Genomic DNA, 57,024 nt, shown 5'->3' with positions numbered 1-57,024 from the left:
GGGTGTTCTTGGTGCCGTTATTGGGCTGATTGCAGCATTGGGGAATATGAATGATACAACCAGCTTGGGACATGCCATTAGTGCAGCTTTCGTAGCGACGCTGCTGGGAATCTTTACGGGATATGTGCTGTGGCATCCTTTTGCCAATAAGCTGAAAAGGAAATCAAAGCAGGAAGCCAAGCTGAAGAGCTTGATGATTGAAGGAATCCTGTCTATTCTTGAGGGAGAAGCACCAAGGGTGATTGAACAAAAGCTTGCTTCCTATCTTCCAGCCGGTGAACGGAGAATGTTCCTTGAAGAAAGCAGCGTGACAAAGGATGAGTAGGCGGAAAAAGAAGCAGCATCATGAGGAACATATGGATGAGTCCTGGCTTTTGCCATATGCTGATCTTTTAACCCTGCTGCTTGCTCTTTTTATTGTCCTGTTTGCCATGAGTTCTGTAGACGCACAAAAGTTCCAAAAGCTATCGAAAGCATTCAATGATGTTTTTACTGGCGGAACAGGTGTCCTCGAATTTCCCAGCCCCATGCCTGAAGGCCAAATGCAATCAACGGATGCTGTATCGGATAAGCCGAGTGAAGAGCCCGAAGAATATGCTGCGCTTGATAAACTGGAGAAAGAGCAGCTAAAACAGGCTGCGGATCAAGAAGAATTGGCTGCCCTTCAGGAAAAAGTGGATGCATTTATTGAGAATAAGAATCTGGCTGAAAAGCTGGAAACGTCTTTAACCACTGAAGGACTGCTGGTGTCGATTCGGGATAATGTCCTGTTTAGCTCAGGGAGTGCAGATGTTCGGACAGAAGACTTAAAGATTGCGACTGAAATTGCAGAGCTTCTCGTCATGGATCCTCCGCGAAATATTATCATCAGCGGGCATACTGACAATGTGCCAATCAGAAATTCCAGCTTTGAATCAAACTGGGAACTGAGTGTGATGCGGGCAGTCAACTTTATGAAGATTATCCTTCATAACGAAAAACTGGATCCGCGCTGGTTCAGCGCAAAGGGATTTGGGGAATTCCAGCCGGTTTCCGATAACAAAATAAAGGAAGGCAGAGCAAAAAACAGGCGGGTTGAAATTTTAATATTGCCAAGAGCGGGAAATCAGCCTTAGGCGGGCTGGTTTCTTTTTTGTAGGAGAGGTAAATGTGGAATGCAAGCAGGCGGATTTGCAAATAAATTATTGCCAGCCTAGTTGAATCTCTAAAAAAGAATATTAAAAACACAAAAAAAGCGCTGATATCCAGCAACTTTGCAAATATCAATTCTTTACTCATTTGCTTCTTGTTCAGATGCCTCTGGTTTACACATGCGATCAACCATAACGCCAAAAAGAAAGACACAAGCAATTGGGATAGAAAAGTTCAAAATATGAATTAGCGTCATTCAAATAGCCCCCTTTGAAATGGTTTGCCTATTAATTACATTTTATGTTATTTTTCATGAAAGGACAAATAATATTCAGAAAATATACACATTTATATATTGACAAAGAAAAAGAGCCGCAAAGGGCTCCTTTAAAAACAATTGAATTTACAGCGGCATATCCGCTTGTTTGTGTACGGTTTTGGGCTCTGTCTTTTTTCCGTGAAGCATATAGTAGACAAGCAGGCCGAACAGTGCGACTCCGGCAAGCATGAAATAAAGGGAGGAAAATCCGGTTTGGACTGCAAGGATTCCAAGCACATAAGATCCTAAGCCAATTCCTGTATCAAACAGTGTGAAAAAGGTCGAAGTTGCAAGGCCCCGTTTTGCTGGGTCCGCTTGTTTGATTGCAACGGTTTGGAGGCTGGGAACAATGGTACCGTAGCCCAGTCCAATGATCGCTCCGGAGAGCAGGAATAAAAAGGTATTATTTGCCTGGCTAAGCAATAACAAACCGGCAGCAAAAAGGATAAAAGCAGGGTAAACGATCTTATTTTCTCCGTAAGTATCAAACCAGCGGCCTGTAAATGGACGTGACATGATAATAAACGCCGCATATACGACAAAGAAGAAACTGGCAGCCTCAAGCAGGTCTAGCTCTTTCGCATAAACAGAAATAAAGGAAAGGATTCCTGAGTAAGCGAATGCCAGGATTCCTGCTGCAATCGCCACAGGTATTGCATTTTTTTCAAACAAGCTGGACAGCGTAAATTTTGGGTGTTTAACGGCGCTTTCAGCTCTTTGCGGCATTTTTACAAAAACACCCAATCCTATAGCAATGAAAGATAAGACTGTACATAATCCAAAAATCCATGAGAAGCTTGCGTATTGCACAATCGTCAAGCCTGCAAATGGACCGATGACCATGGCCAAATTCATGAACATTGCATAATAGCCCAGCCCCTCGCCTCTGCGTTCATTCGGCACAATATCAGCAACAATGGCACCAGTAGCCGTAGTCGCCATCCCAAATCCAATCCCATGCAGAAATCGCAATGCAAGCAGGGCAGGCATTGCGTCAGCCCAGAAATAAAGAAGGGATGAAACGGCAAACACGATCAAGGAAGATAGTAAAATCTTTCTGCGTCCAAGCTCATCAATCCATTTTCCTGTGAAAGGCCTGCTGATTACGGCCGCAATCAGGAATACGGAAATAATCAGCCCAACCTGTTTCTCATCCCCATTCAAGTCATCCAATATATAAAGGGGAAGGGTAGTCAGCAAAACATAAAAACCCATAAATAAGAAAAAACTAGTAACAGAAATACTCAAAAAATCTTTCGTCCATAATGGCTGTTTCTTCATGTTGTCCTCCTTACAATCGGTACCAGGCACCTAAACCACTTTACTCAACTGGTTTAGGTGCCTGGTACCATATTTTCTCTCATTTTTGACATGAATTGAATCATGGTGTCGATATCTTCTTGGGTGATGTTTTTTAGTACGTGGCTTTCACTTGAGCGGACGGCATGAAGCCAATTGTCATATTCTTTTATGGCTTTGTCGGTTAATGAGATTTTCTTTTCGCGTTTATCCTGGCCGGCTGTTCTTGTGATCCAACCGGATTTCTCCAGCCGCGCCAATGTCCGCGTCATCGTTGGCGCTTCGACTCCAAGGTAGGAAGAAAGTTCTTTTTGGGTACTCGGCCCGCCTGTTTTAAGCCGGTAGATGATGGACCATTGCGCCGCATACAAACCAAGCGGTACAAGACTTTCATTAAGTACTTTGGAAAAATGCCTCGTGAATTGATTTATGGAATGAAAAAGCTCGCTTTGATTCAAATACATTGGCTCACCCTCTTAAAATAGTTACCTAGCTAACTATACATGATTATGCAGAAAATGTCTAACTCTTCACTCGGAAATTGATTATTCATCTAATAACTAACTAAATGTTTAACTGACAAATAAAGGGGAAAAGAAGCAATAGGAACAGCTGTGTCATTCAATAATTGTTGTTCAGCTTCAGTGCCTGGACCCTCGAGGTCATAAGCCAAATCACTCCAGAAATCAGGATTTCTGGAGTGATTCGTTTTATGCTTGTCGGGCTTGCACAGGATGTGCAGGATGTGCTGACTTCAACGGTCGCCACAGGACAAGGAATGCTCCGGCAGCGATACATCGCACGACCAAAAGCGTATGCTTTTGGGAGGACGTGGCGGTTTTTAGTTGAAGTGCATTTGAAAGGGCACTTTCGCATTTCTAGAAGGGGGAAAAATTTTGGATAAATTATTAGAAATTGTTGGAAATATATCAGGGTGGCTATGGGGGTATCCCATCATCCTATTATTAGCAGGGACGGGCTTATACCTGACATTCTTGCTGGGGTTCTTTCAATTCCGTTATCCTGTATATATATTTAAGCAAACATTCGGAAGCATTTTTAAAAAGCCGAAAGGAAAAGGGACGGTTACACCACTGCAGGCTTTGACATCAGCCCTTTCATCCACCATCGGGGCAGCAAATATTGTGGGCGTGCCGGCTGCAATCATGTTTGGCGGACCAGGTGCTGTGTTCTGGATGTGGGTAATCGCTTTGATTGGAATGGCGATCAAATTCTCGGAAAGTGTACTGGCTGTAAAGTACCGTGAGAAAAATGAAGAGGGCGAATATGTCGGCGGTCCGATGTATTACATGACAAAAGGGCTCAATATGAAGTGGCTCGGAGTCATTTTCGCTTTTGCGCTCATGATTGAATTGATTCCAAGCATCATGGTCCAGGGGAATGCAGTAGCCGCAGCTGTCGGCGAAACCTTCAGCATTAATGGGTTTTATACGGGGATTGCTGTTGCTGTTCTAGTGTCGCTAGTCGTGTTTGGCGGCATAAAACGCATCGGAAAAGTAACTGAAGTTATTGTTCCATTCATGGCCCTTATCTATGTGGGCAGTGCTTTGATTATATTATTCTTGAATATATCTAAGCTTCCTGAAGTGTTGGAATTAATCTTCACTTATGCGTTTCAGCCAATGTCTGCGATAGGCGGATTTGCCGGTGCGGCTATTGGCGAAATCATCCGCTGGGGATTTGCACGAGGATTATATTCCAATGAGGCAGGATTGGGGACAGCGCCAATTGCCCATGCCGCAGCAACAACGGACCACCCGGTAAGGCAGGGTTTCTGGGCAATTGTCGGAATCGTCGTTGATACACTGATTGTGTGCACAGCTACTGCATTTGTCGTATTATCATCAGGCGTTTGGATTAGGGAAGGAGCATTGGACGACCCATCAGCCTTGACTGCAGCAGCATTTACGGAGTATTTTGGCACTTTCGGCGGTGTGTTGGTTGCCATTTCACTAATCTTCTTTGTCATCTCAACCATCATCGTCGTAGTCTTTTATGGCTCCAAAATGGCTGAGTTCCTGTTTGGTTCTTTTGCCGGCAAAGCCATCAAGGTTGTCTATATTGCTGCCATCGTCCTTGGGTCCGTTGGGGCAGCGAAAACAATCTGGCAATTCCTTGATTTGGCTCTTGCGATGATTTTGATACCGAATATTGTTGCTGTCTTGCTTCTAAGTAAAGAAGTGAAGCAGTTGAAGAATCAATTCTTCACATCTGAAAAGTATTATTTAAAAGATATTAAAAAGGATGATCATGTAGCTTGATTAGAAATCTCCCGTCTTATGGCGGGAGATTTTTATTAGAGTGCTGAATTTTTGCTCCTAATTGTGAACTTAGCGAAGAAATCATTCAAACTAGCGAATAAATAATAAATTTAGCGAACAAATCATTCAAACTAGCGAATAAACTATTAAATTTAGCGAATAAATCCTCAAAATCATCGAATAAGCAGTAACATACATACTTTTCAGAAAAATAACCCTTGCGCTACGGATAAACAAAAGTTTATAATATAAACAAAAGTTTAAAAGACAGGGCTGATCAATTATGAATGATAAAGAGTTATTGATTTTGCAGCTGATTAAAGAGGATCCATTTATTGCACAATATGAGCTGGCTGAAAAGACGGGCCTTTCCAGGTCGGCTGTAGCTGGATATATCTCTTCACTTACAAAACAGGGAAAAATTTTAGGAAGAGCGTACGTCCTTCCCATGAAGAAAGAAGTAGTTTGCGTTGGCGGTGCTAATGTGGACAGAAAAATACAAACGACAGGTCAGCTTCAGTACGAAACCTCTAATCCCGCTGAAAGCTCACAATCCTGCGGGGGAGTTGCCCGCAACATTGCTGAAAACCTTGGGAGACTTGGATGTGACGCCGGTCTGATGACAGTAGTTGGGGATGATCCAGAAGGGGATTGGCTCCTTGAATATACAAAAGCCTTTGCTGATATCACACCTTCACAGTCCTTGCTGGGTTCAACAACCGGAACGTACACCGCGGTACTTGACCATGAAGGGGAAATGGCAGTGGCGCTTGCAGATATGACCATTTATGAAAACGTTACCAGGGATTTCATTGAAAAGAAGTGGGGCTATCTTGCCTCTTCCGAAATGGTCATTCTGGACACCAATTACCCTCCTGAAGTGTTAAGGCAGATCATTTCAAGATGTTATGAAGAAAATATTCCGCTTTGCATCACACCTGTATCTGCTCCAAAAATAAAAAATCTGCCTAAGAACTTGGGTGGGGTGACCTGGCTGATCGCCAATAAAGATGAAGCAGAAGCTTTAACGGCATTGGATATCAGCAGTGAAGGAGATTTTTTCAAAGCAGCAGAAAAGATCATGAAAAAAGGAGTGGAAAAGGTCGTGATCAGCAGGGGTGATAAAGGACTGATCTATTTTACAAAAGAAGGAGAAGCGGGTGTGCTGCTGCCGCCAAAGGTGAAAATTGCCGATGTGACGGGTGCAGGTGACTCGCTTGTTTCCGGAATAATCTTCGCCCACCTTAAAGGCCTAGGCACTGAAGATGCCTGCAAAATCGGAATGTCCTGCTCCATGCTGGCACTGCAGTCCATGGAAACCGTTAATCCGAACTTAAATAACACACGCCTGCAGGAAACATATAAAAAATACTTTAACTAAGGAGAATGTGACATCATGTTAGAAAATTGGCTGGAGTACTCAGCAGAAGTTTTGGAAGCAAAGAAAGCGAATAAACCGATTGTAGCGCTTGAATCAACGATTATCTCACATGGCATGCCGTACCCGCAAAATGTCCGGACCGCCAAAGAGGTCGAAGATATTATCCGCAAAAATGGCGCTGTGCCTGCAACGATTGCAATTTTAAATGGAAAAATCAAAATTGGCTTATCAGACGATGAGCTGGAATTCCTGGCGCAAAGCAAGGACGTTGAAAAAGCAAGCCGACGGGACCTTCCGTATTTGGTAGCGAAAAAGAAAAATGGCGCCACAACTGTAGCAGCAACCATGATCTGTGCGGAACTTGCTGGCGTTGAAGTGTTCGTAACAGGCGGAATTGGCGGCGTACACCGCGAAGCAGAAACAACGATGGATATCTCCGCGGACCTTCAGGAACTTGCGCAAACAAATGTAGCCGTCGTCTGTGCAGGAGCGAAATCCATCCTGGATATTGGACTGACTCTGGAATATTTAGAAACGCATGGTGTGCCGGTCGTTGGATTCGAAACAGATGTACTGCCGGCGTTCTATACTCGCACAAGCCCTTTTAACGTGAATTACAGGGTGGACAGTGCCGAGGAAGCGGCAGAAATGATTCGGGCGAAATGGGAACTTGGCCTAAAAGGCGGCGTTGTGATTGCCAACCCGATTCCTGAAGAAGATGCGCTGGAAGAAGCGTTTATTACAGGGGTTATTGAAACAGCCCTAAAAGAAGCGAAAGAAAACAATATCGCTGGTAAAAAAGTAACCCCATTCCTTCTTGGAAAGGTAAAGGAATTAACAGAAGGTACGAGTCTGACTGCGAACATTGCATTGGTGAAACATAATGCAGAAGTAGGTTCGAGAATTGCGGTTAGTTTGAATAAGTAAGAAGAAAAGCCAGGCTAATGAGCCTGGCTTTTTAGTTTGATAGAAAAATAATTGTGATTAAGATACCTAAGTAAAGGAGTAACCTTAAAAAATTTATCAATGTGCCCGCCCCTTTAAAAAATCCTTTTAGTAAAGCATATGTACAGGTTCAGTGCGAGGGGAGGGGTGTTAGTCCATAGAAAGAAAAAAGGGCACTCTCTTAGAGAAAGGGCCCATCAGTTTTGTATTCTTTTAGCGTTCAGGATATAGCGGTAAGGCGCATCGCCCACATAAGAGAAGGGATAGCAGGTGGAGACGGTGAGAATTTCATGGGGAGCGGTAGAACGAATAACGGTGGTATCATCAGCATCCACAATCTCTGAATCTGTTATTTCATATGTATACTCTCCGTAAGGCATGCTGACTTGAAAAAGGTCGTCAATTTCCAGTTCGCCAAGACTGCGGAAAACGGTATCCCTGTGCCCCGATAACAAAATCTGATTCGGCTGTCCGGGAAAAACCGTAGTAGAGTAATGGCCCACGCCTTTTTCCAATTCATCTTCGTCGGTTCCTTCTATAATAGGGAGCTCTGCTTCCAGGCGGGGAATTTTTAAGATACCAATTGCCTCACCTTTTTTAAAAGATACATCAACCGGCTGTTCATTTTGAAGAACATTACTTCCATCTTTTTTTACTTTCTGCTGAACCAGCTCGTGTGCTTCAGCTAAAGAATCTTTCGTTTTCTTTTCCTGAGCATACATTTCCTGAAGTGAGAAAAGTACCAATCCGCCTCCAATGAAAATAAGGAAGGAGGCTGCTAAAAGTAAAAAACGGCCTCTAACCTTCAATTACCTTTTCCTCCTTTCATTTTCTTGAATTTAATAAACTCCAGGTAATAAGCAAAATCCTCTTTCGTTATTCCTTGCCTAATCGCTTCTGTGACCAGTGAAACCCATTCCTCGTCTAAGTTTGACAAGTCAGTAATCATTTCTTGATCTTCTTCCAATAAATCTTCAAGATTAGCATCCAGCGTCTTGGCAATCCGTGATAAAACCTGCAATGATGGATTCTCTTGTATGCCTCTCTCAATGTAGCTCAAATACGATTTGGATACCTCAGCTTTTTCAGAAAGCTCATTAATTGAGTATCCCTTCTTGATCCTTAAGCCTTTAATCCGGCTACCTATCATAGGCATAAAACTCCTTAACAATTAATATAAAGATAATTTCATTATAACGAACAAGACGTTCAATAAAAAATACAAAATAGTGAGAATTCTTGAGGTATTCCTAGAAAAAGAACGAAAAGAGTTCTTTAAAACGAAAAAACGGCTGAATTTTGAATTTTTCAAAATAAGAAGGATGGACTATACTCGACTTATTGGTTCTGTAAAAAGAACAAAATATATAGAAAGAAAGAACAGTAATCTTTCTTTTAAAGGAAGGTGACAGTGAATTGAAATTTAGCTGGAAAACAGCAAGAAAGATTATTAGCAATTTGATTACAGCAATTTTGTTTATCAATTTAATCATTATGGCGGTGCTCGTTGTTTCATCTAAAGCATCTGGCGGAGAACCTCAGGCATTTGGTTACCAGCTTAAAACCGTGCTATCAGGTTCGATGGAGCCAACTTTCATGACAGGATCTGTCATTGCAGTTAAACCAGTTGAATCATCCCAAAGTAAAGGCTTGAAAAAAGGAGACATCATCACTTTCCAAGCCGATGAAAAGAAGTTGATCACCCACCGTATTACTGGTGTCACAACAAGCGGCGAACATGTCATGTATGAAACAAAAGGGGATAACAACAAATCAGCCGACATGGATCCTGTGCTTTCTGAAAATGTAAGAGCCGTTTACTCTGGTTTCACGATTCCATATGTGGGGTATTTTATAGATTTTGCTCAATCAAAAGAAGGCGGAGCGATTCTGCTGATTGGTCCGGGAGTTCTGCTTCTTGCATACTCGGCATTTAGTATCATGCAGGGATTAAGAGAACTGGATTCTAAAAATAAGAAAACAGATTCAAATGAAAAAACCGCTTAACTTTGGTTGCACTCCTTGTAGAAATACAAGGGTCAATATAAAAAATTATACATACCCGAATGGGGTAGAGGAGGAAAAAGGAATGAATTTAAAAAAGAAACTAGGAATGGGAATTGCATCTGCAGCATTAGGAATTTCATTAGTTGGTGGGGGGACTTTTGCATACTTTAGTGACACTGCAGAAGCAAATGCTACCTTTACAGCTGGAACATTGGATTTAAGTGCTGATCCAACGACAATCATTGATGTTGACAACATAAAGCCAGGCGATACTATGCTTCGTAGCTTTGATCTAGTTAACGGAGGAATCCTAGACATAGCAACTATTGATTTATCAACAAGTTATACAGTAACAGATGCAAATGGTGATAATACTGAAGACTTTGGTAAACATATTCGAGTTAATTTCTTAATCAATGCAGACAAAATAGATGCGCCTATTTTTTCAACAACGTTATATGATTTGCAAAATATGAGCCCTGATGTAATTGAAGGGAATTTCTGGAGTCAGTTCTTTGCAGAACGAGGTGGAAACTTAGCTGCCGGGACTTCTGATAAACTCTATGTTCAATATGAGTTTGTAGAAAACAATTCTGATCAAAACGAATATCAAGGCGACTCTTTGGAACTTAAATGGACATTCGAAGGAAAGCAAGGCGCTGGAGAAGCAAAATAATAACTCTGTAAAACGAGGGGTGGGGGGATTTCCCCACCTCTTGTCTAATATAATTTGTGAGGTAATGCCATGATATCAATAAGTTTATTGGCAAGACCATTAAAAGTCTCTATTTTAGTATGTTTACTATTTTTTCTAATTCTTAATGATAAGACTGCAAAAGCAGAAGAAAAAGAACTAGATATTAACACTAACCCTAACGGTTACTTTTTCGAAGTAGGCAACCTCAAACCCGGCGACTGGATGCCACGCGATATAATCGTCCTTAACCAGGGAAAACAGGATTTTAAGTACACAGCTCAAATTGGAAAGAAAAAGTCTGTAAAAGGTCTTTTCGAAGAGCTTGACTTATTAGTTAAGAAAGATTCGAACATTCTATTCGAAGGAAAGTTAAAAAATTTTGAGGGTTTTACTCCAAGGAAGCTGGCAAAGGGCAGATCTGAACAGTTACTCTTTCAAATTTCAATGCCTTACGATCTGGGAAACGCCTTTCAGGATTCTTCTGCTGAGGTAGAATTAATATTTCTTGCTGAGGCATTAACTGATCCATCTGACCCACCAGGTGACGGAGACCCACCAGGTGACGGAGATCCTCCAGGTGATGGAGATCCTCCAGGTGACGGAGACCCACCAGGTGACGGAGACCCACCAGGTGACGGAGACCCACCAGGTGACGGAGACCCACCAGGTGACGGAGATCCTCCAGGTGATGGAGATCCTCCAGGTGATGGAGATCCCCCAGGTGATGGAGATCCCCCAGGTGAAGAAGAACCTTCAGATGGATCTAACGACGAAGGTGCTAAGCCTGATAACCCTAAAGATAACATTGTAATAATTCCTGAAATGACCGAAAAACTCCTCCCAAACACTGCTACCAATACGTATAACATTCTGTTAATCGGTGGATTATTGTTGGGTGCTGGAAGTGTATTAATCCTTTTATTTTATAGAAGGATAAGAAGTGAACGGTAAACAAGGCCAGGAGAATAAAAACTTCTTGGCCTTAATTTTTATTTATACACATTAAGGCTCACCTTCTCCAAAAAGTGGTGATCACATGAAAAAACTGCTTTACTATCTTGCCTTATTAAATTTACTGGACGGATTCCTTACTGCAATTGGACTCCACTTTAATATTATAGAAGAAAGCAATCCGCTAATGCGTAATCTTTATGATCTGCATCCTTTTTTATTCCTTTCGCTTAAATTTATTCTTTCTGGATTACTGATCATTTTATCAATATTTATCTCTGCCGAATCTAAAGTGAAGCTTTTTGCAGCAGGAGTTTCTATTATATATTCAATGGTATGTATGCTGCATTCTGTTTGGATTATTTCATTATTTGTTGAAAGCACTAATCAACTGTTTAACTAAGAAATATATTATCAATATTATTATAAAGAGCAGGCGGTGTCCCATGTATCAAAAAAACTGCACTAAATGCCATAATCCTTCTTTCAGCAGCAGTGAAACAAGTGAGTGGCTGTGCCCGGTTTGCGGGCATGACTTGACCAATGAAATATTTTTGGATGCAATGACTAGGGAACCTGTCCATATCACATATAAAAAAAGCAGAACCCCGCACACCTATTCAATAAAATTAAAACAAATCAGCAATAATTATAGGAAAAGAGTGGGTCTTACATACTACTCAAAAAGGAGTTCGACTAGAAAGAACAATATGCTTTGAAAACCTGTAAGCGACTAATAAAAACACTAGGAAAAACTGCACCGGGAATACAGAGTTTGTCGAATATTAAATTAATTTAATATTAAAATAATTAATTTAATTTACAAATTAAGACAGAATTAGCAATACTGCCATAGTAGAATACATCTATGGTAAATATTTCTTGTGCAAAAAGTCACAGAAAAAGGCAAACTCATTGAAAGGTGAGGACGCAAAGTCACAGGTCTAAGGTATGAGGTGATACTAAGATGGCTGGATTGCCTGGAATACGAAACGTATCCTGGGGGGAAAAGTTTTGGCAGAACCGAGTGTAAAGGTCGAAGGAATTGACATGGAATGGCTGCAGTTAATTATGAAAGCAAAAAACTTAGGCCTGGAGAAAGAAGAAATTCGCAAGTTTCTACATAATAATGGAGCCAAAGAGGTTCTGATAAAAGCTTAATTCTGCTGCTTCTAAGTGTTTCTTTTAGAGAAGTCTCTAAATAGAAATGCTTTTTATTTTTGTCCGAAAAAAATAAGACGTGTTGCAGGCCTATCAATTATTTCTGTCCGCTTCTCCACTTATTAAAATCCAAGAACTCCTTAAATTGCTCTTTAGAAACCCCTGACTCCATCGCTTCCTTCACAATCTTCATCCATTCAGAATCAAGCTCGTCCCTGTTGATTTGCTCGTGGATTAAATGATCAACTGGGACATTCAATACGCCTGCAATTTTTTCAAGGAATTGAATAGATGGGTTTGTCTGAAGATTACGCTCAAGGGAGCTTAAATAAGATTTGGCCACTCCAGCTTGTTCAGCAAGCTCGGACATGGACATTTTCTTTTCTTGGCGAAGTTTTTTTACACGATCACCGATCATTGTTCTCACACACCTTATTATTGTATGTATCATCATTATATCAAAATCTTTAGATGGATTCTATATTAAGAACATTTTGTTCAATATCATTATCATCATACCACAGTGTTAACCAATTTAAATAGTTAGTTATTACAAATTTCTAAACAATCCTTTTGTCCCGATTTATAAAAAACGCTCCACGTCAAACGACGGGAGCGTTTTGGTTTTCAATAAATTTAATCACTTCTTCAGCAGCTGCCGCAACATCATCCGCATTCACATGATGGAATTCCCCTTCGTAATCGTGCTGCTTGAATGCATAGCGGGGATCGTAATAATGCTCTAACAAAAGTTTGATAAACAGCTCATAGTTTTCTTTTTCAATAGCCTCATCAAGCAGGGTGCGAATTTCCTGGTCTTTAAGCCTTTTTTTGATAAATACTAGACTCTCAATTACTTTTGGTTTGAACCATTCCTCTGCTTGATAAGGTTCAACATAATCGCGCAAGATGCGCTGAACACGGGATTCTATGCTTGCAAACATATCAATATGGATCCCTGTTCTTTTTGTATCCAGCAATTTATCAGGCTGGACGGCCTTGCCGATTCGCTTGCTTTCGGCTTCCATAATGATGTACGGTGATCCTTTTACCACAGATAGAGCTTCATATAGCAAGGCATCAAACGTTTTCTGCGTGCTGCCGTCTCCCATTCCGAAAGAGCCGAAGATCGATCCGCGGTGGCCGGCCATTTCTTCAAGATCAATGACAGGATAGCCTTTTTCGCTTAATACTTTCAATACGTCAGTTTTTCCAACGCCTGTCATTCCATGCAGAACCACAGCTTTTTCAGGGATCAGGTCTGGTGTGTTTTCCAGAATGTATTGACGGTACGCTCTGTAGCCTCCAATTAAACGGGGGATTGAAACGCCAGCATATGAGATAAAAGTAGTGACTGCTTTGCTTCGCATTCCGCCGCGCCAGCAGTAAATAACTGGCTGGAGGCCTTTTTCTTTCAGATCCCGAATTTTTTTGAGCATAGAAGGAATCTTAGGTGAAACGATCTCCATTGCTCTCCATTTTGCCGCATCTGAACCTTCTTTTTTATACAAAGTACCGATTTCTACCCGTTCTTCATTGCTGAAAAGCGGAACATTTACAGCTCCTGGAATGCTGCATGCCTCAAATTCGATTGGAGATCTGACATCAACGGGAACTGCGTTATCCATTTGAATATATTGTTCTACAGTTATTTCTCTCATAGAATGCCTCCATGTGTAGTACTATATATGATTGTTTTTTAATTGAAAAACAACTCTATCTAATCTATTATACAGGATTTAATAAATATAGGTGACTCTCCTAATCATACTCCTTTTTTTGCACCAGTGTTCTATCAAATTTTCCCAAGTGCTGTAGTATCAGCATATCCAATGGTTTTGCCTTTTAAAAAGCAGCTATTTATCCCGCTTGAAGAGCTGGCTGAGCCGAAATGGTTCCATTACGACCATCACGTCTATTCTCCATTCGAAAAAAGGAGCAGCGTTCTCCAGTGTTTTCAACAGCTTCTTCTCAGCTTTTGAGAATTTATATCCAACCCCGACAGAGGAGGATATCAGCCGATTGGCAAAGGATATAAAAATGAAAGTGATAATCTTCAAGCCTGTTGTGACCGAAGGCGGATGGTATTTTATTCAACTCTCCAATAAGTAAAATGAAAGCCAGTGGTATTAATGGTAAAATGGGATAAAAAGACTAAGTGGTGATCGATAATGAGAAATAAATACTTAGTAATATATGAAGAGCTGGCTAAGCAAATCCAGGAGGGCAAGTATCCTGCCAGATCCATTCTGCCTTCAGAAAATGAATTGACCGAAATGTACTCGACTTCGAGAGAAACCATACGAAAGGCCTTGAATTTGCTTGCTCAAAATGGATTTATCCAAAAAATCCGCGGCAAAGGTTCGCTGGTTTTAGATTTGAAGAAGCTGCAGTTCCCCATTTCAGGCTTGGTCAGCTTCAAGGAATTGGCTGGAAAAATGGGGCAGCGGGCGGAAACAATTGTCGATGAATTTTCCTTAATTCAGCCTGACGCTGAAAAAATGAAGCATCTTCATATAGATAAAAATGAAAAAATGTGGAAGGTCTATCGTGTGCGAAAAATAGAGGATGAACGAATTATATTAGACAAAGATTATCTTATTGAAAAATATGTCCCTGGTTTAACTAAAGAAATATGCCAAAGCTCTATTTTTGCTTACATTGAAGGAGAGCTGGGCAAAAAAATCAGCTTTGCCAAAAAAGAATTCACAGTCGAGGACCCGACAGCAGAGGATCGAAAGCTGCTGGATATGGAAGGTTTTCATGCAATAGTAGTTGTGAAAAACTATATCTATTTTGACGATGCCACACTTTTTCAATACACAGAATCCAGACACAGGCCTGATAAATTCAGGTTTGTCAATTTTGCGAGAAGAATGGACAGCGAGGTTTTTTAAGAATAAAAAGGTATTTTACGTTTAATAAAGTCCCTTAAGGGAAATCTCCTTATGTGAAGATTTTTTTCAAAGGAGATGTTCTATATGAGTAAAAAAATCGCATGCTTAATTACCGATATGTTTGAAGATGCGGAATACACTGATCCTGCCCAATCCTTTAAGGAAGCAGGGCATGAAGTGGTTACGATTGAGAAGGAACAAGGCAAATCTGTGAAAGGCAAACAGGGTAAAGCTACAGTTCAAATCGATGAAAGCATTGATCATGTGAAACCGCAGGACTTTGATGCTTTATTCCTGCCAGGCGGCTTTTCCCCGGACCAGCTTCGTGCTGATGATCGATTTGTACAGTTTGCCAAATCTTTCATGGACGAAAAGAAACCGGTATTTGCCATTTGCCACGGACCACAGCTGCTTCTGACAGCAAAAACCCTTGAAGGTCGCAAAGCGACTGGCTACAAATCCATCAAAGTCGATATGGAATACGCTGGAGCGAATTATGAAGATAAAGAAGTTGTCGTGTGTCAAAACCAGCTCGTTACTAGCCGCCAGCCGGATGATATCCCCGCATTTAGTCGTGAAGCTTTAAAATTATTATAATGAATGTAATCAAATCCCTCTGCATGTGGTGGCAGAGGGATTTTTTAACTTCTAGAAGTGTCTAGCCCAAGCGCCTATCACCGGTAAGCAAGGCAGTCTATATTAAGCAAAAAAGCAGCCATAATCTTGGCTGCTTTCCATTACTTTTTCCTCAAATTCCCTAATTCTTCTACCAAAGCCTGCATTTCATTTGGGCTAAAGGAATCTTTTTTCATAACTAGGTCATAGATGTCTTTTAATTCTTCATACATTTCCTCATCGAAATGGGATGGCTTTATAGCTCCCAAATTTAGTACCTTTAATTTTTCTTTAATTCCTTCGATCATGAACTCCACATTTGCAATCGATTTTTCGGATAAATTATTCATGCCGGACACCTCTCCTGTTATGTATCTAAAAACGATTTTAAGCTTTACACTTTAGTGTTGATCTTCCGCTGTAAGCACTCGCCTTCCGCTTTTCTATTCATCTTTCCATGTTATCAGTTAAATGTCAACTGAATTTAGGGTTGCATGACCCATGGAAATTAGTAGAAAATATAGGGGAGGCATATAATACTTGGCAATATGAATTTATTTACAGATGAGATAGGTTTCGCTTTTTGAAAAAAAGGGAAAAAAGAATCAAATTTTATATAATAATTTTGGTAAAGGAGAAATAAAATATGGGGAAATCATTGTTTTGGAAAGGTGTATTGTATGGAGCGATTGCAGGAGGGGCATTGAGCCTATTGGACAGGCCGACAAGAGAAACGGTAAGTGCAAACGTCAAAAAAACATCAAGTGATGTGGGCTACTATTTAAAGCATCCAAAGGAAGCTGTTACTCAGGTACAGGAAGTATCCAATAAAGTTCGGACAGCTATAGAGCAAGTCAGTGAGGATGTTGCTTTTATCACGGGAACTGTGGAAGACCTAAAAGAGATGGCACCAGAGGTAACAGAAATTGTCCAGAATACAAAGCAGGCATTTGCTGACATCAAGCCGAACGGATCAGGCGGTATGCCAAATGAATCTGATGAAGAAACGGTTCGGGTTCCGCATTAAAATTCAAGTGAGGTGTTGGAATGGGACGAGCTATTTCGACTCTGATTCCAAACTTATGGAGGAGAGTGGAGGAAGATGATGTATTGGGTCTTGCTGCCCAATTGGCGTATTTCTTCCTGCTCTCTCTTTTTCCTTTATTAATTTTTTTAGTGACATTGCTTCCTTATCTGCCGATTACAACAGAAGACATTCTAAATGTTATTCGCGATTTTGCCCCGGGCGAGACGATGAAACTGATTGAAACAAATATTTATGAAATGACGCAGAAAAATGGGAAGCTGTTATCCTTCGGGATTATCGCAACTATTTGGTCTGCTTCAAATGGCATTAACGCCGTAGTTCGTGCTTTTAATAAGGCATATGATGTAAAAGAGAGCAGGCCGTTCATAATAGCCCGAGGCATGGCCATACTGCTGACCTTTGCCATGATATTTGTGTTTGTGCTGGCTTTGCTTCTCCCTGTATTCGGAAGGCAAATCGGCCTGTTTTTATTTTCTCACTTTGGGTTGTCCGGTCAATTCCTGGCCGTATGGAGCATGCTGCGCTGGCTTGTCAGCCCGCTCATCCTGTTTATTGTGTTTACTGGTCTTTATTGGATTGCACCCAATAAGAAGCTGACCTGTATCAGTGCGGTGCCAGGAGCGATTTTTGCTACAGTCGGATGGGTGCTGTCTTCACTCGCTTTTTCTTACTATGTCAGCAGCTTTGGAAATTTCTCCGCTACATATGGAAGCATCGGGGCGATTATTGTCCTGATGATCTGGTTTTACATTTCAGGCATTATCATTATTCTTGGCGGGGAAATCAATGCCATCAATGCGAAGTACAAAAAAGAGGATTGCTGACAAAATTCCTGCAGTTTCCTTCTTAAAAAAGCTTCTCTAGCTGCACAATATAGATGGGGGAATTATTTTTTAAAAGGAGGCTTCATCATGACAAAACATACAAAAAAAGATGGCGGCACCAAACAAAAGGGCAAAAACAAACCAAAACAAAAAACATCGGGTTCTGCTAACGGACAGAACGGCTATCACTAAAAAGAAAAAGCCTGGGATTAAATTCCTAGGCTTTTCTCATGATCTTAACAGTCTTAAGCTATTTAAAATAACTAATATGGTCGATCCCTCATGTCCGATGACACCATAAGGAAGGTCCAGTATTTGCAGGAAGTTGGATGCGATTAAGAACATGATCACTGTAATGGAGAAGATTACATTTTGTTTAATGATTCTATTCATTCGGCTTGAAAGATCAATGGCTTCCGCAATTTTAGGAAGATCATTTTTCATCAGAACCACATCAGCTGTTTCCAGGGCAACATCCGTTCCTTCCCCCATAGCTATCCCGACATTCGCCGTCGCGAGGGCCGGAGCGTCGTTAATGCCGTCGCCAACCATTGCAACATTCGTATACTTTTCCTTTAGTTTTTTTAGATGATCAACTTTATTTTCAGGCAAGCACTCAGCAATATAATCATTTACATGGCTTTCACTGGCAATGGCTGTTGCAGTAGTTTGGCTGTCTCCTGTCAGCATAATAGTATAGATCCCCTGCCTTTTCAGCTGATCAATCGCATGCTTCGTTTCCTCGCGAACAACATCCTTTAAGGAAATCAGGCCAATTACTTCATCATTTTTCGCTATAAAAACAACAGTTTTTCCTTCGCTGGCCATTCGGTCTGCAGCTCCGTCTGCAAATGCTTTTGCTTCAGCTTTTCCAACGAAAGCAGCTTTGCCGATTTTCCATTCATCCTGGTTGACTAAGGCTTTAACTCCAAAGCCGGTAACATCTTCAATGCTCTCAGGATGGATAAGTGGATGAGATAGCGTATTTTTCGCATATTTAACAATCGCATTTGCAAGCGGGTGGTTTGAGTGGCTCTCAATGGAAGCTGCTTTCAGCAAAACTTCATCTGTATTATGACCATCCTTAACGACCACATTTGTTACTTCAGGCTTCCCTTTTGTGAGCGTACCTGTTTTATCAAAAGCTATTGCATTTAGGTGGCTTAAGTTTTCAAGGTGCACGCCGCCTTTAAAAAGAATTCCGTGCCTAGCTCCATTTGAAATGGCCGCTAAAGTTGCGGGCATGATGGAAGCCACAAGAGCGCACGGGGACGCGACTACAAGCAGAATCATCGCACGGTAAAAGGTTTCGGTCCAGCTCCACCCTAAAAGGAAGTGAGGAAGGAACATCATGAGCACTACAGCGGCAAGAACAATTTTTACATATGTTCCTTCAAATTTTTCAATAAATAGCTGGGAAGGGGATTTTTCACTTTGTGCTGATTGAACAAGCTCGATAATCTTTTGAAAAAGCGTTTCATTATTTGGTTTTGTAATTTCAACTGTAATGGAGCCATTTAAGTTCACTGTGCCGGCAAACACCTGTTCATCTGCACCTTTGGATACAGGGAGCGATTCACCTGTAATGGCAGCTTCGTCCAAAGATGAATGTCCTTTAACAATGATTCCATCAGAAGGAACTCTTTCACCGGGTTTAACTAAAATGTGGTCTCCAATGGCCAGTTCTGACACATGGACGCGTTCCTTAGTTCCATCTGCTATTCGAAGTGCCTCTTCAGGCTGCATTTCCATAAGAGATGAGATTTCCTTATGGCTTTTATTCATTGTATAAGTTTCAAGTGCGCCACTGACCGCAAAAATGAAAATCAAAATGGCTCCTTCTGTCCAGTAGCCGATAATGGCAGATCCAATTGCTGCAAAAATCATCAGCATCTCAACATTTAGTTCTTTATTTTCAATGGTTTCCTCAATACCTTCTTTTGCCTTTGCAAAACCGCCAATGATAAAAGCAAGCAAATAAGCAGCAATCGATGCGGTTTCCTGATCGCTGCGGTCAAGCAGCCAGCCCGCCAGGATCAGGAAACCGCTGAAAATAGCTGCGGCTAATTCGGCATGCGGTTTTATTTTCTCCAATAAGTTTTGATCATGTGTATTGCTTTTTAGTAAAGCTTTTGCCTCCGTACTCATGCATTCTCCTCCTGAAAATGAATAGTGTTTATGTGAATTTTGAATTTTCCGGTACTTTTCTCAAAAGATCTTATTGAGAAGAATAATCACACTCATTACCCCTAAAAAATGACGAAAGCTGCCACCTTGAAGGTGACAGCATGACAAACCGGTTTCATTTGATAATGCAATAGGCATTATGCAAATATTGTATTCTATTATCTTTATCTTACTATATAATCTATGAATTGAAAAGGTAAACAGTCCATAAGAATTTTGACAATTATTCGTATTTTCCTATGGAAGGGGCAAGGGTTTTGTAGGTGTTATTTTCTTTAAGGGTGTTTAAGATTTCATCCTACAGTGAGGACATGACCTTGCCATCTGGGCTTTGATCGCACTCTGACCATTCAAATTGGCGTTCTCCTCCATTGATCCAACTAAGTTTAATCGCTGAGTTGATTGTAGCGGAAGGCGCTAGACTCCTACGGGAGTAGCGTTCCAAGGGAGACCCCACAGACGCAGAGCGTCGAGGAGGCTCCCGGCAGCCCCGTGGAAAGCGAGTGCCTGAAGTGGAAATCAACGGGCATAGATTTTAGGCTAAAGCAACAATTTATGAGAAAAGAGCCTTAAAAAAAGGATCTCAATACGAGATCCCCTTAAAATGACTGGCTTTTTTCACAAACCGGCTGTTTATTGCCGAAAAGTGTGACAACAAGGAATATAATCAAAAGCATCACACTGATGATATTGAAAAAGCTGATCGATTTGAAAAATTGAATGAACAGGCCGCCGAAATAAGGGCCAATCAGGCTCCCTACACTGAAAGCAACGCCGCAGAGCAAATTCCCGGTTGGGAGCAGGTTTTTCGGCATTAAGTCTGTCATATAGGTGATGCCAAGAGAAAAAGTGGAGCCGACCACCATTCCTGCAATAAACAGGCAGACGGTTAATGCTATCACCGACTCTTCCAGCAAGCTTGCAGCCACAAAGCTGATAAACCCGATAAACAGGACCCCCATTAAAATATTCCGTCTTCCATATTTGTCACTCATGATTCCGAGCGGCAGCTGGAATACAATTCCGCCGATTGCAAATGAAGTCAAAAGAAGAGAAACGTTCGAGACATCCATCCCAATCCGCAGGCCGTATATAGGAAAGCTGGCATTCAATGATGCTTCCAGAAATCCGTAGCCTAATGCCGGCAAAAAGGCAACCCACCCATATTTGGAAGCTTTTGAAAAACGCTTCATCGTTTCCTTGAACGAATTGATTTCAATGGATTGCTCTGGATAGTCATTTTTCAAAGTAAATAAAAACAGCCAGGCAATCAGACATAGGATGGAAGAAATGATAAACGGCAGGGTCTCATTAATTTTAACAAGAGGTGCCATTAAAGGCCCGGCTGCAAAACCTGCACCAAAGAATAAGCCATACAAGGAAATATTGCGGCCGCGCTTATTCTCTGGTGAAAAGGACGTTATCCATGTTTGGGTTCCAAAGTGCAAAGCATGGTCGCCAATTCCAATCAGAAGCCGCAATAGAAACCAAAACCAAAAGGATTTCCAAAGCGGAAAAAGAATGAGCGAAAGGACTACTAAAAGCCCGCCCAGAATAATCACCGGTTTATAACCGTATTTTCTCAATGGATATTCCATAAATGGAGAGATTAGCAGAATCCCAATATATAACCCAGTTGCATTCAATCCATTTAAGCTGGAAGAAATGCCGTCACTTTCAAAAATAATGGCGATTAATGGAAGCAGCATTCCCTGGCTGAAGCCTGAAATGGCAACAATGCTGATGAGAATCCAAAAACGCATCGTTTCTTTATTCATAATTAAAACCTCTTTTTCTGAGAGTCACTAAAAAATGGTTCCTAAATGATGGTATCGGGAATAAGGAATCTTGGCAAGTGAAATATAATAGAGATAAAACGAAATGAAGCGGCAAATTAGTTTTGTTTGCTGGTAAAATAGTGTACTCTCTAAATATATATAACGTAAAAGGGGCGAATACCATGGATTTTAAAATGAAAGAAGAAGCAGGGTTTTATACTGAGCTGCCATTTGGGCGTCTTGATGTGGCGGGAGACGAGGAATATGGGTTCAGGCCATTTCAGCTGCTTGTTGCCTCATTGGCCGTGTGCAGCGGAGGAGTTCTTCGCAAAATCATGAAAAAGATGCGAATGGATTTTGAGGATATCCAGATTAAAACGCGTGTGGAAAGAAATCCGGACATTGCAGACCGGGTTGAAAAGGTTCATATCCACTTTTTAATTAAAGGCAACGATTTAAACGAAGCAAAACTCCATAAAGCTCTTGAATTGACGAGGAAAAACTGCTCAATGGTCCGCTCTGTAGAAGGAAGCATTGACGTTATTGAAACATTTGAACTGATCTTATGAAAAAAGGAAGAGGCGCCTCTTCCTTTTTTTCTATCGTTCGATTCTCTTCTGCCATATTCTTTTTTAAATCACTCATCGTTTATTCTCCTTTCAGTTCTGCCATTTTCATCTGCGCGTTCCCGCCTGTTTTTGACAAAAAGGACGTCATGCTAGAACCATTTTATAAGAATCCTGTATAATAAATCCGATAAAAACAATAAGAATTAAGAAGGAATGGGGTGCTCAGGTAAATGAAGTTCCAGGAAGTGAAAACGATCCAAAAACGACTTGAAATAATGGAGGAGCTTTCCCGAAAATTTTTAACAAGGGCTGCAGGGAAGCATGAAGAGGGCCAATTCCCCTATGAGAATATCAAAGATCTGAAAGAGGCTGGATATACTTCTTTAACCATTCCAAAGCGAAATGGAGGAGAAGGACTTTCTCTATATGAATTTATTCGCCTGCAGGAAAAAATGGCAGAAGGTGATGGATCTACCGCTTTATCTATTGGCTGGCATATGGGCATTATGAAGAGTCTTGGCGAGAAAAACAGCTGGAAGGAATCAATCTATAAAAACCTTTGTGAAAAAGTAAAGAATGGGGCATTAATGAACAACTGTGCTACAGAACCTCAAACGGGCAGTCCGACAAGAGGTGGGAAACCTGTTACAAGTGCAGTAAGAGATGGACATAACTGGGTCCTCAATGGGCGGAAAACGTTTACGACAATGGCTCCTGTTCTTGATTACTTTAACGTGAGCGCTACGATTGCGGATAATGGCCAAATTGGGAATTTCCTGATACCCCGAACTGCAGAAGGAGTGGAGATTGAAGAAACCTGGGATAGTATAGCGATGAGAGGCACAGGGAGCCATGATCTAATTTTGAAAAACGCAAGGGTAAAAGAAGAGGCCCTTGTTGAGATTTTTGAGCCTGGACAAAAAGGAGCTGCCGGGTGGCTGCTTCATATCCCTGCGTGTTATCTCGGCATTGCACAGGCGGCCCAAACCTACGCGATTGATTTTGCAAAAAAGTATTCACCTAATAGCATTAATGGAGCCATCATTGATTTGCCAAATGTCCAGCAAAAAATCGGTGAGATGGAATTGGAGCTGATGAGAGCGCGCCATTTTCTGTATTCCGTTGCAAAACAATGGGATGAAGCAGATGAGCTGGCGAGAAGCATCATGCAGCCGGAATTGGGTGCGGTTAAGTTTGCTGTTACAAATGCAGCAATTTCCGTTGTGGATTTAGCCATGAGGGTAGTCGGTGCCAGAAGCCTTTCTGAAAAAAATCCGCTGCAGCGCTACTACCGGGATGTCCGTGCAGGTCTTCATAATCCGCCAATGGATGATATGACAATCCAAGTGCTGGCTAAACATGCCATCGAATAAGAAGAGATAAGCTGCTGTCTGAAAACGGCAGCTTTTTCTATGGATAATTATAGAAAATAAGCAAATCATTTTTAATGTATAGGTTTAATTTATTTGAAAAAGGTTAATGAAGAAGAACAGTTTCTACATATTTAATTAGAAATATCAGAATATAACTACATATGAAAATAATTGAAGGTTAAACATAATAAAAAGGAGAAGATCATATGACAAATAAAATCTTCATGGTGCTGGCTTTTTCTGGGGTACCCTTGTCAGTTATTGGTACGCTGATGCATTGGTCCAATATACTGCTGTTTATTATCTATTGCATCACCATTATTGCGCTGGCCAGCTATATGGGAAGGGCGACTGAAAGTCTTGCAATTGTAGCAGGACCCCGAATTGGGGGATTGCTTAATGCTACATTTGGAAACGCCGTGGAACTAATTATCTCAATTTTTGCTTTAAAAGCCGGTCTTATCAGTGTTGTCCTTGCCTCATTAACAGGTTCCGTGCTGGGAAACTTGCTCTTGGTTGCAGGATTATCTTTCTTTATTGGAGGAGTGAAATTTAAGACCCAATCCTTCAATGTATATGATGCCAGGCATAATTCCGGTCTTCTCATGTTCGGAGTGATCGTTGCCTTTGTCATTCCGGAAGTGTTTGCGATGACAATGGACGAAGCGAAAACCATTACCTTCAGTATTGGCATCTCTGTCATATTGATTGCCTTATACTTAGCAGCCTTATTCTTCAAGCTCGTGACGCATCGAGGTGTGTATCAGCATAAAGAGGAAAGTGCCAGCCATCATGAGGATGAAGAACCGGAATGGAGCAAGGGAAAAGCGATTGCTGTTCTTGCCATCTCGACAATTGCTGTTGCTTATGTATCTGAAAATCTTGTCCATACCTTTGAAGCAGTTGGGGAAGCATTTGGATGGACGGAGCTATTCATTGGTGTTGTAATCGTAGCGATTGTCGGGAATGCAGCAGAACATGCATCTGCAATTATTATGGCTTTTAAAAATAAAATGGATATTGCAGTCGAAATCGCCATTGGCTCTACTTTGCAAGTTGCGATGTTTGTAGCGCCAGTATTGGTGTTGATTTCTTTAATTTTTCCAACAGCGATGCCTTTGGTCTTTACATTGCCTGAATTAATTTCAATGGTTACTGCAGTATTACTGATGATTGTCATCTCAAATGACGGAGAAACAAACTGGTTTGAAGGTGCAACATTGCTGGCTGCTTATGTGATCATGGGAATAGGCTTCTATCTACTTTAATTAAAATATGAAATTCTAATTAAAATATAATATCCCGTTAAACAAACAAACCGGCTCTGAAATAATCTCAGAGCCGGTTTTTATATTTGGTATTTAAGTACTTTTTTCATAAGGGTATATGTTTTTAGAGGATTTGGATTCTGTTCGCTTTAAGGCATTGATCACCAACCTTCATGTTGAGTTTTGATCACTTAACCTAACTTGCTGATGACTTAACAAAAAACGGGTTCATCCTCCTTTATGATAAAGTGGCTGACTTCATCTGCCCTCCTTTTCTTGAGAGTAAGTTAATAATAACACATTATTTGATATTTGTAAATATTCTGATTTTTACAAAATTATTACAAATGAAAAATATTACTGCAATAAAGCTATTCAATGCAGGGCTTATTTATTTATGAACCGCTGGATAATATCCCTTTTCTCTGAAAAAACTATGAACAAACCTAAAAAGCTTGTGAGTTGAAAGGAGTAAGACACATGAAAAAATACGTTAGCATTCTTTTTTTAGGCCTTATCTTAATGCTGTCATTCCATCCGGCTGCCCATGGGCAACAAGGGGCTGAAAAACCTGCAAAACAGCCGCAGAAATCAATCGCCATTCCGAATTCGGTGCTGAATGTCACAAAAGAAAATACCTATCCAAATCCAACACAGGATATGCCAACCCTTCAGCCTAGCGAATTGGCACAGCAGCTGATAGACTCCTCGAAGGTGAAAATTGAAAATCCGGAATTAATCCGGATGCTAAATGAAACATCGGTCAGCAGCACTCCGTTCGCAATCGGGTACAGGGCAATCGTCTATTTGGGACAATGGCCGCTTAACTACGAGTCATCTGAAACCTCTCCAAACTGGGAATATCAAAAGATTAACACGAATTATTTTGATAATCGCGGAGGAAAAGCGCCATACCAGATTCACTATGTGCAGGAAGCACAAAAGGTTGTCCGCGGCGGGCTAACTGCAAAGGTGCCTAATGCTGAAGATGTAAAAAAAATGATGCTTCTGAAAGCAATGGAAAAATCGGGACTTCCTCTCGCTTTTGAGACGATTGTTGGTGCAGGGACAAAAAAGGATCATATTTATAATATCCCTTCAAAACGATTAGGCTATCTTTACGGATATGCCCCGGCTATTAATGAAAAAGGAAAAGTAACATATGGGGAAGTTTATTTAATGCTCAAAGGCAACAAAAGAAGTATTGTGATTAAAAATGTGACTTCACAGGGAATAGGCGCATGGATTCCGATTCAGGACCATGTCACATTCGGGTTTTTAGTTTCAGAACGCCCAAGATAGAAAGGCGAATTTGCCGTACAATAAAGAAGTCAGCCAGCCCCTAAGGCTGGCTGACTTCTTTTAAATATTTGAAGACAGCTTCTTAAAATCAGCGTCCTTGTAGTAGCTGTTTTTTACAAGCACATTTGGTCCAAGGCACCGTACCCCTGCACAATGGCAATTCAATGAATCAGCCAATTGAGTTTCCGACCACTTCTTATAGATTTCTTCAAGCTGATCGCTTTTAATATTTCCAAGTGGCGGGGTATCGCCAAAGTCAGTGACAATCACATCGCCTGTGAAAATATTGACATTTAAGCGTGAGCGGCCATCAGGATCGTTTCTGACGGTTACATTTTTAGAATTATGCAATCTTTTTAAAAGCTGCAAATCAGCTTCATTACTGCTGCATGCGTAGAATGGAAGGGTGCCGAAAAGCATCCAGGTTTCTTCCTTTCTTATATCCAATAGGTGATGGATCGCCGATCTCATTTCTTCAAGAGACAGTGTTTCCAAGGAAGAAGCAAAATCTGAAGGGTACATCGGGTGGACCTCATGGCGCTGGCACTTCATTTCTTCCGTAATTTGTTTATGTATTTTTTTTAGATGGGGCAAGGTCCTTTTATTCAGCATGGTTTCAGCAGAGACCATGACCCCAGCCTTAACGAGTTCCCGGCTATTCGCGATCATCCGCTTAAAAAGTTTTTGTCGGTGTTCGATTGCAGGCTTTCTCTCCATCATGGCGAATCCGCCTTCAAGAAAATCTTCTTCTGTTCCCCAATTATGTGAAATATGAAGAACATCCAAATATGGAATAATCTCTTCGTAACGGTTTAATTCCAGGGTTAAATTCGAATTGATCTGGGTTCTGACACCCCTGCTGCGGGCGTAGCGCATCAGAGGCACGACATACTTTTCCACTGACTTTTTGGATAGCATGGGTTCACCGCCCGTTATGCTTAAGGATCTCAAATGTGGAATCTCTTCCATCCTTTGCAACATAAGCTCAATTGGCAAAGCATCAGGATCCTTTGGCTGTAAGGTATAGCCCACTGCGCAATGTTCGCAGCGCATATTGCATAAAACCGTAGTCGTAAATTCAATATTTGATAATAGCATTTTTCCATGCTCGTCTATGTCAAGATAAGCTTCCCATGGATCATGCTCCGGTGTAATGGGTGAAAGGTTAGTAATCATAGAATTCTCCTTTTAAACTAAGTCCTTTGTCATTATTTAATCTTTATGCTTCATTGTCAATCGATAGATTGGACTAAAAATGGACTTGGAAAGTTTATTTCTTTTATGTGCGGGAATTAAAACAATAACAAACGAACATTAAATTAAAAGAGGAGGATTCACTATGGAACAGAATACTGCTTATAATACAGCAAACACAACAAATGCGATGGGCTCAAACTATGAACAGGATATGAATGCAATGGATACAGGCAATGGGCAAAACAGCAAGCTGATGAAAGGAATTGTTCTTGGCGGAATCATTGGAGGCGCATTAGCAATGCTTGATACACAAACAAGAACAAAAGTAAAAACTAAAGCGATGGATCTAAAAGATACTTCAGCTAACTTAATTTCCGAAGTAAAAGAGAATCCTGGCGACGTGAAGGAAAATGTAATTAACCAGTTTAAAAACGCTTCAAACACTTTAAAGGATGCAATTAAAGACGCTCAAAACCTATATCAGCGTGTCAATGAGGATGTTTTTGGCAACATGGATATGGTAAAAGAAGTGTCAAACGAAGCCATGTCAACAGCTAAGGAAGCAAAAAGTGAATTGGCTGAAATCGGATCTAAAGTGAAAGAAGCAGGATCAGAGCTAATGGATAACCCTGTGGAAAACAGCGGGACCTCCCCTAACTCTGGCTCAAATTCGGGCTTCTCTTCAGGCCAGACTACAGGTTCAATGAACAGCACAGATTCTGCCTTCCCAGTTGAACGAGATGAAAGTGCTGTAATCTATAGCCCTGAAACTCAAAAGAACAGCCACAATCTTTAATAAAGAAATAGCAAAATCCTCTGCCGCTTGCAGCAGAGGATTTTTTTGAGAGGATAGGTCAATAATAATGCATTGGTTCCTCTTCCTAATGATGGTTGTTTCATAAATAGAAGAGGGGGGTAATCCTTAACTATAGAGAAAGGACAATCATTGGAGGTTATAAGCTTATGGGTTATAGACGAGGAAAATCATTATCAAGGGATTTGGAAAAGCAGTCTTATGATAGGGAAACGGCGGTTGGAACAAAAGGTATGGTTGTAAGTCCGCATTGGGCCGCAACCGATATTGGCGAAAAGGTACTAAAGGAAGGCGGGAATGCAGTCGATGCAGCAGCAGCCATCCAATTCGCCTTAAATGTCGTGGAACCAATGATGACAGGCATCGGCGGAAGCGGATTTTTAATGGTCTATGATAATAAAAAGAAAGATGTAAAAATATATGATGGACATACAAGAGCTCCAAAGGGTGTGCACCCCGAAATGTTCTTGGACGAGAAAGGAGAAGTAGTTGACTTCCGTAAGCGTTCTACCCATGGGACGGCTGTAGGGATACCGGGAATCCTGAAAGTTATGGATAAAGCTATAAATGAACATGGGTCAAAGACATTAGCTGACTTGATTCAGCCGGCTATCGACGCTGCAGAGAAGGGTTTCAAAGTAAACTGGGTGCTTGAAGAAGCTCTTCAAAACTTTCAATACCGATTGGGCAAGGAGGCAAAAGCCTTTTATTTTCCCGAAGGAAAGTCTCTTAAAGAAGGAGATACGCTTGTAAAGGAACACCTTGCCAAAACGTTCAGGATATTGCAAAAAGAAGGAATATCCGCTTTTTATGAAGGTGAAATTGCAGAGGCGATTGTTTCAAATCTGAAGGAAGAGGGCGGGATTATGACCCTAGAAGATCTGAAAAATTGCAGGCTGACGATTGACGAGCCAATCTGGGGAGATTACAAAGGCTATAAAATTGCTTCATCTGCTCCTCCAAGTGCAGGCGGCTTGACTGTAATCCAGGTTCTAAAGATTCTTGAGACCTTCGATTTAAGCCAATATGATGCACGGTCTTGGGAGAAATACTTTCTGATTACCGAAGCAATGAGATTGGCTTTTTCTGATAAAATTGCTTATTCGGGAGATCCAGAATGTTCCAGTCTCCCCATCGAAGGGCTGCTCCATGATGACTATATCGCTGAGAGAGTAAGAGCTATTAATTTTGAACGGAGAAATGATGCCATAGATTTTGGAAACCCGTGGAAATACCAGGATGGGAAGCCGAATCAGGTCATTCGGCAGCCGGATGATTTAGAGAAAAGCGAAACCACCCATTTCACTGTTGTTGATCAATGGGGCAATATTGCCGCATGTACATCCACGGTTGAACATCCGTTTGGATCCGGGATTATGGTGAAAGGATACGGATTCCTGCTAAACAATGAGCTAACCGATTTTGATGCCAATCCAGGCGGAATTAATGAAGCGCAGCCTGATAAAAGGCCAGTGAGCTGTAAAAGCCCAACAATTTTATTTAAGGATGATAAACCCATTCTCACATTAGGATCCCCAGGAGGCCCTACGATCATCGGTTCCGTTTTTCAGACTATTATTAACATAATTGACCATAAAATGAATTTAAAAGAAGCAATTGAGGAGCCTAGGATTTTTGCCAGCGCAGGCCCGCTCATTGAATGGGAGCCCGGAATCAGCATGGAGGCGAAAGGGGAAATGGAGTCGAAAGGATTTGAATTCGGGGATAAACCAAGCCGCATCGGCAATGTACAGGCCATTCAGATCGACCATGAAAAAGGCCGCCTATATGGGGCAGCGGATTCCAGCCGTGAAGGAAAAGCAGCAGGCATTACAGAAGATCAAATAAAAGTGAGCTGATGCCATTTGGCGTCAGCTTTTCTCTTTGCTTATATTTGAAAGAGTGCTAGAGCTGCTTTTGTTAATACAGAGATATTTCCATCGGTTTCAAGAACTACCGCTTTAACGTCATCTAAGGAAGAGATGCCCTGAGCACGAGCTGTCTGCAATACCTCCACTTCTAATACACGATTCTTCTTTAACGAAGCTTTTATAAACTTTCCTTTATAATATAGCAGGTCAGGATTGGACTTAATTAATTCACTGAATTTGGATGAACGAATCGAAAGCCAGGCAACTATATACTGCAGTCCAATCAGAAGGGCGAATGCAGTCAGCCCCTCAGCAAGGGATACTTTCTTATTAAGAAGAATGGTGGCTAGGGTGGAGCCAAGCGCAACGGTAACAACTAAATCAAAAGCATTCATTTTAGATAATGTGCGTTTTCCTGCTATTCGAAGAAACAGGACAAGAAAAACATAGCTGAGCAATCCTATTAAAAGGACTCGTCCAATATCCTGCCAATTTGAGGAAAACATCTTTATTCCTCCTCTTCATATGATTCCTATTCCTTTAACTAGCGGATGGAAAACCGATGCCATTTTTTTAAAAAGAGATATTGAGCGGGGGAAAGGTGGGTATATTAAATACAAATATGAATTTGCCGAAATATCGAATTTTATGTAGGATGTAGTCGAGACGAAAGGAGAGAACGTTTTGGGCAGTCCGATTCAAGATAAGAATTCACAAGTGATTTTTTTAAAGCAGCGCTTAAATATGTTCCTGGATGTACTGGAAGCCATTGAGCCTGAAGATACAGAACTCGAAGACATTGATCGTTTAATCGAAATGATTGATGACCTCGAATCCAAATGCCGTGAATTCAATAACCGCGATATCTAAAAGAGCCTTATGTGGCTCTTTTTTGCTTTTACCAACTTATACTCAGCAGCACGAAGTTTCCTCTTTAATCCTGTAAACGAGTGCAAGGTGGGTCTTTAAATACTTTTCGGATAGGAGTATAATGGTAGACGATAAATAATAGTGAAATTCATAATAGATTAGATCAATATAGGGAGCAAAGGGAAGGGGACTAGAGCAATGAATATTGACAAATTTCAGGAAAGCATGTATCAGCTGATTGTTGAAACATCCACAAATCTACCGCGCGACGTCCGCCGGGCAATCAAGGCAGCAAAGGAAAAAGAAAGCGCTGGTACGAGAGCGGCAATGAGCTTAGCAACGATTACAAATAACATTAAGATGGCTGACGATAATGTGTCGCCGATTTGCCAGGATACAGGTTTGCCGACATTTAAAATTAAGACACCCGTTGGAGCAAATCAGCTAGTGATGAAGGAAGCAATCAAAAATGCCATTGCACAGGCAACAAAGGACGGAAAACTCCGCCCGAATTCGGTTGATTCCTTGACTGGCGCAAACAGCGGGGACAACCTTGGTTTTGGTACGCCTGTTATGAAATTTGAACAATGGGAAAAAGATTACATTGACGCTCGACTGATTTTAAAAGGCGGCGGCTGTGAAAATAAAAATATCCAGTATAGCCTTCCTTGTGAGCTGGAAGGGCTTGGCCGCGCTGGCCGCGACCTCGATGGCATCCGCAAATGCATCATGCACTCTGTGTATCAGGCACAAGGACAAGGCTGCAGTGCCGGCTTTATTGGAGTTGGCATCGGCGGAGACCGTTCTTCCGGATATGACCTGGCAAAAGAACAGCTATTCCGTTCTGTAGAGGATGTCAATCCTAATGAGGATCTGCGTAAGCTAGAGGATTATGTGATGGAGAATGCCAATGAACTTGGAATCGGAACAATGGGATTTGGCGGGGAAACAACGCTTCTAGGTTGTAAAGTTGGCGTAATGAACCGTATCCCTGCAAGTTTCTTCGTATCAGTTGCCTACAATTGCTGGGCGTTCCGCCGTCTTGGCGTTTCGATCAGCATGGAAACAGGCAAAATCAATGAGTGGATGTACCAGGAAGGCGAACATATCGACTTTGGTGCAACAGAAGCTGAATTAGAAACAGCAGCAGCAGTGGAGACAGAAGAAAAAACCAATATCGTTACATTGCAGGCACCGATTACTGAAGAACAGATCCGCTGCCTGAAGGTAGGAGATGTGGTGCAAATAAACGGCATGATGTATACAGGCCGTGACGCCATCCATCACCATTTGATGGAACATGATGCTCCTGTTGATCTGAACGGGCAGGTTATTTACCACTGTGGCCCGGTTATGATGAAAGACGAGGAAGGCAAGTGGCATGTGAAAGCAGCCGGCCCAACTACAAGTATCCGTGAGGAGCCTTATCAGGGCGATATCATGAAGAAATTCGGCATTCGCGCTGTAATTGGAAAAGGCGGAATGGGACCGAAAACATTGACAGCCCTTCATGAGCATGGCGGGGTTTACCTGAATGCGATCGGCGGTGCAGCTCAATACTATGCAGATTGCATCAAGTCTGTTGAAGGCGTAGACCTAATGGAATTCGGCGTCCCTGAAGCAATGTGGCACTTAAAGGTTGAAGGCTTTACTGCGGTTGTCACAATGGACTCACACGGCAACAGCCTTCATAAAGATGTAGATAAATCGTCGCGTGAAAAATTGGCTCAATTCAAAGAGCGTGTATTTTAATAAACATTCCTAGAGGGACTTTGACAGGTCTCTCTTTTTTGTGCAATTTATTGCCAACCGGGCCTGCGAATGTTTTTATCCCATTCACAAACACTAAGAAAAAAATATTGGAGGAGCTCAGATGAAAAAACTATCCATCGTCCTGAGTCTTATTTTCCTGTTTTTTTCTGGAACAGCTTACGCGAACTATGGTAATTCCCCGATTCATTGGGGGTTTAAAAAAGCAAAGGATGAGGTGCCGGCTGAAGCAGGCAAGCCGCTTGATGCCTTGCTTGAAAGGCATGGCTCGTATTATAAAGGGGATACAAGCAAAAAGGATATTTATTTAACGTTTGATAACGGCTATGAAAACGGCTATACGGGACAAATTTTAGACGTTCTAAAAAAGGAAAACGTTCCTGCGGCCTTTTTTGTAACAGGCCATTATTTGAAAAGTGCCCCAGACCTCGTTAAGAGAATGGCGGCAGAAGGCCATATCATTGGCAATCATTCCTGGCATCATCCGGATATGACAAGAGTGAGTGATGAAAAATTTATAAAAGAGCTTGAGATGGTTCGTGCTGAAACTGAAAATTTGACGGGAATTAAGCAGATGGCATATTTGCGCCCGCCCCGCGGGATTTTTAGCGAGCGGACTTTAGCTCTTGCAAAAAAAGAAGGCTATACCCATGTATTTTGGTCACTGGCTTTTGTTGATTGGAATACAGACCGGCAAAAAGGCTGGCAGTACTCTTATGACAATATTATGCGCCAAATCCATCCGGGCTGTATCCTGCTTTTGCACACTGTTTCCAAGGATAATGCTGATGCATTGGAAAAAGCCATTCAGGATTTGAAGAAGCGCGGCTATAATTTCAAAAGCCTTGATGATTTGACATGGGAACAGGCGCTTGAAGAGCGGATGCTTTACTGATTGGGTCTTGGTTTGGCCGATAAAGATCAGATCTTATTCGATAAAATTAATTAGTCCGTGCGTTAGGTGGAGTTTGGCCGGTAAAAGGAGAAATTTGGCCGGTATTTTTCCCGTATCGGCCGGTAAATTTACAATTTTGGCCGGTAAATGAAAAAATCCTATCAAAATTTAGAAATAGACCCACTTGTCAGGGTCTATTTTCATTTATCATGCGTCATTTTTAGTAATAACCGAACGAAAAATGCTATAATCGGGGAAAATGATAAAGGACGGATTCTTCTTGGAAAAGATGCAAGTAGAAGGACCTTATAATTTTGATCTCGTACTCGAAAGACTATCGATAGATCCGCTTAATCGGGTGGATTCTGACAAAAGGTCGGTAAAGGTGCCGCTTCTGTTGGACGGCACACCAGTTGTGGCGCAAGTGAAAGCCATTGGAACGACTGAAGAGCCTGAATTTTTAATAGAGGGAACAGAGGGGCCATATAAAGAAAAAGCGGCTGAACGATTAACGGAAATTTTTCAATGGCATTTTCCGCTAGAGACAATTCATCAGTACTTCCAAAATACGGATTTAAAGCCTATTTTCGATGAGCACTATGGGACACCGGTCGTTTTGGACTTTGATCCATACGGCTGCCTCCTTAAATGCATCATCCATCAGCAGCTAAATCTTGCTTTTGCCCATACATTGACAGAGCGTTTCGTTAAAACATACGGCTTTCAAGAAGAAGGAGCCTGGTTCTACCCGCTTCCGGAAACAGTGGCGGCACTTACGGTAGAAAATCTTCGAGAGCTGCAGTTCAGCGGACGGAAGGCTGAGTATGTCATTGGCATTGCAAAAGAAGCAGCATCTGGAAATTTGGACTTTAAAGAGCTAAAAAGCCTTACGGATGAAGAGATTTATGATAAACTAATCAAATTGCGCGGTGTCGGACCGTGGACTGTGCAAAATTTCCTGATGTTCGGGCTCGGCAGGCCAAATCTTTTCCCTGTCGCAGACATAGGCATTCAAAATGCCTTAAAGAAACTATATCAATTAGAGGAAAAACCGACTCGAGAGGATATGGAGAAATTCTCGAAGAGCTGGGATCCTTATTTAAGCTATGCATCCCTCTACTTATGGAGAAGCATAGAGTAACTTGGAGTGATGAAGTACCATGAAACAAGAGCAAACAGCTAAATTACAACTAAAGCAGACCTTTCCTCTGACGATTAAGAGGCTTGGCATCAATGGCGAGGGTGTTGGTTATTTTAAACGGCAAGTCGTCTTTGTTCCGGGAGCGCTTCCTGGCGAGGAGATTGTGGCAGAGGCAACGAAGGTTAATCCCAAGTTTTCTGAAGCGAAAATAAAGAAAATCCGCAAAAAATCGGAATACCGCGTCCAGCCGCCATGTCCGGTTTATCACGAATGCGGAGGCTGCCAGCTTCAGCACCTTCGCTATGACCGACAGCTTATGGAAAAGCGGGATATCATTTTCCAAGCTTTGGAGCGTCATACGAAACTGAATCCTGAAAAGCTGAATATAAAAGAAACAATCGGCATGGACGATCCGTGGAACTATCGGAATAAGAGCCAGTTCCAGGTCGGCCAAAAAGATGGAAAGGTCCTTGCAGGATTATATGGCATGAACTCACACCGCTTGATTAACATCGAGCATTGTGCTGTTCAGCATCCGCAAACAACAAAGGCAACAGAAACAGTGAAACGAATTCTTCAGGATTTGAGAATTCCAATCTATAATGAAAGAACCCGAAAAGGGCTTGTTAGAACGATCGTTGCCCGGGTTGGAATTCAGACAGGCGAGCTTCAAATTGTGCTGATTACTACGCAAAAAGAACTTCCCAAGAAGGATATGATCATTGAAAGAATCAAGAGCGAGCTCCCTGAAGTAAAATCAATCATCCAAAATGTAAATGGAGAAAAAACCTCCCTTATTTTTGGTCACGAAACCTTGAATCTTGAGGGCAGCGACTTTATTCAGGAAACGCTTGGAGATCTGCAATTTGAACTATCTGCCCGGACATTTTTTCAGCTGAATCCTGAACAAACAGTGAAGCTTTATAATGAGGTAAAAAGAGCAGCTGCATTGACGGGAAAAGAAAAAGTAGCTGACGCCTATTGCGGAGTCGGAACGATTGGTTTATGGGTGGCAGACCAGGCAGCTGAAATTCGCGGCATGGACATCATTCGCGAATCCATAGAAGATGCGAAGAAAAACGCTGTCCGCCATGGAATAAAGCATGCCAAATATGTGGTCGGCAAAGCAGAAGAATGGCTTCCAAAGTGGACAAAAGAAGGCTGGGAACCAGACGTCATTATTGTCGATCCGCCAAGAACAGGCCTTGATCAGCAGTTATTAAAAACAATTTTAAAAGTACAGCCAAAGAAAGTTGTCTATGTATCCTGCAACCCATCAACATTGGCGAAGGATATTTCTGTCCTTAGCTCGAAATATAAAGTAAAAGGGATCCAGCCTGTGGATATGTTTCCTCAAACAGCGCATGTGGAGAGTGTGACAGAGTTGGTTTTGAAGCAGGCATAAAAACGCTTGGTCTAGTAATGGAAGACAACCTTACTGGACCAGGCATTTTTTTATAGTTCACCGTATATTTAACAATCCTCTATTTACGAAGTTATTAATAATCTCAGCCATCTCCTTAGGGGTTTTATCCATCCTGTTTTCGAGCCAATGCTTAATGACATATATACTTCCACTTACAACAAACATACTTATGTACTCTAACGTTTCTGGTTCAAGGTGTTTGTCGGTAATCCAATTTTTGAATATGAATTCCTTCGTGATCATCATGCCTTTTTTTTGAAAGTGAATATCGCTATTCTCGCTTAACAGTATTTGGCATATGACATTGTTTTCCACTATATATTCTAAAATTCTTTCTGTCATTTGCAAGGCTTCGTCTTCTTTTGAAAAATTATACCGGCTAAGTGTTGCGACCATATTCTCGATAAACTCTTCTTCTATGGAATGGAGCAGATCGTATTGACTCGAATAATGGGAGTAAAATGTTGAACGATTGATATCAGCCTGCTCACAGATTTCTTTTATTGTAATGCTTGAAATTTGTTTTTCTTCCAATAATATGATGAGAGCTTCTTTTAATACCATCCGTGTATATTTTTTGCGTCTATCCAATTTGGCACCCAAATTCCTGATCCTTCCTTCCTATTTCTGTAATTCAATAGATAAACAACAAATCATTATAATCTGTTGTGAACAGAACGTATTCTATCGAACTGTTTGTTGAATAGCCAACACCGTGTTTTATATAATAATAAAGTGAAATGGCGATAGACACAAGAGAGGATGAAACATGATAAATATTGCATCACGGATCATAAAACATAAGAAAGCTGTTTTGATTGCGTTTGTCTGTATTGCGGTAGTCTCAACAGTGGCGCAGTTTTTTGTATCAGTCAATTACAATATGGTCGATTATCTGCCAGATGATGCTCAGTCAACACAGGCGATGGCCATCATGGAAAAGGAGTTTACAGGTTCTGTTCCGGATACAAGAGTCATGATAACGGATGTATCTCTGCAGGAAGCGCTTGAATATAAAGAGAAGCTGTCAGCCATTGACGGCGTATCAGATGTGATGTGGCTCGATGATGTAGTTGATTTAAAGACCCCTCTGGAAGTGGCAGATGAAGAGATGGCAGAAAGCTACTATAAAGATGAAACTGCATTGTTTTCCATCAGTGTCCGTTCAGGGGATGAAGTAAAAATAACCGATGCCATTTATGAATTGATTGGTGAAAATGGTGCGATTGCGGGTGAGGCCATCAATACAGCCAGCTCTCAAAAAATGGCCGGGAAGGAATCGTTGAATGCGGGTCTCTTGTTAGTTCCGATTATTATTTTTATCCTGGTCATCTCTACAACCTCGTGGATAGAACCGGTCTTTTTCCTTACGGCTATCGGTGTTTCCGTCCTAATTAACTTAGGAACGAACATTTTTATAGGGGAGGTTTCTTTCGTCACCCAGTCAGTTGCTCCAATCCTGCAGCTGGCCGTTTCCCTGGATTATGCAGTGTTTTTGCTGCATAGTTTTTCAGATTATCGGAAGACAGCCAATAGTCCTGAAGAAGCCATGCAGCTTGCTATGAAAAAGTCATTCCCGGCAATCACGGCAAGTGCGGCAACAACGTTTTTCGGATTTATTGCTCTAACATTCATGAACTTTGAAATTGGTTCCGATCTTGGGGTCAATCTGGTAAAGGGAATTGTCCTTAGTTTTATCAGTGTCATGGTATTCTTGCCTGCTTTAACACTTTATTTTTACAAATGGATGGATAAAACAAAGCATAAAAGCTTTGTTCCGAGCTTCACGGGCATTGGAAAGAAGGTTGTAAAACTTAAGGCTCCAAGCTTGATCCTTTTGTTCGCCATTCTTATTCCGGCCTTTTTGGCACAGAGCAATACCTCATTTGTTTATGGGATTGGTGAACAGCCGGAAGAGACGCGTGCCGGAAGTGACTTGAAAATGATCGAAGAGGCTTTTGGTGAAACCACGCCCATTGTTCTTTTAGTCCCTAAAGGGGATGTGGCAAAAGAGGCAGAGCTCGTTCAGGAATTAGAAGAGGCTGAATATGTCACAAGTGTCATTGCATATGTAAATAGGGTTGGGTCTGAGATCCCGCCTGAATATTTAGATGAAGCCATTACCGATGAATTCTACTCTGAAAACTACAGTCGGATTATCATCAATACGAATCAGGGAACGGAAGGGGATATTCCCTTTTCGATTGTAGAAAACATAGAAAAAACGGCTTCATATTATTATGGGGATCTGGCACTCAGCTTAGGGGAAAGCGTTACTTTGTATGATATTAAAAACACTGTAACAAAGGATAATATCATTGTGAACGTTTTGACTGTCGTTACGATTGCGATTGTGCTTCTGGTTAGTTTTAAATCGATTTCCATTCCGCTGGTCTTGCTCATCACCATTCAATCAGCTGTCTGGATTAATTTATCAATTCCATATTTTACGAATACCTCGCTGGTGTTTGTAGGGTATTTAATTATCAGTACGGTACAGCTGGCAGCAACGGTGGATTATGCTATTTTATTGACGGAGGCCTACAATCATCATCGAAAAGAAATGCCTGCTGTAAAAGCAATCATGAGAACATTGGATGAAAAGACTTTCTCCATTTCCATATCCGCAGCGATTTTATCCAGTGTCGGCTTTATTTTATGGCTGACATCATCAAATCCGGTTGTATCATCCATCGGCTTATTGCTTGGCCGAGGGGCTCTGCTTGCTTTTGTGATGGTCGTTTTGGTTCTTCCGGCGATGCTATTGGTATTTGATAAGCTCATTAAAAAAACGACCTATCAAGCAAATTTTTATGAGGAGAAATGATGATGAGAAAAAAACAAGTATCCATTGCTGCGCTCGCTCTTATGATCTTCCTGCCTTCAATTCTTAGCTATGCTGCTGTGTCAGAAGCTGAAAAAATAGAAGGAAAACTCACTTCAAAGGATGAAGTGGTGTACGCAACGTTAAAGGCTGATGGAGAGTTAGATAATGTTTATGTCGTGAATACGCTGGATGTGGCGAAAGCCGGAGAGATTCTAGATTACGGTGTATATAGCAGTGTGAAAAACTTGACTGATCTATCGGAAATCAGTCAAGAGGGGCAAACAATTGGAATTGATGCCCCAGAAGGCAAATTTTATTATCAAGGAAATTTGAACGATGATTCCGAATTGCCATGGGATATTGATATTTCCTATCGATTAAATGGAGAGCCAGTGGACCCATTGGATCTTGCGGGAAAAACGGGGCATGTCGAAATCGGCATTCAGACAGTTGCCAATGAGAACATCGATGCAGTATTTTATGAAAACTACTTATTGCAAGTTTCTTTAATGCTGCCAAATAAGTACAGCAACATTGAAGCCAATGGCGGAATGATTGCAAACGCCGGCAAAAATAAGCAAATTACTTTTACAGTTATGCCTGCTCAAGATGAAAGGCTTAGCGTAGAAGCAGATGCTGAGGATTTTGAATTTAATGGAATTGAAATCGCAGCTGTTCCATCTACCCTGCCAATTGATACATCCGAAATGGGAAATATGACTGATGATATGTCAGCTTTATCAAATGCAATTAAAGAATTAAAAAACGGTGCTGCTGATTTGAAAAAAGGTGCAGCCCAATTAAATGACGGAGCGGCTTCACTGCGTGAGGGTTCTCAGAATTATAAAGATGGAATAAATCAGGTGAACGGCTCATCCACACAAGTCGTTAATGCTTCCCGGTCCATTGGGGAAGCACTTGAGAGAATCAGCGGCTCCCTTTCCGGGAATTCGGCAGACATGGACCTAATGAGCTTGAGCGAACTGCCAAATGCTCTTACACAATTAGCTAACGGCCTTACGGAAACAGCTGATGGACTATCAGCTTTACGTGAGAATTACACGGCCGCGTATCGTGTATTAGATGGGGCTATGAATGAAATTCCAGCTCAACAGATCACAGAGGAAGAAATCTCTGAATTATATAAGAGTGGTGCCGATTCCAATGTGCTTGATAAGCTGGTTGAATCCTATTCAGCTGCACAAAAAGTAAAAGGGACCTATTCAAACGTAAAAAAAGCCTTCGATGCAGTGGAACCATCATTAACCCAAATTAGTGATTCTGTAAGAGGGATGAGCGGAACGCTGACTTCAATCGCAAATGAACTCTCTGAATCGATGAAGGAGATGGATGTGAGTGCTCTGGGGGAACTGCAAAAAGGCCTTACTTCTTTATCTTCTAATTACAGTCAGTTTCATTCAGGATTAGTAAGTTATACAGAAGGAGTAGGCCAGCTATCCTCATCCTATAATAAACTGCACTCAGGTATTACAGAATTGTCTGGTGGAACAAGTGAATTAGAAAAAGGATTGGGCGAGCTCCAAAATGGAACGGATAAATTACATGAGGAAACTAAAGACTTGCCGGCTCAGATGCAAAAGAAAATCAATGAAATGGTTCAGGAATATGATAAATCTGACTTTAAACCAGTATCTTTTGTTTCCTCTAAAAATGAAACAGTCTCCTCTGTTCAATTCGTAATAAAAACAGAAAGCATTGAAAAAGAAGAACAGGTAACGAAAAAAGAAAAGCCTGTAAAAGAAAAAGGGTTTTGGGATCTATTGTTAGATCTATTCAGATAACAGGTGAAGAGATAATTATAAAAAATCCTCTTAACATAGCTTCTTGCTATTAAGCATTCCAGAACTAGCTAGATAAAAGGTGTCTGACTTTTAATGGGTCAGCGCCTTTTTCTGTTCAATTGTGATTACTCCCTCGCAATAAGGGGTAATGAATACAAAACATAAAGGAGGTGGCCATCAATGGAAGTAGAAGTTTTATGTAACGTGGAAAACTGCAAGTATTGGGAAGAAGGAGATAAATGTGTTGCCGATTCAATTTATGTGATTGGCCAGAATGGCAGAGAAGCGGAAGATGTTGAGGAAACTGCTTGTAAAACATTTGAACAAAGCGAATAGCAATATGGGCTAGATGCCTGTCGGCTAGGACTTCACTAGTGGACAGGCATCTTTTTAATTTGAGCGGTTCTCCCTTTAAAAGGGGTATAATAAATAGGCAGAAGAAGACATTAAAAGAAGCTATAAATGTTAGAATGTAACCAAAACTGAAATAAATAAAAGTCAAAGCAGAAAAGGGGATACGATGACAAGCAAAAAAGAAATTGGCTGGAATTTTGACAACAGCTATGCACGCTTACCAAACACGTTTTTCTCAACTGTAAAGCCAAATCCTGTAGATGCACCAAAGCTGGTTATACTTAATGATTCACTCGCAGGTACCCTTGGATTTGATGCAGATGCCCTTAAAACGGCGGAAGGGATTGAGATACTAGCCGGGAACCATGTGCCAGAAGGATCAGCACCTCTTGCTCAGGCCTATGCAGGGCATCAATTTGGCCATTTCAATATGCTTGGGGATGGCCGGGCAATGCTAGTTGGAGAACACATCACACCTGAAGATAATCGGGTTGATATTCAGCTGAAGGGCTCCGGCAGAACGCCTTTTTCCCGCGGTGGAGACGGACGTGCGGCTCTTGGCCCGATGCTGCGTGAATACATTATTAGCGAAGCGATGCATGCACTTCGAATTCCTACAACTCGGAGCCTCGCAGTGGTCGCGACAGGTGAGTCTATTATTAGGGAATCCATGCTGCATGGTGCGATCTTAACCCGTGTTGCTGATAGCCATATACGCGTAGGTACCTTTCAATATGCGGCCAATTGGAGACCTGTTGAAGAACTCCGCATTTTGGCTGATTATACGATACAGCGGCATTACCCCGAAATTGAAGGGGATGAGAATCCTTACCTTTCCCTGCTGCAGGAAGTAATCAAGCGTCAAGCCGCACTGATTTCGAAGTGGCAATTAGCAGGATTTATCCATGGGGTCATGAACACGGATAATATGACTATAAGCGGAGAAACGATTGACTATGGACCATGCGCATTTATGGATTCATATGATTTGGCAACCGTGTTCAGCTCAATTGATCGGGAAGGCCGATATGCTTACGGCAATCAGCCATATATTGGAGGCTGGAATCTCGCAAGATTTGCTGAGACGCTGCTGCCTCTGCTTCATGATGAACAGGAAGAGGCTGTGAAAATAGCCCAGGACGCTATATCGGGGTATAACAAGATTTACCAAACGCATTGGCTTGCAGGGATGAGGGCGAAGCTTGGAATCTTTAATGAAGAGAAAGATGATGAGGTCCTTTTTACAGATCTTCTAAAGATTATGCAGAAGAATAAAGCAGATTATACAAATACCTTCCGTTCATTAACCTTGGATAAGATAGAAGAGGCACCTATATTTGATGACGCAGAGTTTGCCAAATGGCATGAGCAGTGGCAGGATAGGCTAAGCAGGCAGAATGTACCAAAAGAATCCGTTAGCAAGTTGATGAGAAACAGCAACCCTTCAGTCATTCCTCGAAACCACCGGGTAGAAGAGGCTCTGGAGGCTGCAGCTGAAAAAGGAGACTACAGCGTGCTGAAGAAGCTTCTTGAAGTACTTTCACAACCTTATGCGTATTCCAAAGATCAAGAAGAATATTGTAAATTGCCTGAGTCCTCAAGCATTCCTTATCAGACTTTTTGCGGAACCTAAGAGGGAGAAGGTTATGATTAGTAAAAAGCGTCTGAACCGTCAGGTGTGTTGAAGGAATAAAAAGGAAGTGTCTGGGCTGAGGTCAGGCACTTTTTTTGATTAACGATATCTGATATAGGCTGTTTTTGGTAAAATTATGCTGTAGCAACGGAAAGGAAAGCAACGCAAGGGTAGAATCTAGTGTTTGTTCTTGAAAAAATCGTCATCTGACTTTTTTTAGCATATACTCTAGGGGTGGCGGGCAGGTGTAAGAGCTTTGCAGTTGCCCTATATCTCAATAATTAAAAATCCATTAGTCCTAACCGGGCCATAAAATAAAAAGCTTGAGGTGTTTTTTATGAATCTGCTGAATTCGCAATATGTAAGAGGCATTTGCCTGAAAAGAGATGCTGTTCCTTCATTTAATCACTATCCCTTTAATCTTCCAAGTTTAAAGACCTTGGAGGAGCTGACTTTTCACCCCAAGGTTACCTTCCTGATTGGCGAGAACGGGATGGGGAAATCGACGTTGCTTGAAGCAGTAGCTGTTGCATTGGGATTTAATGCAGAAGGCGGCTCTTTCAATTTTAATTTTTCAACATTTGATTCGCATTCCGAGCTGGGGAATCATCTAAAGGTCATAAAAGGCATTGATCGGCCAAGTGATGGTTTTTTTCTGAGAGCAGAGAGTTTCTATAATGTAGCATCTAATATTGAAGAAATGGACCGCGAAGGAGGGCCTTCTCCAAAAGTGATCGATTCTTTTGGAGGCCGTTCACTGCATGAGCAATCACATGGAGAAGCGTTCTTCTCCACATTTCTGCACCGGTTTCGAGGCAATGGAATTTACATTTTGGATGAGCCTGAGGCAGCTCTTTCACCGCTTAGGCAAATGTCTATGCTGACAAGAATTCATGATCTGGTCAATGAACACTCACAGTTCATCATTGCCACGCACTCACCCGTCATTATGGCCTATCCAGATGCGGCTATTTATGAGTTCAGCGAAGATGGAATAGCAGAAAGTAAGCTTGAGGAAACAAATCATTATACAATCATGAAACAATTTTTTGATGATAAAAAAAGAATGCTGCATCATTTGTTAAATGAATAACAAAATGGAGCCTTCTATTCAAGCCTCCATTTTTGCGTTCTCTATGTATGTTATTCACTTTCGTGGCTGAACATCCAGTTAATACCAAACTTGTCTGTTAATTGGCCATAGGCCTTACTCCAAAATGTTTCCTGCAGCTCCATACTTACAGTGCCGCCTTCTTTCAATTTGGTAAAATACTTTTGAAGATCATCCAGGTCGTTAATTACTACAGCAAGGTTAATGTTATTTCCAACTGTTGCCGGCATCCCAGGGAAAGTATCTGAAAACATAACGTTGCTTCCGCATATGTTAAGACGTGTGTGCATAACCAAGTCTTTTGCTTCCTCAGGAAGTGGATACTCCGGATTTGGAGGAGAGTCACCAAAACTCATAATTTCAGGCTTCCCTGTTTCAAAAACCTCAGCATAAAATTCAACCGCTTCCCGGGTATTGCCATTAAAATTAAGATAAGCATTAACAGTCATTCTTTTTCACTCCTTCTTGATAAATATAATTCCATTATAAACAAAATATTCTAAAATAAATATAGTGCAAAAGGTCAAGTGTGAACATTCTATTAGGATTATATTTCCTGAAAGGCCTGTTCCAGATTACTGTATCCTCTTCAATCTTCGCCTTTGGGTTCATCTGATTCAAGAATCCACTCATTTTCTGCAGAAGCTAATCCACCATGATCATCCTTGATGAAAGGGCTATGGATATGATATGTTTTCCCGGCTTTCTTTACCGTGTATCCTAAATAATATTGGTTATTTTGGCCTTCCTCCTCAAAAATCCCTATATCGTCAATTCCGTATTTGTCTATGTATAATTGAAATGGTTCCTGCAGTAAATTGATAATTTGTTCTCTTGGCAAAAATTCCATCATGTTTGCTCCTTCCATTTAATCTATACTTAATATGGCTATTTTTGGGAGTATTAAACGTGGAGATTAAAAAAAGAGTACCCCCTTAATAAGGTACTCTTTCCCTTAACTTCTTTTGCAAATTCCCTAGCTGTTTCATCAGCTGTTCATATTCCTCCAATTCGATATTGCAGGTTTGAATGGTCTCGCTGACTTGTTGGGTGATGGCCTGTTTTTGCTGGCGGGCTTTCTCCTCCAAGTAAACATGGACTTTCCGTTCATCTGTTTTGGAACGTTCTTTCCGGAGCCAGCCATTCGAAATCATCCTCGTAATCATTGGAGTTAGTGTCCCGGTGCCGAGATTTAGTCTTTCCCCGAGTTCCTTAGCGCTTATACCGTCTTTTACCCAGAGTGCCAAAAGGACCAAGTACTGAGGATAAGTTAAGCCAAAGGGCTGGAGGGCGCTTGTGTAGAGTTTGGTAAATTCTCCAGCAGTTTCATAAACTGCAAAACAAAGCTGTTTGTCGAGTACAAAAAAATCTTTCATATGATCACCTAAATGAATTTTTAGTAACTTACATTAATTTCTTTATATCATACTCAATTTTCTCAGGTTCCGTTGTTGGTGCATAGCGTTCAACCACATTCCCGCTGCGGTCTACAAGGAATTTTGTGAAATTCCATTTAATGTTCTTTGAAAGGAGTCCTTTCTTCTGTTCTTTTAGATAGACAAATAAAGGATCAGCAGTTTCTCCATTTACATCGATTTTCGCAAAAATCGGGAAGGATACTCCGTAGTTGATCTGACAAAATTCTGTTGTTTCATTAATATTATCAAATTCCTGGTTATTAAACTGGTCGCAAGGAAACCCCAGGATCTCTAAGCCGCTGTCCTTATACTTTTCATATAGTTCCTGAAGCCCCTTGAATTGTGGGGTTAATCCGCATTTGCTTGCAGTGTTGACAATAAGCAATGGCTTTCCTTCGTAGTCTTTCAGAGATTTCAGTTCACCATTTGTTTTTTTTACCTCAAAATCATAAACAGTTGTCATAAGGAATCCTCCTGAATAAATAGATTTTCAATTAAATTGTGTACGATTTAATCTTAGGCGATGTTTAGTCCTAATGCAACTAATTGGTTTTTTACTGAAACTATTTGTGATGCTGTTCCGTAAAGTAGTCTATATGGCTATAACATAAATAACAAACTCTATAAAACTAATAAAATTTTTTATACATGAATTAAATGACTTTATAAGATAAATAAAGCGATCTATATGATAGTTAGAGTGTGAATAGGGTGGATTCATGAAGTTTTATGGGATTGAAAAAATCAACTAGAGCAGTTTTCTAATAGGACAACTTCACATAAATAGGGGATTGATTTCATTGATTAACATTTTATCCGCCATGAGCGGAATCGTGTCATGGCTGGTGGTAGGACATACCATATTGTCTGGAATATAGATCCGCTTGAATCTGTCGATTATATCAAGTTCTTTCTTATAAGAGAAAGGGATTATCGAGATATTGGGGGGACGGCTGAGTATTATGATCCGCGTGTGCAAATGGAGAAAAAAGTTTCTCTTTGGAACCGCTCATATGGAGCTTTGGCTTTGCCAAAAAATTGGACGGTCTTTATGAAGGAGTTTATAGAAGTAGAGTTGGATAAGAAGCAAGGATTATTCGATCAACTTTTTCCTGAACAGTATAGGTATTTTGGCTGGAATCCTTATGACGCCAATAGGAAAGAAATATTCCCAGAAAGTGCAGTGAATGGGAGCAGATATATAAATGGGGATATTGATTTGGAAATAATCAGCATATTAAGTGAAATAGACTTGGAGAATCCATAAAAAGGCTAACTCATCAGGCCAATGTTACAGAGCTATTGTTTTATCAAAAGAGGGTGTCCAAGGGCTAAACTTTTGGTAGACCCTCTTTGTTCCTTCAAAGGAATCGCTTATAAATTAGCGTTGTCGCTTCATGAATATTACTATAGAATCAATCATAGTAGATACATAATGAGGTGAATACAGTTGAATTATAAACGAATAAAACCGCGTAAAATATATGAAGAAGTGGCTGAGGCCATTATGGATATGATTAAATCAGGTGAGCTAAAGCCAGGAGATAAGCTTGATTCTGTCCAGCAGCTCGCGGAAAATTTCCAGGTTGGCCGTTCAGCGGTCCGGGAGGCCTTGAGTGCACTGAGGGCAATGGGACTAGTGGAGATGCATCAGGGGGAAGGGACATATGTCCGCCAATTCAATTCAAATATGCTCAAGCTTCCAGTGCAAATAGCCGTCCTAATGAAAAGGGATGATGTGAAAAATTTGCTGGAGGTCCGCCGGATTCTTGAGGTGGGGGCAGTACATGCTGCCGCGTTAAGATGGACAGAGGATCAGCTTTCTGAAATCAAAGAAGCATTGGAACAGATGAAGAATGCCAATGATGAGGAACTGGGGGAAGAAGCAGATTTTCGCTTTCACATGGCTATCGCAAAAGCTTCTCAAAATGACCTGCTGATCAGCCTTATGAACAATGTCTCAGAAATGATGGTCACTACAATGCGTGAAACGCGGAGGCTTTGGCTTTATTCGGAGAAATCGACTTTGGATCGATTGACACATGAGCACTCAAGCATCTATGAGGCAATCGAACAAAGGGAAGGTGAGAAGGCACAAATACTACTGCTCGAGCATCTCCATAGCGTGGAAGAAGTGTTAATGAAGTATTTCCGGGAAATGGAATTTTGATAAGAGAGCCCAATCGTAAGTTGGAACGATTGGGCTTTATTTTGAAAATTTTTAGAAAATACTATTGTGATATGAAAGCGTTTTAATTATACTGTTTATTATATTAAAGTCATCAGATGACCTGTTAATGTGATTAGTGGCTAAAGGGAGAAAATTCTTACATCATGAAAGGGGTAGAGGAATATGAGTATTGGTACTTTGGCTGTAATTGCCACATTGCCTATTGTTTCAGTCTTTCTATTTTTAGTTATTTTAAGATGGCCAGCTAAGAGAGCGATGCCAGTATCGCTGGCATTAACGATTATTATGGCTATGTTTTTCTGGCAGGTTCCCGGAAACCAGGTTGCTGCAGCCAGCTTTAAAGGGGTTGTCACCGCACTGGAAGTGGGCGTTATCGTTTTCGGTGCGATTCTGCTATTGAACACATTAAAAGAAAGCGGTGCCATTTTTACAATCCGTAAAGGGTTTATGAGCATTTCGCCGGACCGCCGCGTACAGACGATTATCGTCTGCTGGCTGTTTGGATCTTTCCTTGAAGGGGCAGCTGGATGGGGGGCACCTGCTACAATTGTTGGCCCGCTATTAGTGGCGATTGGTTTTCCAGCGATGGGAGCGGTAATGGTGGCGCTTATCCTGCAATCAACCCCGGTTTCTTATGGTGCTGTCGGTACACCGATTTTAATTGGTGTTCATTCAGGCTTAAAGGATTCTCCGCTGGTTCAAAGCTATATTGCTGAACAAGGAACGACATTTGATGCCTATATAAACGGAATTGGCGGACAAGTTGCCTTGATTCACGGAGTCATAGGCATATTTATTCCTTTATTTATGGTAACCATGCTGACTTACTTCTTCGGTAAAAATAAGTCGATTGCAGAAGGTTTGGCCATTTGGAAGTTTGCTATTTTTGCAGGTTTGGCTTTTACAGTTCCTTATGCATTGGTAGCAAATCTTCTTGGACCTGAATTCCCATCTTTGATTGGCGGTTTAATCGGCTTGGCTATTGTTGTGCCTGCTGCTAAAAAAGGATTGTTCATCCCGGAAAAGACCTGGGGATTCGAAGAAAAGAGCAATTGGGATCCATCATGGACGGGGTCACTTCAAGTCGACGAATCGGAAAATCCCAAAAAACAAGTGTCATTTATGGCCGCGTGGCTTCCATACTTGCTAGTGGCTGTTCTATTGGTTCTTACACGTGTTAAGTACTTGCCGTTTTCTGCCTGGCTTCAAGCATTTGTGCTCAGGTTTGAAAGCGTATTCGGTACAGCGATAACAGTTGAATCCAAACCGCTTAATCTTCCGGGAGTCATCTTTATTGTTGTCTCCCTTCTATCAATCTTTATTTTCAAGATGAATATAAAAGATTATGGACGAGCAGTGAAAGACTCTTTTAAAACGATTATCAGTGCAATGGCTGCTCTGATCTTCGCTGTTCCATTGGTACAAGTGTTTATCAATTCAGGGGTAAATGCTGCTGATTTCACAAGCATGCCGCTTGCATTGGCAGAGGGCATTTCAACTGTATTCGGAAGTTATTGGCCGCTTGCGGCCCCTACGATTGGGGCAATAGGTGCGTTCGCAGCAGGAAGCAATACAGTCAGTAATATGATGTTCTCTTTATTCCAATTTGGCGTGGCAGATAATATCCTTGCTGCCCCTGCAACTATTGTTGCTTTGCAGGCTGTCGGCGGAGCTGCAGGAAATATGATTTGTGTACATAACGTCGTTGCAGCTTCTTCATCTGCAGGATTAATTGGCAAGGAAGGAAATTTAATCAGAAAAACACTGATTCCAATGACTTTCTATGTTATTTTTGCAGGCGGGATTGGCTATGTAGCCATTAATGGAATAGGGTTGAACATAGGCATGATTATACTGGCGGTCGTGGCAGGCTTCATTGTAACCCTGATTGCCAAAGGACAGAAGCAAAATAGAATGGAAGTTAAACAGATGCGAAAAACAGCTTAAAAAAATGGCAAGCTCCTATTTAAAGAGCTTGCTATTTTTAGTCAAAGTCATCAGATGACCTGTTGACTGAGTGGAAGGAAAGGCTTACACTATATATAATAAAGTCAAAGCCAGAATATAATTTACCTGGAGAAAGAAAAGGTGAGGCCAATGAAAGTATCATTATTTGTAACTTGTTTAATAGATATTTTTCAAACAGATGTTGGAATGGATACATTGGAATTACTGGAAAATCTGGGATGTGAAGTCGATTTTCCGGAAAAACAAACCTGCTGCGGACAGCCTGCATACAACAGCGGATATGTTGATAAAGCAAAGGAATCCATGAAGCATATGATTAACGTATTTGAGCATTCTGACTATGTGGTTACCCCTTCCGGATCATGCGGTACCATGTTCAGGGAATACCCGCATGTTTTTAAAGGAGACCCTGTCTGGGAACCGCGAGCCCAGATGTTGGCTGATAAGACATTTGAACTGACACAGTTTATCGTGGATGTTTTAGGAGTAGAGGATGTAGGGGCAAAGCTGAATGGTAAAGCAACGTATCATACTTCGTGTCATATGACGAGATTACTGGGTGTAAAGGAAGCGCCAATGAAGCTATTAAACAATGTCGAAGGTCTTGAAATGAAACCGCTCCCACATAACTATAACTGCTGCGGTTTTGGCGGTGCGTTTTCAGTGAAAATGACGGAAATTTCTGAGCAAATGGTAGATGAGAAGGTTCAGGGTGTTGAAGATTCCGGCGCAGATATCCTAATAGGAGCCGACTGTGGATGCTTGATGAATATTGGCGGGCGAATTGATCGTAAAGGAAAGCCGATTAAGGTAATGCATATAGCCTCTGTACTTAACAGCAGGTAGAGAAGGGAGTAGCGCAAATGGCTATGAAAATAGGGGATAAACCCTTTAAAGAACGTGTTTCGGATGGAATAGGCAACTCGTTCATGCGCGGAGCTGTTTCCTCTGCCCAGGGGCGTTTACGCAGCGGACGGCTGAATGCGGCAGAAGAGTTGGGCAATTGGGAAGAATGGCGCAAGCTTGGCGAGGAAATTCGGGCACATACAATTGAGAATCTTGATTATTACCTGGAACTGCTAAGCGAGAATGTAACAAAACGCGGCGGGCATGTTTTCTTTGCTGAGACTGCAGAAGAAGCAAATGAGTATATCACAAATGTGGTAAAAAAGAAGAACGGAAAAAAAGTCGTTAAATCCAAGTCCATGGTCACAGAAGAAATCAATCTGAATGAGGCGCTTGAAAAAGCAGGCTGCGAAGTGATTGAAAGCGACCTTGGAGAATGGATTCTGCAAGTGGATGATCATGATCCTCCATCCCATATTGTTGCACCGGCCCTTCATAAAAACAAAGAGCAGATTCGCGATGTTTTTAGGGATAAATTGGGCTATGACAAAACAGAAAAACCGGAAGAGCTTGCTCTATTTGCGAGGGAAAAGCTGCGTGAAGAGTTTTTGCAGGCGGATATAGGAGTTACAGGTTGCAACTTCGCAATCGCTGAGTCAGGTACGGTTTCCCTTGTGACAAATGAAGGAAATGCAAGAATGGTTACGACTATTCCAAAAACGCAGATCACCGTCATGGGCATGGAACGGATTGTTCCGACATGGGAAGAGATGGAGGTTCTTGTTAGCATGCTGACCCGAGCGGCAGTTGGGCAGAAACTGACAAGCTACATTACGGCCTTAACAGGGCCGAAGCAAGAAGGAGAAGTAGATGGCCCTGAAGATTTCCATCTGGTCATTGTCGATAATGGCCGTTCGAAAATTTTGGGAACGGCATTTCAGTCGATTCTTCATTGTATCCGCTGTGCAGCCTGCATTAATGTATGCCCTGTATATCGTCATGTTGGAGGCCATTCATATGGTTCGATCTATCCGGGGCCAGTGGGAGCAGTTCTGACTCCGCTTCTGGGCGGATATGAGGATTATAAGGAGCTGCCGTATGCATCAACACTATGCGCGGCATGTACGGAAGCATGTCCGGTGAAAATACCATTGCATGAGCATTTGCTCCGCCACCGCCAGGAGATCGTTGAAAAAGAAGGCAAAGCACCTATTTTTGAAAACCTATCCATGAAGGCATTCAGCATGGGAACAGCATCACCCTCCATGTATAACATCGGATCAAAGCTCGCACCAAAAGCATTGGGAGCCTTTGCAAAGGATGATAAAATCTCCGATGGCCCGGGTCCACTGAAAAACTGGACGGAAATCCGTGAATTCCCGGCACCTAAGAAAGACCGATTTAGAGATTTATATAAAAAGAGAAAGAAAGAGAGGGGAAAATGATGGGAGCTGGCCAAGTGTATAATCGCAATTCCTTCCTCGATAACCTGGCAAAAAATTTGGGAAGGGACCGCCGCCGCCAAGTAGAAAAGCCTGCCTGGAATCATAATCCCCAATGGGATGTATTAAAGGATGCATCCCCCGATGAGCTTGTCGAGGTGCTTAAGCAGCAATGCCTGCGCATCCATACGGATGTTCATGAAACAGTTTCAGCTGAATTGCCTTCACTGATTCCCCACTTGATTAAGGAGTATGGCGGAAAATCGGTTGTTACATGGGATGACCCGCGCTTTGATGAATATGGATTATCTGGTCTTACTGGCGAACTAAGTGGTGATGAGATTGCCGTACATGTTTGGGATTGTGAAGTCGTGGAAGAAAATCTTGCTTTCTCAGCGACTGCAGACGTAGGCATTACTTTTAGCGATGCTACATTGGCAGAGTCTGGAACGGTTGTTTTATTCAGCGACAAGGGGAAAGGGCGTGCTGTAAGCCTTCTTCCTGTCATTTATTTTGCCATCATTCCGAAGAGTACAATCGTTCCAAGAATGACCCAGGTTGCCAAGCAAGTCCATGATAAAGTGGAAAAAGGAGAACCTGTTCCATCTTGTGTGAATTTTATCTCTGGACCAAGTAATAGTGCCGATATTGAAATGAATCTAATTGTTGGTGTGCATGGACCAGTACAGGCCGTTTATATCATTGTAGATGACAAATAAAGAAGAACTGATTCGCAGGTGGCTGTGAATCAGTTTTTTTTATGGAAGTCCGTCTGCTGGATTTTCTTTGATGCCTGATTTATTCTTAGTGAAATAGATGTAATAGAAGAGGGATTCAATTGAAGACGATCTATAGTGATATTATCCAATTTCGGGGAACCCACTTTGAATTTGGATATATGCAAGGAGAAAGGTTAAAGGATTCTTTATCGGTAAAAAACCGTGAGGATCAATGGAAGGTAAGAAAGCCTCGGTTCTCGATAAAGGAAAAGGAAGTTAATGAGGCGATTACAAGATTTGCACCGGGCATTTGGGAAGAACTTCTTGGTCTTCAGGAAGCACTCCAATGTCCGATGGAACGGGTATTAAAAGAGTTTGGCGGATATCGCCTAAATTATGTCCGGTCTGGGTGTTCCATTATGACTGGAGAAGGTTACCTGATCCGAAACTATGATTATCATCCTAAAACGTATGAAGGAAGGTATACCTTTTATCAGCCAACAGATCAGGGCCATGCCATCATTGGTCCCAGCCAGCGTGTGACAGGGCGCATGGATGGCATGAATGAAAAAGGACTTGTAATTGGTTATAACTTTATGAACCGGAAAAATCCGGGGGATGGTTTTATATGCTGTATGATTGGCAGGCTTATACTGGAGTCATGTGCAAATGTGCGAGAAGCGGCCGATATGCTGAAGGAAATTCCCCACCGCCATTCTTTCACTTATGTGGTATATGACAAGAGCGGTGAAACGTTTGCGGTGGAAACCTCCCCTAGAGGTGTGGAGGTCAGACAAACAACCGCTTGTACGAACCATTTTGAAGTCATGAAACACGAAAACAGGAATCATTTAACGGATAGCATGCGCAGGCTTGATGTGATAAAAAGCCGGCAGAAGCAGCCTTTAAGTGCTCGTGAAGCGTTCTGCCTTTTAAACGATACGGACAAAGGAGTTTTTTCTGACCTATATGGCAGCTGGGCAGGAACAATCCATACCTCTGCGTACTTGCCAAAAGAAAGGAAAGCCTGGTTCTCGCTAGGCGGAGACAGGGATCCAATTGAATTTGACTTCGCCCAATGGCTGGATGGCAGGGATATAGAAATCGACCGAATCACTGGAGAAGTCAATACAGATATTGCTTTTTTGCATATGGACGAGAATGCAAATTGGTTTAGGAAATGAGAAAGCGGAGAGGATGAACCCCCTCCGCTTTTTCTGTGTCTTAAGCTAAATCTTGGATTTCAAAGAAGTTTTTTGTACTGTTTCAGTTTTATCGGTCACTTTCACATCTTTATCGGTCAGATTCTAATTATATCGGTTACTTTATCGATATATCGGTCAAATTTTCTTTTTATCGGTCAAATTTTCTTTTTATCGGTCACTTCCCGTCCTATTAACATTTTACTGTTATGGTGAACACTTATATAAAATTAAGAGCAAAACCAGCATAACCGCATCCAGCCTGGCATCAAAAGCAAAATCTATATAGCCTGAGTTCAAAGCAGGCAATTTGGTCAGGCACAGGGCTGCAGCCATAATGCCAATCAGCGGAATCACTGCATTTTTCACACTTTTATTAAAAAGAATTAATACACCGCATATAATTTCCAGAAAAGCAACCACATGCATGAGAAGTTCTGCGTATGGAAGACCGAGATTTACAAAAGCATTGCTCAATTCTGCACTGATCAGCTTCATAAAACCGGATACTATAAAAACATATGAAACTGAATAACGAAGCAGGTTCATTACCACTAATGAATGCTGCATTAAATCTCCCTCCTTCCTAAAAATATATTCATCATTTGGACAAACCATCACATTCTTTGAAAGGATTATATTGTGGTAAACTTTATGTATGAATTGGATGTAAACTGAGGTGTGTATACGTGAAAACAGTATTGGTCATAGGCGGAGGCGTAACAGGTCTATCCGCCATGTATGAAATGAATAAATGGAAAAAGGAAAATGGGTATGAAATAAGGCTGGTGTTGGCCGAATCCTCTGATCAGCTTGGAGGGAAAATTCGGACAGTCAGGGAAGGCGAATTTGTGATCGAAGCGGGAGCCGATTCCATTGTTGCGCGCAAAGCGAATGAAATGAATTTTATTGAGGAGCTTGGGTTGGAAAGGGAGCTCGTTTATAATGCTGCTGGCCGATCATATATTTATACGGAGGGCGGGCTGAAGCTGATTCCTGCAGATTCTGTATTCGGCATTCCTGCCAGTGTTGAATCTCTGGTAAAGTCAACCTTAGTGTCAGCAGAAGGGAAAGTTGAAGCACTGAAGGACCTTTACACAAAAAATGAGAGCTTTACGAAAAATGACTCCATCGGCGAATTTTTAGAGCATTTTTTCGGAAAAGAATTGGTTCAAAAGCAAATCGCTCCTGTGCTTTCGGGCGTTTATTCCGGTCATCTAAGTGACCTGACAATTGCTTCAACCCTTCCGCAGGTGTTCGATTATAAAGAAAAGTACGGGAGCATCATTAAAGGTTTTGAGGAAAATAAAAAGACATTCCAGAGCGGAGAGGGAAAGAAATTTCTTTCTTTTAAAAACGGACTGGATTCGCTTATCAATATTTACGAAGAAAAATTGGGTGATGCCGAGATATTAAAAAGTACCCAGGCGGTGTCAATCGAAAAAGCTGCTGGCCGTTATAAAGTGAATTTTTCAAATGGAGAAAGCATGGAAGCGGATCATATTGTGCTCAGCATCCCGCACAATGCAGCGGAAAACTTATTCGCAGATCATGAACTGAAGAAAGAGTTTAGGCGTTTGAAGAATAGTTCGCTTATTTCCATTTACGTTGCTTATGATTTACCGGACAGCAAGCTTCCGGAAGATGGAACAGGCTTCATTACTGCGAATACGGAAGAGTTAACATGCAATGCCTGCACATGGACGAGCAGGAAGTGGGCGCACACATCCAAAAGCGGCAATTTGCTTGTAAGGTTATTTTATAAAAGCAGCCATCCTGCTTTCTCATCTCTAAAAGATATGAATGAGGAGGAGCTTCTTCAGGCTGCATTGGCTGACATCGAAAAAAGTTTGGGCATTACTGCTGAGCCTGCGGCAAGCGTGGTGACCAATTGGACAGAGCAAATGCCAAACTACCTGATTTCCCACCCCGAAACAGTAGCATCCTTAGAAAAGAAGATTTCTGAGGATTATCCGGGAGTATGGCTTGCGGGCTGTTCTTATTATGGTGTGGGCATACCGGATTGCATTGTCAACGGGTCAATGACAGCAAGGAAAATTGTCGAGAACCTATAAAGTGAAAATCCCCTCCGCAAAGAAGGGGATTTTCTATTGAGCTAACGAGTTTTTCATTCACCATGGATTTCAGCAAAGAGTATTTGAATTTCATATGATATTTGTTTTTTCAATGGTATTCTCAATCTTCAGCTGTTCTAGTTCTATTTTCATTTTTTCCGTCTCAAGCAGGAAGTTTTCCTGTTTTAATTTTTCTAATGTGATTTCATCTTTTATCATATTATGTTTAATTTTTGCGAGTCTTCGCTGATGAAAAGTCAGGATGCTGATGATGGGAATTGAGAAGATCATAACGACTGCAATTGTACCGGTCACACTCTAACACCTCACGTTTCTTGGAAATAGAAAAATTTGTATTTTGTCTTAAAAGTAAAATAATAGCAAATTACATACGATTTAGAAACAAGATCTATGAATATCAAACGGTCTGGAGGTAATAGGAGATGGCAGAAATTATAATAAAGAGGATTTATGATCCAATTGAAGTGGATGATGGCTATCGTGTTTTAATCGACCGGCTTTGGCCGAGGGGCATAAAAAAAGAGGATGCCCGATTATCAGCATGGGAAAAGGAGATTGCACCCAGCAGCGAGCTGAGAAAGGCGTTTAATCATAAACCAGAACTATTCAGCGAATTTCGGGTGAAGTATCTCATTGAGCTTCGAACGGATACCGAAAAGATTCGCAAATTGGAAAAGCTGCGCAGCATATCCGAAGAGAAAAAGGTCACATTGCTATATGCTGCAAAAGATCCAATATATAACCATGCACGTATATTATTGGAAGAACTGAACTAGAAGGAAAAATAAAATCCTCCTTTTCCCTAATGGAAGAAGGGGGGTTTTTTGATATCAGAATTTATATCCTTTTGAACTTAGAGAACTGTCTAGCGAAAGGCGCTCTGAGCTTTTTGTATGAAAAACTATTTCGGATACTAAAGAAACCCTTCACTTTCTGATTTTTTTTGAAGGGGAGATATGTCGTTTTATAATTGATCACCAATAAAAGTATTTAAGCGATTTCCTGTGAATTTGCGGTTGTATAACCTTTCCTTTTTAAGTATTCGATCATTTTTAATTCTTTAGTTTTTTCTTTCTCTTTGAGGTAATCTGGTCCTAGTTCTTGATAGGGTTCACCTGTTTTAAAATGTTGTAAGCGATTGTTAAAATTAAATGGGCGGAAGCAACGCGCCCTTTCATTTTTCCTTGACGTTTACTAATCCTTTTCCTATGGGACGAAATTCGATTATTTTGTCTTGAAGTAGCCAGGACGCATTCGACAGCCATCGTTTTCAAGGCTTTATTTCCTTGTGTGGTTTTGTTTGTTTTTTTTACCGGCTCTTTCGTTGTTTCCGGGACAAACACCAGCCCATGAAGCAAGATATTTGGAGGATTTAACTACAGACATATCAACCCCCA

Annotated in this window: 59 protein-coding genes and 1 riboswitch (1 of these 60 cut by a window edge); of the genes, 41 read left to right on the top strand and 18 right to left on the bottom strand. The window is 41.4% G+C overall.

What is annotated here, in order from left to right:
* Positions 1-325 carry the end of a flagellar motor stator protein MotA gene (gene motA / locus NCCP133_RS10640; protein WP_264804937.1) on the top strand. The gene continues 470 nt to the left of window position 1, outside the view, so only the last 325 of its 795 coding nucleotides appear in the window; its start codon lies beyond the left edge, outside the window; it ends in the stop codon at positions 323-325.
* Entirely contained in the window at positions 318-1,115 is a 798-nt protein-coding gene (motB, locus tag NCCP133_RS10635; protein WP_264804936.1) for a flagellar motor protein MotB, read from the top strand. The genes motA and motB overlap by 8 nt, the downstream gene beginning before the upstream one ends.
* 419 nt (positions 1,116-1,534) lie before the next feature.
* Here the strand turns inward: motB and NCCP133_RS10630 are convergent, their stop codons facing one another.
* A complete protein-coding gene (locus NCCP133_RS10630) occupies positions 1,535-2,731 on the bottom strand; it encodes an MFS transporter (protein ID WP_264804935.1) in 1,197 nt (398 codons plus the stop codon).
* A gap of 53 nt (positions 2,732-2,784) precedes the next feature.
* Positions 2,785-3,213 carry a MarR family winged helix-turn-helix transcriptional regulator gene (locus NCCP133_RS10625; RefSeq protein ID WP_264804934.1) on the bottom strand — a complete coding sequence of 143 codons (429 nt, stop codon included), beginning with the start codon at positions 3,211-3,213 and terminating at the stop codon, positions 2,785-2,787.
* A 236-nt stretch (positions 3,214-3,449) separates the two neighbouring features.
* Between NCCP133_RS10625 and NCCP133_RS10620 the strand changes: the two genes are divergently transcribed.
* The 4 genes from NCCP133_RS10620 to NCCP133_RS10605 all read left to right on the top strand — a co-directional run bounded on the left by NCCP133_RS10620 (position 3,450) and on the right by NCCP133_RS10605 (position 7,339).
* Positions 3,450-3,653 carry a hypothetical protein gene (locus NCCP133_RS10620; protein WP_264804933.1) on the top strand — a complete coding sequence of 68 codons (204 nt, stop codon included), beginning with the start codon at positions 3,450-3,452 and terminating at the stop codon, positions 3,651-3,653.
* On the top strand, positions 3,646-5,031 hold the full coding sequence (locus NCCP133_RS10615) for an alanine/glycine:cation symporter family protein (RefSeq protein ID WP_264804932.1): 1,386 nt from the start codon (positions 3,646-3,648) through the stop codon (positions 5,029-5,031). Before NCCP133_RS10620 ends, NCCP133_RS10615 begins: the two co-directional genes overlap by 8 nt.
* Positions 5,032-5,314: 283 nt before the next feature.
* Entirely contained in the window at positions 5,315-6,412 is a 1,098-nt protein-coding gene (locus NCCP133_RS10610; protein ID WP_264804931.1) for a carbohydrate kinase, read from the top strand.
* A 15-nt stretch (positions 6,413-6,427) separates the two neighbouring features.
* A complete protein-coding gene (locus tag NCCP133_RS10605) occupies positions 6,428-7,339 on the top strand; it encodes a pseudouridine-5'-phosphate glycosidase (protein ID WP_264804930.1) in 912 nt (303 codons plus the stop codon).
* Positions 7,340-7,554: 215 nt separating this feature from the next.
* Here NCCP133_RS10605 and NCCP133_RS10600 read toward each other — a convergent pair whose 3' ends face one another.
* Together NCCP133_RS10600 and NCCP133_RS10595 are read right to left on the bottom strand one after the other, a co-directional pair.
* A complete protein-coding gene (locus NCCP133_RS10600; RefSeq protein WP_264804929.1) occupies positions 7,555-8,166 on the bottom strand; it encodes a class D sortase in 612 nt (203 codons plus the stop codon).
* The gene (locus NCCP133_RS10595) at positions 8,163-8,507 is read right to left on the bottom strand and encodes a helix-turn-helix domain-containing protein (protein WP_264804928.1); all 345 of its coding nucleotides are present in this window, start codon (positions 8,505-8,507) and stop codon (positions 8,163-8,165) included. The genes NCCP133_RS10600 and NCCP133_RS10595 overlap by 4 nt, the downstream gene beginning before the upstream one ends.
* Positions 8,508-8,773: 266 nt before the next feature.
* On the opposite strand from NCCP133_RS10595, the gene sipW reads away from it, so the two are divergent.
* The 5 genes from sipW (at position 8,774) to NCCP133_RS10570 (ending at position 12,173) form a co-directional block, all read left to right on the top strand.
* Positions 8,774-9,364: a signal peptidase I SipW gene (gene sipW, locus NCCP133_RS10590; protein ID WP_264804927.1), complete on the top strand. Its 591-nt coding sequence runs from the start codon at positions 8,774-8,776 to the stop codon at positions 9,362-9,364.
* A gap of 82 nt (positions 9,365-9,446) precedes the next feature.
* Complete coding sequence (locus NCCP133_RS10585; RefSeq protein WP_264804926.1) at positions 9,447-10,040, top strand: CalY family protein; 594 nt, start codon at positions 9,447-9,449, stop codon at positions 10,038-10,040.
* A gap of 69 nt (positions 10,041-10,109) precedes the next feature.
* Positions 10,110-11,012 (top strand): CalY family protein, encoded by a 903-nt coding sequence (locus NCCP133_RS10580; protein ID WP_264804925.1) that lies wholly within the window; start codon positions 10,110-10,112, stop codon positions 11,010-11,012.
* 85 nt (positions 11,013-11,097) lie between these two features.
* Positions 11,098-11,415, top strand: coding sequence for a DUF5658 family protein (locus tag NCCP133_RS10575; protein WP_264804924.1), 318 nt, complete (start codon positions 11,098-11,100; stop codon positions 11,413-11,415).
* A 492-nt stretch (positions 11,416-11,907) separates the two neighbouring features.
* A riboswitch (cyclic di-GMP riboswitch) is annotated at positions 11,908-11,996 on the top strand.
* Positions 11,997-12,026: 30 nt separating this feature from the next.
* A complete protein-coding gene (locus tag NCCP133_RS10570) occupies positions 12,027-12,173 on the top strand; it encodes an anti-repressor SinI family protein (RefSeq protein WP_264804923.1) in 147 nt (48 codons plus the stop codon).
* 97 nt (positions 12,174-12,270) lie between these two features.
* On the opposite strand, the gene NCCP133_RS10565 is transcribed toward NCCP133_RS10570, so the two are convergent.
* Both NCCP133_RS10565 and mnmH read right to left on the bottom strand, forming a co-directional pair.
* Positions 12,271-12,591 (bottom strand): helix-turn-helix domain-containing protein, encoded by a 321-nt coding sequence (locus NCCP133_RS10565; protein ID WP_264804922.1) that lies wholly within the window; start codon positions 12,589-12,591, stop codon positions 12,271-12,273.
* A gap of 184 nt (positions 12,592-12,775) precedes the next feature.
* Positions 12,776-13,834 carry a tRNA 2-selenouridine(34) synthase MnmH gene (gene mnmH, locus NCCP133_RS10560; protein WP_264804921.1) on the bottom strand — a complete coding sequence of 353 codons (1,059 nt, stop codon included), beginning with the start codon at positions 13,832-13,834 and terminating at the stop codon, positions 12,776-12,778.
* Positions 13,835-14,042: 208 nt separating this feature from the next.
* Between mnmH and NCCP133_RS10555 the strand changes: the two genes are divergently transcribed.
* From NCCP133_RS10555 to NCCP133_RS10545, 3 genes are all read left to right on the top strand, one after another.
* Positions 14,043-14,285 carry a hypothetical protein gene (locus tag NCCP133_RS10555; RefSeq protein WP_264804920.1) on the top strand — a complete coding sequence of 81 codons (243 nt, stop codon included), beginning with the start codon at positions 14,043-14,045 and terminating at the stop codon, positions 14,283-14,285.
* Between the two features lie 59 nt (positions 14,286-14,344).
* Complete coding sequence (gene treR, locus NCCP133_RS10550; protein ID WP_264804919.1) at positions 14,345-15,070, top strand: trehalose operon repressor; 726 nt, start codon at positions 14,345-14,347, stop codon at positions 15,068-15,070.
* Positions 15,071-15,154: 84 nt separating this feature from the next.
* A complete protein-coding gene (locus NCCP133_RS10545; RefSeq protein WP_264804917.1) occupies positions 15,155-15,667 on the top strand; it encodes a type 1 glutamine amidotransferase domain-containing protein in 513 nt (170 codons plus the stop codon).
* Between the two features lie 140 nt (positions 15,668-15,807).
* Here the strand turns inward: NCCP133_RS10545 and NCCP133_RS10540 are convergent, their stop codons facing one another.
* Positions 15,808-16,035, bottom strand: coding sequence for a DUF1128 domain-containing protein (locus NCCP133_RS10540; protein WP_264804916.1), 228 nt, complete (start codon positions 16,033-16,035; stop codon positions 15,808-15,810).
* Between the two features lie 296 nt (positions 16,036-16,331).
* Here NCCP133_RS10540 and NCCP133_RS10535 point away from each other — a divergent pair, with 296 nt between their 5' ends.
* Together NCCP133_RS10535 and NCCP133_RS10530 are read left to right on the top strand one after the other, a co-directional pair.
* Positions 16,332-16,712: a YtxH domain-containing protein gene (locus tag NCCP133_RS10535; RefSeq protein WP_264804915.1), complete on the top strand. Its 381-nt coding sequence runs from the start codon at positions 16,332-16,334 to the stop codon at positions 16,710-16,712.
* Positions 16,713-16,732: 20 nt separating this feature from the next.
* The gene (locus tag NCCP133_RS10530; RefSeq protein WP_264804914.1) at positions 16,733-17,557 is read left to right on the top strand and encodes a YihY/virulence factor BrkB family protein; all 825 of its coding nucleotides are present in this window, start codon (positions 16,733-16,735) and stop codon (positions 17,555-17,557) included.
* Positions 17,558-17,785: 228 nt separating this feature from the next.
* Here the strand turns inward: NCCP133_RS10530 and NCCP133_RS10525 are convergent, their stop codons facing one another.
* Together NCCP133_RS10525 and NCCP133_RS10520 are read right to left on the bottom strand one after the other, a co-directional pair.
* Positions 17,786-19,705, bottom strand: a complete 1,920-nt coding sequence (locus NCCP133_RS10525) for a heavy metal translocating P-type ATPase (protein ID WP_264804913.1) — start codon at positions 19,703-19,705, stop codon at positions 17,786-17,788.
* Positions 19,706-20,343: 638 nt separating this feature from the next.
* Positions 20,344-21,522, bottom strand: a complete 1,179-nt coding sequence (locus NCCP133_RS10520; RefSeq protein ID WP_264804912.1) for an MFS transporter — start codon at positions 21,520-21,522, stop codon at positions 20,344-20,346.
* A 182-nt stretch (positions 21,523-21,704) separates the two neighbouring features.
* Between NCCP133_RS10520 and NCCP133_RS10515 the strand changes: the two genes are divergently transcribed.
* The 4 genes from NCCP133_RS10515 to NCCP133_RS10500 all read left to right on the top strand — a co-directional run bounded on the left by NCCP133_RS10515 (position 21,705) and on the right by NCCP133_RS10500 (position 26,034).
* Positions 21,705-22,091 (top strand): OsmC family protein, encoded by a 387-nt coding sequence (locus tag NCCP133_RS10515; RefSeq protein WP_264804911.1) that lies wholly within the window; start codon positions 21,705-21,707, stop codon positions 22,089-22,091.
* 230 nt (positions 22,092-22,321) lie between these two features.
* A complete protein-coding gene (locus NCCP133_RS10510) occupies positions 22,322-23,464 on the top strand; it encodes an acyl-CoA dehydrogenase family protein (RefSeq protein WP_264804909.1) in 1,143 nt (380 codons plus the stop codon).
* Between the two features lie 206 nt (positions 23,465-23,670).
* Positions 23,671-24,732: a calcium/proton exchanger gene (gene cax / locus NCCP133_RS10505; protein WP_264804908.1), complete on the top strand. Its 1,062-nt coding sequence runs from the start codon at positions 23,671-23,673 to the stop codon at positions 24,730-24,732.
* Positions 24,733-25,212: 480 nt separating this feature from the next.
* Positions 25,213-26,034, top strand: coding sequence for a YfkD famly protein (locus tag NCCP133_RS10500; protein ID WP_264804907.1), 822 nt, complete (start codon positions 25,213-25,215; stop codon positions 26,032-26,034).
* A 60-nt stretch (positions 26,035-26,094) separates the two neighbouring features.
* Here the strand turns inward: NCCP133_RS10500 and yfkAB are convergent, their stop codons facing one another.
* Positions 26,095-27,210 carry a radical SAM/CxCxxxxC motif protein YfkAB gene (gene yfkAB / locus NCCP133_RS10495; protein WP_264804906.1) on the bottom strand — a complete coding sequence of 372 codons (1,116 nt, stop codon included), beginning with the start codon at positions 27,208-27,210 and terminating at the stop codon, positions 26,095-26,097.
* A 163-nt stretch (positions 27,211-27,373) separates the two neighbouring features.
* Between yfkAB and NCCP133_RS10490 the strand changes: the two genes are divergently transcribed.
* Together NCCP133_RS10490 and ggt are read left to right on the top strand one after the other, a co-directional pair.
* Positions 27,374-28,027, top strand: coding sequence for a YtxH domain-containing protein (locus NCCP133_RS10490; protein ID WP_264804905.1), 654 nt, complete (start codon positions 27,374-27,376; stop codon positions 28,025-28,027).
* A gap of 167 nt (positions 28,028-28,194) precedes the next feature.
* On the top strand, positions 28,195-29,904 hold the full coding sequence (gene ggt, locus NCCP133_RS10485) for a gamma-glutamyltransferase (RefSeq protein ID WP_264804904.1): 1,710 nt from the start codon (positions 28,195-28,197) through the stop codon (positions 29,902-29,904).
* A gap of 29 nt (positions 29,905-29,933) precedes the next feature.
* Here the strand turns inward: ggt and NCCP133_RS10480 are convergent, their stop codons facing one another.
* Positions 29,934-30,422, bottom strand: coding sequence for a DUF421 domain-containing protein (locus NCCP133_RS10480; RefSeq protein WP_264804903.1), 489 nt, complete (start codon positions 30,420-30,422; stop codon positions 29,934-29,936).
* A 178-nt stretch (positions 30,423-30,600) separates the two neighbouring features.
* Between NCCP133_RS10480 and NCCP133_RS10475 the strand changes: the two genes are divergently transcribed.
* The 5 genes from NCCP133_RS10475 (at position 30,601) to rlmD (ending at position 35,997) form a co-directional block, all read left to right on the top strand.
* Positions 30,601-30,786 (top strand): SE1561 family protein, encoded by a 186-nt coding sequence (locus NCCP133_RS10475; protein WP_264804902.1) that lies wholly within the window; start codon positions 30,601-30,603, stop codon positions 30,784-30,786.
* A gap of 198 nt (positions 30,787-30,984) precedes the next feature.
* The gene (locus tag NCCP133_RS10470) at positions 30,985-32,538 is read left to right on the top strand and encodes a fumarate hydratase (RefSeq protein ID WP_309298056.1); all 1,554 of its coding nucleotides are present in this window, start codon (positions 30,985-30,987) and stop codon (positions 32,536-32,538) included.
* Positions 32,539-32,659: 121 nt separating this feature from the next.
* Entirely contained in the window at positions 32,660-33,451 is a 792-nt protein-coding gene (gene pdaA, locus NCCP133_RS10465; RefSeq protein WP_264804901.1) for a delta-lactam-biosynthetic de-N-acetylase, read from the top strand.
* 289 nt (positions 33,452-33,740) lie between these two features.
* Positions 33,741-34,592: a DNA-3-methyladenine glycosylase family protein gene (locus tag NCCP133_RS10460; protein ID WP_264805011.1), complete on the top strand. Its 852-nt coding sequence runs from the start codon at positions 33,741-33,743 to the stop codon at positions 34,590-34,592.
* Positions 34,593-34,611: 19 nt separating this feature from the next.
* Positions 34,612-35,997: a 23S rRNA (uracil(1939)-C(5))-methyltransferase RlmD gene (gene rlmD / locus NCCP133_RS10455; protein WP_264804900.1), complete on the top strand. Its 1,386-nt coding sequence runs from the start codon at positions 34,612-34,614 to the stop codon at positions 35,995-35,997.
* Between the two features lie 57 nt (positions 35,998-36,054).
* Here rlmD and NCCP133_RS10450 read toward each other — a convergent pair whose 3' ends face one another.
* Positions 36,055-36,621: a TetR/AcrR family transcriptional regulator gene (locus NCCP133_RS10450; RefSeq protein WP_264804898.1), complete on the bottom strand. Its 567-nt coding sequence runs from the start codon at positions 36,619-36,621 to the stop codon at positions 36,055-36,057.
* A gap of 166 nt (positions 36,622-36,787) precedes the next feature.
* On the opposite strand from NCCP133_RS10450, the gene NCCP133_RS10445 reads away from it, so the two are divergent.
* The 5 genes from NCCP133_RS10445 to NCCP133_RS10425 all read left to right on the top strand — a co-directional run bounded on the left by NCCP133_RS10445 (position 36,788) and on the right by NCCP133_RS10425 (position 43,727).
* A complete protein-coding gene (locus NCCP133_RS10445) occupies positions 36,788-38,845 on the top strand; it encodes an efflux RND transporter permease subunit (RefSeq protein ID WP_264804897.1) in 2,058 nt (685 codons plus the stop codon).
* Between the two features lie 2 nt (positions 38,846-38,847).
* Positions 38,848-40,647, top strand: a complete 1,800-nt coding sequence (locus NCCP133_RS10440) for a YhgE/Pip domain-containing protein (protein WP_309298055.1) — start codon at positions 38,848-38,850, stop codon at positions 40,645-40,647.
* A gap of 180 nt (positions 40,648-40,827) precedes the next feature.
* Positions 40,828-40,983, top strand: coding sequence for a DUF1540 domain-containing protein (locus NCCP133_RS10435; protein ID WP_264804895.1), 156 nt, complete (start codon positions 40,828-40,830; stop codon positions 40,981-40,983).
* Positions 40,984-41,167: 184 nt separating this feature from the next.
* The gene (locus tag NCCP133_RS10430) at positions 41,168-42,634 is read left to right on the top strand and encodes a protein adenylyltransferase SelO (RefSeq protein WP_264804894.1); all 1,467 of its coding nucleotides are present in this window, start codon (positions 41,168-41,170) and stop codon (positions 42,632-42,634) included.
* Positions 42,635-42,971: 337 nt separating this feature from the next.
* Positions 42,972-43,727, top strand: a complete 756-nt coding sequence (locus tag NCCP133_RS10425; protein ID WP_264804893.1) for an AAA family ATPase — start codon at positions 42,972-42,974, stop codon at positions 43,725-43,727.
* Between the two features lie 50 nt (positions 43,728-43,777).
* Here the strand turns inward: NCCP133_RS10425 and NCCP133_RS10420 are convergent, their stop codons facing one another.
* The 4 genes from NCCP133_RS10420 to NCCP133_RS10405 form a co-directional block, all read right to left on the bottom strand.
* The gene (locus NCCP133_RS10420) at positions 43,778-44,194 is read right to left on the bottom strand and encodes a VOC family protein (protein WP_264804892.1); all 417 of its coding nucleotides are present in this window, start codon (positions 44,192-44,194) and stop codon (positions 43,778-43,780) included.
* A 140-nt stretch (positions 44,195-44,334) separates the two neighbouring features.
* Complete coding sequence (locus tag NCCP133_RS10415; protein WP_264804891.1) at positions 44,335-44,598, bottom strand: DUF5634 family protein; 264 nt, start codon at positions 44,596-44,598, stop codon at positions 44,335-44,337.
* 82 nt (positions 44,599-44,680) lie between these two features.
* The gene (locus NCCP133_RS10410) at positions 44,681-45,121 is read right to left on the bottom strand and encodes a MarR family winged helix-turn-helix transcriptional regulator (RefSeq protein WP_264804890.1); all 441 of its coding nucleotides are present in this window, start codon (positions 45,119-45,121) and stop codon (positions 44,681-44,683) included.
* A 28-nt stretch (positions 45,122-45,149) separates the two neighbouring features.
* Positions 45,150-45,626, bottom strand: a complete 477-nt coding sequence (locus NCCP133_RS10405) for a glutathione peroxidase (RefSeq protein ID WP_264804889.1) — start codon at positions 45,624-45,626, stop codon at positions 45,150-45,152.
* A gap of 375 nt (positions 45,627-46,001) precedes the next feature.
* Between NCCP133_RS10405 and NCCP133_RS10400 the strand changes: the two genes are divergently transcribed.
* The 7 genes from NCCP133_RS10400 (at position 46,002) to NCCP133_RS10370 (ending at position 53,513) form a co-directional block, all read left to right on the top strand.
* Positions 46,002-46,430 carry a hypothetical protein gene (locus NCCP133_RS10400; RefSeq protein ID WP_264804888.1) on the top strand — a complete coding sequence of 143 codons (429 nt, stop codon included), beginning with the start codon at positions 46,002-46,004 and terminating at the stop codon, positions 46,428-46,430.
* Between the two features lie 183 nt (positions 46,431-46,613).
* Positions 46,614-47,333, top strand: a complete 720-nt coding sequence (locus tag NCCP133_RS10395) for a FadR/GntR family transcriptional regulator (RefSeq protein WP_309298054.1) — start codon at positions 46,614-46,616, stop codon at positions 47,331-47,333.
* A gap of 183 nt (positions 47,334-47,516) precedes the next feature.
* Entirely contained in the window at positions 47,517-49,301 is a 1,785-nt protein-coding gene (locus NCCP133_RS10390) for an L-lactate permease (RefSeq protein ID WP_264804887.1), read from the top strand.
* Between the two features lie 150 nt (positions 49,302-49,451).
* A complete protein-coding gene (locus NCCP133_RS10385; protein ID WP_264804886.1) occupies positions 49,452-50,168 on the top strand; it encodes a (Fe-S)-binding protein in 717 nt (238 codons plus the stop codon).
* Positions 50,169-50,185: 17 nt separating this feature from the next.
* Complete coding sequence (locus NCCP133_RS10380; protein WP_264804885.1) at positions 50,186-51,613, top strand: LutB/LldF family L-lactate oxidation iron-sulfur protein; 1,428 nt, start codon at positions 50,186-50,188, stop codon at positions 51,611-51,613.
* Positions 51,613-52,329 carry a LutC/YkgG family protein gene (locus tag NCCP133_RS10375; RefSeq protein WP_264805009.1) on the top strand — a complete coding sequence of 239 codons (717 nt, stop codon included), beginning with the start codon at positions 51,613-51,615 and terminating at the stop codon, positions 52,327-52,329. Before NCCP133_RS10380 ends, NCCP133_RS10375 begins: the two co-directional genes overlap by 1 nt.
* Positions 52,330-52,448: 119 nt before the next feature.
* Positions 52,449-53,513: a C45 family autoproteolytic acyltransferase/hydolase gene (locus NCCP133_RS10370; protein WP_264804884.1), complete on the top strand. Its 1,065-nt coding sequence runs from the start codon at positions 52,449-52,451 to the stop codon at positions 53,511-53,513.
* 225 nt (positions 53,514-53,738) lie between these two features.
* Here the strand turns inward: NCCP133_RS10370 and NCCP133_RS10365 are convergent, their stop codons facing one another.
* Complete coding sequence (locus tag NCCP133_RS10365; protein WP_264804883.1) at positions 53,739-54,101, bottom strand: DoxX family protein; 363 nt, start codon at positions 54,099-54,101, stop codon at positions 53,739-53,741.
* Between the two features lie 119 nt (positions 54,102-54,220).
* Here NCCP133_RS10365 and hemG point away from each other — a divergent pair, with 119 nt between their 5' ends.
* Positions 54,221-55,606: a protoporphyrinogen oxidase gene (gene hemG, locus NCCP133_RS10360; protein WP_264804882.1), complete on the top strand. Its 1,386-nt coding sequence runs from the start codon at positions 54,221-54,223 to the stop codon at positions 55,604-55,606.
* A 90-nt stretch (positions 55,607-55,696) separates the two neighbouring features.
* Here the strand turns inward: hemG and NCCP133_RS10355 are convergent, their stop codons facing one another.
* Positions 55,697-55,921, bottom strand: coding sequence for a hypothetical protein (locus tag NCCP133_RS10355; protein ID WP_264804881.1), 225 nt, complete (start codon positions 55,919-55,921; stop codon positions 55,697-55,699).
* Between the two features lie 128 nt (positions 55,922-56,049).
* Between NCCP133_RS10355 and NCCP133_RS10350 the strand changes: the two genes are divergently transcribed.
* Positions 56,050-56,403: a DUF488 domain-containing protein gene (locus NCCP133_RS10350; protein ID WP_264804880.1), complete on the top strand. Its 354-nt coding sequence runs from the start codon at positions 56,050-56,052 to the stop codon at positions 56,401-56,403.
* Positions 56,404-57,024: the final 621 nt, after the last annotated feature.

The organism is Cytobacillus sp. NCCP-133, from assembly GCF_026011715.1.
Taxonomy (GTDB): Bacteria; Bacillota; Bacilli; order Bacillales; family Cytobacillaceae; genus Cytobacillus.
Note: the sequence above shows the minus strand (reverse complement) of the source record. Positions and strands in the feature narration are given on the sequence as shown.

What these genes read in the sequence shown, in the direction of transcription:
- NCCP133_RS10595 (WP_264804928.1), bottom strand. Translation starts at nt 8,507, where the DNA reads ATGATAGGTAGCCGGATTAAAGGCTTAAGGATCAAGAAGGGATACTCA.
- NCCP133_RS10470 (WP_309298056.1), top strand. Translation starts at nt 30,985, where the DNA reads ATGAATATTGACAAATTTCAGGAAAGCATGTATCAGCTGATTGTTGAA.
- NCCP133_RS10460 (WP_264805011.1), top strand. Translation starts at nt 33,741, where the DNA reads ATGCAAGTAGAAGGACCTTATAATTTTGATCTCGTACTCGAAAGACTA.
- NCCP133_RS10430 (WP_264804894.1), top strand. Translation starts at nt 41,168, where the DNA reads ATGACAAGCAAAAAAGAAATTGGCTGGAATTTTGACAACAGCTATGCA.
- ggt (WP_264804904.1), top strand. Translation starts at nt 28,195, where the DNA reads ATGGGTTATAGACGAGGAAAATCATTATCAAGGGATTTGGAAAAGCAG.
- NCCP133_RS10415 (WP_264804891.1), bottom strand. Translation starts at nt 44,598, where the DNA reads ATGATGGAATTTTTGCCAAGAGAACAAATTATCAATTTACTGCAGGAA.
- NCCP133_RS10610 (WP_264804931.1), top strand. Translation starts at nt 5,315, where the DNA reads ATGAATGATAAAGAGTTATTGATTTTGCAGCTGATTAAAGAGGATCCA.
- NCCP133_RS10535 (WP_264804915.1), top strand. Translation starts at nt 16,332, where the DNA reads ATGGGGAAATCATTGTTTTGGAAAGGTGTATTGTATGGAGCGATTGCA.
- NCCP133_RS10500 (WP_264804907.1), top strand. Translation starts at nt 25,213, where the DNA reads ATGAAAAAATACGTTAGCATTCTTTTTTTAGGCCTTATCTTAATGCTG.
- NCCP133_RS10530 (WP_264804914.1), top strand. Translation starts at nt 16,733, where the DNA reads ATGGGACGAGCTATTTCGACTCTGATTCCAAACTTATGGAGGAGAGTG.
- pdaA (WP_264804901.1), top strand. Translation starts at nt 32,660, where the DNA reads ATGAAAAAACTATCCATCGTCCTGAGTCTTATTTTCCTGTTTTTTTCT.
- NCCP133_RS10525 (WP_264804913.1), bottom strand. Translation starts at nt 19,705, where the DNA reads ATGAGTACGGAGGCAAAAGCTTTACTAAAAAGCAATACACATGATCAA.
- NCCP133_RS10575 (WP_264804924.1), top strand. Translation starts at nt 11,098, where the DNA reads ATGAAAAAACTGCTTTACTATCTTGCCTTATTAAATTTACTGGACGGA.
- NCCP133_RS10390 (WP_264804887.1), top strand. Translation starts at nt 47,517, where the DNA reads ATGAGTATTGGTACTTTGGCTGTAATTGCCACATTGCCTATTGTTTCA.
- NCCP133_RS10625 (WP_264804934.1), bottom strand. Translation starts at nt 3,213, where the DNA reads ATGTATTTGAATCAAAGCGAGCTTTTTCATTCCATAAATCAATTCACG.
- NCCP133_RS10605 (WP_264804930.1), top strand. Translation starts at nt 6,428, where the DNA reads ATGTTAGAAAATTGGCTGGAGTACTCAGCAGAAGTTTTGGAAGCAAAG.
- NCCP133_RS10480 (WP_264804903.1), bottom strand. Translation starts at nt 30,422, where the DNA reads ATGTTTTCCTCAAATTGGCAGGATATTGGACGAGTCCTTTTAATAGGA.
- NCCP133_RS10630 (WP_264804935.1), bottom strand. Translation starts at nt 2,731, where the DNA reads ATGAAGAAACAGCCATTATGGACGAAAGATTTTTTGAGTATTTCTGTT.
- NCCP133_RS10515 (WP_264804911.1), top strand. Translation starts at nt 21,705, where the DNA reads ATGGATTTTAAAATGAAAGAAGAAGCAGGGTTTTATACTGAGCTGCCA.
- NCCP133_RS10400 (WP_264804888.1), top strand. Translation starts at nt 46,002, where the DNA reads ATGGCTGGTGGTAGGACATACCATATTGTCTGGAATATAGATCCGCTT.
- motB (WP_264804936.1), top strand. Translation starts at nt 318, where the DNA reads ATGAGTAGGCGGAAAAAGAAGCAGCATCATGAGGAACATATGGATGAG.
- cax (WP_264804908.1), top strand. Translation starts at nt 23,671, where the DNA reads ATGACAAATAAAATCTTCATGGTGCTGGCTTTTTCTGGGGTACCCTTG.
- NCCP133_RS10385 (WP_264804886.1), top strand. Translation starts at nt 49,452, where the DNA reads ATGAAAGTATCATTATTTGTAACTTGTTTAATAGATATTTTTCAAACA.
- NCCP133_RS10365 (WP_264804883.1), bottom strand. Translation starts at nt 54,101, where the DNA reads ATGCAGCATTCATTAGTGGTAATGAACCTGCTTCGTTATTCAGTTTCA.
- NCCP133_RS10440 (WP_309298055.1), top strand. Translation starts at nt 38,848, where the DNA reads ATGAGAAAAAAACAAGTATCCATTGCTGCGCTCGCTCTTATGATCTTC.
- NCCP133_RS10585 (WP_264804926.1), top strand. Translation starts at nt 9,447, where the DNA reads ATGAATTTAAAAAAGAAACTAGGAATGGGAATTGCATCTGCAGCATTA.
- NCCP133_RS10405 (WP_264804889.1), bottom strand. Translation starts at nt 45,626, where the DNA reads ATGACAACTGTTTATGATTTTGAGGTAAAAAAAACAAATGGTGAACTG.
- NCCP133_RS10490 (WP_264804905.1), top strand. Translation starts at nt 27,374, where the DNA reads ATGGAACAGAATACTGCTTATAATACAGCAAACACAACAAATGCGATG.
- NCCP133_RS10545 (WP_264804917.1), top strand. Translation starts at nt 15,155, where the DNA reads ATGAGTAAAAAAATCGCATGCTTAATTACCGATATGTTTGAAGATGCG.
- NCCP133_RS10380 (WP_264804885.1), top strand. Translation starts at nt 50,186, where the DNA reads ATGGCTATGAAAATAGGGGATAAACCCTTTAAAGAACGTGTTTCGGAT.
- NCCP133_RS10540 (WP_264804916.1), bottom strand. Translation starts at nt 16,035, where the DNA reads ATGAATAATTTATCCGAAAAATCGATTGCAAATGTGGAGTTCATGATC.
- NCCP133_RS10425 (WP_264804893.1), top strand. Translation starts at nt 42,972, where the DNA reads ATGAATCTGCTGAATTCGCAATATGTAAGAGGCATTTGCCTGAAAAGA.
- NCCP133_RS10435 (WP_264804895.1), top strand. Translation starts at nt 40,828, where the DNA reads ATGGAAGTAGAAGTTTTATGTAACGTGGAAAACTGCAAGTATTGGGAA.
- NCCP133_RS10445 (WP_264804897.1), top strand. Translation starts at nt 36,788, where the DNA reads ATGATAAATATTGCATCACGGATCATAAAACATAAGAAAGCTGTTTTG.
- NCCP133_RS10580 (WP_264804925.1), top strand. Translation starts at nt 10,110, where the DNA reads ATGATATCAATAAGTTTATTGGCAAGACCATTAAAAGTCTCTATTTTA.
- rlmD (WP_264804900.1), top strand. Translation starts at nt 34,612, where the DNA reads ATGAAACAAGAGCAAACAGCTAAATTACAACTAAAGCAGACCTTTCCT.
- mnmH (WP_264804921.1), bottom strand. Translation starts at nt 13,834, where the DNA reads ATGAGAGAAATAACTGTAGAACAATATATTCAAATGGATAACGCAGTT.
- NCCP133_RS10375 (WP_264805009.1), top strand. Translation starts at nt 51,613, where the DNA reads ATGGGAGCTGGCCAAGTGTATAATCGCAATTCCTTCCTCGATAACCTG.
- treR (WP_264804919.1), top strand. Translation starts at nt 14,345, where the DNA reads ATGAGAAATAAATACTTAGTAATATATGAAGAGCTGGCTAAGCAAATC.
- NCCP133_RS10510 (WP_264804909.1), top strand. Translation starts at nt 22,322, where the DNA reads ATGAAGTTCCAGGAAGTGAAAACGATCCAAAAACGACTTGAAATAATG.
- NCCP133_RS10410 (WP_264804890.1), bottom strand. Translation starts at nt 45,121, where the DNA reads ATGAAAGATTTTTTTGTACTCGACAAACAGCTTTGTTTTGCAGTTTAT.
- yfkAB (WP_264804906.1), bottom strand. Translation starts at nt 27,210, where the DNA reads ATGATTACTAACCTTTCACCCATTACACCGGAGCATGATCCATGGGAA.
- NCCP133_RS10520 (WP_264804912.1), bottom strand. Translation starts at nt 21,522, where the DNA reads ATGAATAAAGAAACGATGCGTTTTTGGATTCTCATCAGCATTGTTGCC.
- NCCP133_RS10420 (WP_264804892.1), bottom strand. Translation starts at nt 44,194, where the DNA reads ATGACTGTTAATGCTTATCTTAATTTTAATGGCAATACCCGGGAAGCG.
- NCCP133_RS10565 (WP_264804922.1), bottom strand. Translation starts at nt 12,591, where the DNA reads ATGATCGGTGATCGTGTAAAAAAACTTCGCCAAGAAAAGAAAATGTCC.
- NCCP133_RS10350 (WP_264804880.1), top strand. Translation starts at nt 56,050, where the DNA reads ATGGCAGAAATTATAATAAAGAGGATTTATGATCCAATTGAAGTGGAT.